The following is a 57,671-nucleotide window of genomic DNA, read 5'->3' on the forward strand; positions in this document are numbered from 1 at the left end:
CGGCGTGTAGGTGAAGCTGCCGTCGGTGTTGAGCGTCAGGCTGCCGTTGCTGACGTCGGTGGCCAGCGCATAGCTCAGCGTCCCACCACTGGTGGTGCTGTCATTGTCCGCGACCGTGCCGCTCAGGGGGGTGTCTTCGTCCACACCGAAGCTGTCGTCCTGGGCCGTCAGGTCGCCCACCGGGTTGACGGTGACGCTGATCACCTGGCTCTCGACATGACCGTCGTCATCGGTCACGGAGACCGTGAAGCTGTCACTGCCGCTCCAGTTGGCGGAGGGCGTGTAGGTCCAGTTGCCGGCGGCATCAATGCTGGCCGTGCCATTCACACCGTCGGTGGTGACCGTGTAATTCGGGCTGGTCATGCCATCGGCGGTATCCGCGACACTCAGGCTGCCACTGATCACCGTGTCTTCATCGCCACTGCCCGAGGTATCGCCGCTGAACACTGCCGTGTCGTTGATCGGGTTGACGGTGATGGCCACGGTATCGCTATCGGACGCGCCGTTGCTGTCCGTGGACAGGACCGTCAGCGTGTCGCTGCCATTGACGTCGAGATTGCCCTGGTACGCCAGTGATGCCAGGGTGGCGTTGATGTCAGCCAAGGAACCAGAGAGCGTCAGGTCACCCGAGTCGTTGGCTCCTGCCGAGATCGTGGCCGCGCCGGACAGGGTGACATTCACGGTGCCATTGTTGACGGTCAACTGAACGGTGGAGAGATTATTATCGGCGTCGGTGACACTGATGCCGCTGATGGCCAGAGACGTATCTTCATTGACCGTTTGAGCACCGGGGACCGTGTTCACCGGTGCATCGTTGACCGGGGTGATGTCCAGTGTGGCACTGCCGGCGACGGTGGCGGACCCATCGGTGATGCTGTAGCTGAAGCTGACCGAGGTATCGTCGTTGGGGGCCGGGGTGTAGGTCCAGGTGCCGTCACCGTTGTCGGTCAGAAGACCATTGCCACTGGTGATGGCCAGCCCGGTTGCGGTGAGCGAATCGCCGTCGGCATCACTGGCATTGCCCAGCAACTCGGCCTGGGTGATGGTGCGCGCACCGCTGTCTTCAGCAATCGGTGCCAGCGTGACCGGCGAGGTGGTCGGTGCATCGTTTTGTGCCATGACGTCCACGGTCATGGTGTAACTTGAGGCCGAATCGGCCGTGCCATCGTTAACAGAAAAACCGAAGCTGTCGTAGCCGGTACCGTTGGCATCAGCCACCGGGGTAAAAGTCAGGTTACCCGCATCGATATCGGCCTTCGTGATCACCTGGTTCAGGGTGACGTCCACACCGTTGAGCTGCAAAGATCCGGCACTTTCTAAAGAAGTAATCTGAACGCTGGCCAGTGCATCGCCGTCGATGTCACTGAATTTAAAATCAGCTGTCGTAAAGGTATAGACGGTGTCTTCGTTGGTCGTGATGGTATTGTTCGCCGCCGTCGGTGCGTCGTTGACGTTGGTCACGTTGAAATTGAACGTATCCGTGGCTGACGCCGCTCCGTCTTCACCACCATCGGCCAGGGAGAAACCAAACGCGTCCGTGGTCACCTGCGATCCATCGTGGACGAAGATCAGGCGGTTGTTGTCGATGTCATCCTGAGTAAACGAGGAGATCGCCACGCCGGGATTGGTCGTCAGTTCCAGTTGGCCATTGGTCGGCCCGCTGGTGACCGTATAAGTCAGTTCGGCCCCCGCATCGTCGGGATCAGCTCCGCTAAGCATCGCCGAGGTGATGGTTACCTGGCCACCCTCGGCCACTGTTGCTGCCGCATTGGTGCCCACCGTCGGCGCATCATTGACCGACGTGATGGCGATATCACGCGCCTGGGTATTGCTGTTGGCATTACCATCATTGACGGTGAAGCTTACCGTACGAGTCGTTGTGTCCGGATTCTCGCTGGTGTTGTTATAGGTGATTGAGCGGAGTGCCGTTTCATATTGCCCCAACGTGGCACTGCCGGTCAGCGTCAAGGTTCCAGTGGCAGCGTCGAAGGAACCGGTAATGCCGTTTTGATCCGTGAAACCAAGGACGTCTTCGCCACTGATGTATCCTGCGGTAATTTGCACGACGGCCGATTGAATGTTCGTGTCATCTGCATCGGTGATAGCCAGCGTGGAAGTGATCGCGACCGCTCCATCATTCTCCGTATATGACAGCGCCGTATCTTCCAGGGCGGAACCGGTAGGCGCGGCATTGGTGTCGTCAACGACTTCAATAGTGAAGATTTCACTGTAGGTCAGCCCACCTGAATCAGTGACCTGGACCGTAATGGCATGTGATGTCGCGGTCTGGTAATCGATCAGGGAGGCATCCAGAACCGTGATCTCTCCGCTGACCGGATCAATGTCGAAACGGCCACCGGCGTTATCGAGAAGCGTGTAAGTAAAGCTGTCACCAATGTCTGGATCAATGGTCGACAGCGTACCGACCACGGTTCCGTTGACATCAGTATCCAGCACGGAAAGGATCAGTTCCGGGTTGCTCGGTGTGAACCCTGCGCCGCTGGCGTGCCCCACGGTCAGGTTGTTACCGCCGACGCTATCGATGACCCCGCCACTGTCGGACAGATTGTCGAATATCCAGTTCGCAACCAGGCCAGGTTCGTTACTGGGCAGCGTCTCGGAGTAGTGCGTCGCCACTTCCGTGGCTGTGCGCACATCATCGAAGAGCCGAACATCATACAGCGTGCCGTTAAAGTGCTGGAGCGGATCCAAACTGCCGCTGCCGCCGGCGCCGTCCTGCTCCTGACCGAACATCAAGGTTCCGCCCGTCGGAATCGTATCGCCTGCCGATAATCCGGTGCCGCTGTCTACCAACACGCCATCGATGTATACGCTCCAGTCTCCGGCGGTGTTGTCCCAGCTCACAGACAGGGTGTGGCTCTGCCCATCCATCAGGGCCGCGTTGTAATCAATAGCATCCGAATACACTGGAGTACCGGTGCCGATATCGAGCTCAAGCGCGTTCGGGTTATTCGTGTCCGTTGATGACACCGTTTGGATGCTGAGCACATCCCCGGATCCCGTGTTGTAGGAAATAAAAGCCGTCTCGTGATCGGGAGAGGTGTTCTTGCCTTCAAACTGCACCTCTACCGTGAACTGGCTAAGCGGGCTTGGCAGTCCACTGTCGGCGACAAGATACGTATCGTTACCACCGTCCTCATTGAGGCTGATCCCGCCCTGAGTGTTGGATGTGGTTGTCAGGTCGATGGGGGCATCGTTGACCGGGTTCACGGTGACACTGCTACTGGCTGACTCGGCGCTGAACGCGGAGCTTCCGGCGGTCCCGGAGGTGGTAAAATCGATCCTGACATCGTCGATGTACATCAGTGCACCGGTTGCCGGTGCGTCTACTTTAAAGCGGATCGTCGTGTTGGCCGCAGCATAGGCGCTGATATCAAAGGATTCGAAAGACCCCACGTTTCCCACGTAGTTGTCTTGATTGATGTAGTATGTCTGCAGTGGGTTCCAGTTGGCGCCGTCGAATATCTCAAGGATAACCGTGCCGGTTTCGACGTTGTAGCTCTCCTCATAGGTAAAACTCAACGTTGCCGAGGTCGCTCCGCTTAGATCGACCTCGCGCTCAATGGAGGTACCATTGTTCAGGCCAATCTGCAGGTACGAACCATCGACCACCGAGCCCGCGCTGCTAATGGAGATATTGGCGCCAGTAGTCTGCCAAGAGTCACTCCAGTTGACACTGCCATTGTTGCCGCTATAGCCGTTCTCAAAGGAATCCAGGACAAAGGTGGTGCTCAAATCCATCGTGCCACCGGCCGTGCCGGAGGTCTGATCCCAGGCTTGAAAGGTGATGCCGTCGGTAACCGTACCGTTCCAGTCCGCATCTGGCACGAAGCGCACCGAGGTGTTGGCGTCGGCTGCCAGCAGACGAGCCGCTGAACTGTCTACCGCGCCAAAGGCGATCCAGTTGGTGCCGCCGTCGGTGGTGTACTCCCAGGTACCGTTGCTGTCGTCGACGGCAATGACTGCGATGCCATCAACCCCACCGCCGGGGCCGGGGGGATGGGTGATCTGGCCCGCGATGAGGTCGGTAACCAGGGTGCCGTTATTACTGACCGGGTCTTCGTCAATGGTTTGTAAATCGTTCGCACCGTTCAATGTCGGCAGAATGTTCTGCCACTGGCTCTGCTGACTTTCGCTGATGGCGACGGTCGCTTCGATGTCACCGGCCTGATATTCCAGATCCCAGTCGCCGCCAAGGCTTTGGTGACCGGTCAAGTCATCGGAGGCCGCAACGTCGGCCTGGGTCAATTCGCTGATTTCATTGATCAGGCCTTTACCGGACTCGGACGCTGCCAGGTCACAGCCATAGAAAAGAATGTCTGCGTCGGAATCCAGGTACTCTGCCCAGGATTGCAGCTGGCCTTGATAGGAAAGCAGATTCTCGTTACTGAGCTGACCGCTGCCCAGATCAACGGCGCCATCAGAACCGTGAGAAATAATGTGGATGGCGTCTACCGCCTGATAATCCTGCAACGTTGCGGTTATCTGTTCGATGCCATCGCGGTTATTGTCGAGCAGGATGACTTCCAACCGGCGATCGTCATCGCTCTCAGAGAGCATGCCATCGACCAGTTGCTGGTAGTCGGGCGTATCGGTATCCACAAAGACCAACTCGGTACGAACAGAGGTCTCCGTCGCAGGCGAAGTTACTTCTTGATCCTGGGGGCTTAGCTCCGAGGGTTCGCTTTGGGTCTGTTCTTTTGCCAGCTGGGCACGCTGTTTTTCAAGCACTGCGGCCGTGTCGTCCAGCAACGTGGCCAGGGAATCGTCGGTAGCCGGATTATCAGCGGCCCCGGCAAACATATCCGCCGAGAACAGCATCCGTGGCTCAAGAGCCTCGATGAGTGGGGCGCCGCGTTTTTTTTGTTTTTTATCCATCAGGTGCCTAACTCCATCTGAGACCCCTTTCCGTCAACACTGAACTCAGCGCTCGGCCAATTCCGGGTAACAAGCCATCGGCTTGAAGGTGGCTGTCGAATCAAGGGCTGCGACCGTATTTTGTAACTGGTCGGATAGATCGGTTTTGCCGGACACAGCCATTTCCAGCCAATATTCCTGGACGTCTTTTCTGTCCGGCAGAAGCTCCGTTTCGAAGCCCAACAGACCAAGCGCATCCTGACGTTTCTCTGCGAACGCTCGCTTACTAAAGTACCCCAGACCTACACGGCCCTTATGCTCGCCCCCGGCCAGAACGAATCGGTCGGTAATGCCTGCTTGATCAAGGCGGGCCAGTAATTCGTCAGCGTCCTGAGAGTTGGAGGGCTCCACCGCGAGCACCTGATAGCCTGCCGTTACGTTGTTACTGACCGAGCGTAACTGCAACTTTTCTGTTGCTTGTTCAAGCCTTTCGGCAAGCCCTTGAGCAGTGGCTTCGTCTTCGACGGGGCCGATGCTGTAACAGCTTTCTGGCGGATACTCGTCAGCGACCTCGACGGGAGCCCCACTCTCCGCAGCCTCGGCAACCTGTTCGGGCTCATCCAGAGACGGCGGTAAAAAGCTCAACTGACACCGTAGGCCGGCAGGGATTTGATAATCGGGATTGGGCAGGCTTAAGCGAACACCGAAGGTGCCGCTGGCAGCATCAGCAACACGATCGACTCGCTCAACCGTTGCACGGTATTCGGCTGAGGTCCCATAGCCCGTGCTCACCTCCGCCTCCATACCCGGCGAGATCTGCTCCCAATAATCCACCGGCACGATGACCTCCACATGCAGGGGATCTAATTGAGCAACACGAACCAGAGGATCGTTTTCCACAAACTCACCCACCGATTTGAAGCGTTCCATGACCACGCCCGCGACGGGGCTGCGGATACTGCGCTGCATCAGGATCATTTTTGCCCGGTGATATTCAAGCTCTGCAAGGGCCTTCTCATCCTGCTGTTGCCTGACCTGCAGTTCCGCAATGCGCGCTTCGGTTTTCGACTGATCCACATCGTGCTGGGAGATGGCGGATTTACGTAACAGTTCCCGCATACGCTTTTCAGTCAGCGAACCAAATTCGGCACGTTCCTGGTGTAACTCTATGGCCGTATCCATACCGGCTCGAATCCGGGCCAGCTCCAGAGAGGCCCGTTCCACACTCGATTCAAGCTCGACAATGACGGTGCCTTTTTCTACCCGGTCACTGCGATAAACGTGGATGGCATCAACAACGCCGGGTATGGCGCTGCCCACATCGACAATTTCACTGGGCTGCATGACACAGTCCTGGATGGGAATGGCGTGACCAGCTTCTTCCCGTGGATGCTCGTTTGCCTGAACGCTGACGACTGCATTCGTTATCAGAGCGAACAGGAGCGAGACCCGTGCTTTTATTTTCATTCTTATTCTCTCCTGCTGAATACTTGTAGGGTCAGAAATCGAGCCTGCTCAACAGCAGCTGGCGACCACTGCGCAACCATTGGCTGGCCAGAGGCTCAGCGCCATGATCAAAGCGCACGTAGGCGCGCTCTCCCACCCCGGCCACATTGAAACCCTCGGGCAATGACAGATCTACATGAAACACCTCTTCTGCGGCAGAGGTTCCCCCGCTATCGGTCTTCTTTACCGCGATGGCCCCGCCGCCGGCAGTACCCAGGGCTCTGCTGGGCAACACCGTGCTGCCGGCCGGCGTCTCTCGACTGACATGAACCTGCACCGTCTCACTCAACCGTTCGGCAACCCGGACCTCAACTTGCGAGACCTTTTCTCGCACCAGGCCTATCTTCGATTGCGGCACGACCGCCCTCACGATCAGGCGCTCCGGGCTGATCACATAACCGATCAGCTCACCTTTTCGCAGGTGACGTCCGACGAACCTACTTTCGTCAGGCAGCACAAACACACCGGCGACCTGGCTACGCACGATCAGGGAGTCCTGCTGTGTTTTCAGCATCGCCAGCTCGGCTTCAACCCAACGAAGCTCTGAATCAAGCAATTTCGATTTCACGCGCTGATTCAAACGCTCGGCGGCAATGCGAATTTCCAACTCCCGGCGGCGCGCATCCAGTTTTGAAATTTGAGCTTCCAGTGAAAAGGCGCTCATGCGAACCAGAGGTGTATTGGCCTCGACAGGCGTTCCGGGTTCCACCAACACCTCTTCCACCAACCCTTCTGCACCGCTATAGACCAGGGCCTGCTCGGTAACCCAGACAACGCCTTGTGCCTGACTGGTGAGTGATACCGGCACGAGTAACAGAATGGCGCTCACACCACCGATCGTTAGTGCGGAAACTCCCGTAGCCCGTTTACGCCGACCCGCCAGCGACGGCCCTTCGATCAGAAAACGGGTACCACGATAGAGCGGCAGAACAATTTGCGTCCCCATCGCCCAGGCGCCCAGGGCAACCCCGATAAACAGGTATTCTTCCACCAGAAACAGCACGATGACGGCAAGAATGAACAACCGATAGATAAAGGCCGCCAGCCCATACACAGCAAACCAGACTGACTCGCCGGCGGCCGTCACTGGGGAACGAGCGGATTCAATACCAAACAGATAACGCTGAATCAGATACAGGTAGTAGCGGCTTGAGCGGGCATAGAGATTGGGAATTTCAGCCAGATCCTGCAGTACGTAATAACCATCGAATCGCAACAGCGGGTTGGCGTTGAACAGAAGGGTCGAGACAGTACCAATCAACATTGCGTTGAACGCGACGTCGCGCACCAGACCAGGCTCAACGGCCAGCCATACGAACAGCGCCAGTGCAGCGATGAATAACTCGACCAGTACACCTACCGCGCCGACCAGTGCCCGTTTGTACTTGTCACGTATCTCCCACGCTGCAGAGGCGTCCACATACGGCACCGGCGCAAAAACCAGAAGTGTTATCCCCATTTCATGCACTTCGCCCCCCCACATTTTCACCGTAAAGGCGTGGGCAAACTCATGCACTATTTTGATAACCACAAAGGTCAGCAGCATCAGAACAAGGTTGGCCGGTAACAGGATATCCCGGTTTACCGATGCGCTGATTTCGGGAATATTTGTCAGACCCAGAAGGCCAGCTAAACCAACCAGGAGTATCCAGACGACCACTCCGGCTCTGGAAAACACCGGGCGAATCCACGGCATGAGGCGATTCAGAATCGTGTCGGGATCCAGCAACGGAATCCGGATCGCCAAGGGGTTCATGAAGGCTCGTTGCCTGCGAAGACGGCGCTCATCCTGAAAACGGTTAAAGAATTCCTTGGCCTCGGCCGGCAATTCACTGCGCAGAAGATCCATCGCGAACAACTGCGTCAGAATCAGCACGATGTCATCCTGGGTCGGCGCATCCTCACCCAGAACGATCCTTATCCTGTGGTGGATTTCTTCCACCGTGAGTTCGCCGTCGAGTCGACCAACAAACTCATAAGCCGGTGCGCTGAAACGGAGATGACGACTGTTGGATTGATCGCGCAACAGGTACCAGCGTTCACCACGGTATTGCTGGGAGTGGGTTCTTACGTGCTGACGCAGCCTGGGCCGCAACCCGGCAAGTAAAGGCCAATGGGGATTTTGGGATGCCACGGTCATTTGTCGTTCTCCCCTCAGGCCGCCCAGAACCAGAGACGGACTCGATCAACGATCGAGTGAGTCCAGATCCACAGCAAACTGCGTTGTCCCATATCCACCTTGGCCACACCCCGCATTCCCGGGCGCAGCATAGGTGCAGGCTGTTCCAGCGAGGCTTCGACCCGGAAAAAGTTTCGTGAATCACTGGAGACCGCTACCGGCACGACTTGATCAATGACAAGGTCAAAGGTGGTTTCAGGTAGCGCCGAGATGATCAGACGCCCCGTCTTGCCTTTTTCCACGCCCGCCATATCCCGCTCATCCACTTCCAACACCACTCGATAACTCTCCAGCGGCGCAACTTCATACAGCACCTCGCCAGTCTCAACCGGCGCCCCGACCGATTGGCTCAAGTCACCAGTGACCACGACACCATCGAAAGGCGCGCGCAGTTGTGTTCGTTTTATCCGCTCTTCGACCAGTTGGATTTCAGCGTTCACCTGGTCAAGCTGGGCACGCAAGACACTGAGCGTAACCCGCTCGCTCTCGGCCAGCGCTTCCTGATACTCGGTTTGGAGTTTGTTGTACTCGCTCTGCCATTTTTGACGTTCAAGCTGCAGATCGCGATCATCCAGCAAGGCTATCGACTGGCCTTCCGTGACCACATCACCCGCCCGGACCCCAGCGCTTTTCACATAGCCGTCTTGTGGCGACACCAGGACCTGACGAACGGCACCTTCGATGCTGGCCGGCGAAGTCATCTCGTAAGTTCCGTCCACCAATGACAAGGCACCGAACAACACCAGTGCCGTCAGCATCACCACCTTTAACCTCATGAATGATGTGCCAAAGACACTTGCGGCTGATTCCTTGAATGCTTCAATGCCTTTCAACCAGAAGGAACGCTCATCCTGAATTTTCGACTCCAACGCGGGGCCGACGACAGCGACCAGGGACTGACACAAAGCGACCGTTTCCTCGTCAAAGGGGTCCTTCAGATCGCGTTCCAGCGTCACAGCCCCGATAACCTTTGATCGCCCTCGTAACGGGATTGTGCAAACAGCGACACTTTGCGGCTGATTCGCCAATTCGGCATGGGCCCTGGAGACCACCGAGTTCTGACCCGGAATGGTGGGCCATATCATGGCAATGCCTTGGTCCACAGCCTCTTCCATGGCCGCTTCTGTTCTTCGCACCATCTGGGTCCGTGGATCAAAGCTGGCCATATGAGACATCGCCTGAAGGCGGACAGGCAGCCCCTGACGAAAACCGATACTGACTCGTTCGCAGCGGAATTGATTCGCGAGCTGATTGACTGTCTCAATCGCCGCTGTATGGGAGGAGGGATGTCGGAGAATAGCGGTCATCGCCCTTAAGGCAAAAGTACCTGCTTCTCGCTGTGCGATTGAATGCTGCTGCACCAGCGTTTTCATCCACAGGCCACCCCACTGGAGCAACTGCAATACTGCTTTCTGTTGGGCCACAGAGCGAGGCGAGATCAGAACTGCGACGACGGCTACCGGCTTATTATCAACAAAGAACGGAGTGGCGATTAATTCACAAACCCGCTGTTTGTCTGGCCCGTAATGCTGCTGGGAGCGAACCACGCTTCGATTGCCCGCCAGTGCCTGGGCAGCGGCATCCACCAGAAGAGATTCCCCCTCACCCTTCTCGGGCCACCAGGAAACAGCCGCACCCAGACGCTTGGAGTTTTCCGGCAAGTAGAGTGCGCCGCGGATAAGGCCTGTCACCATCCGGCACTGCCAAGCTAGCCATTTACGGGCCAATTCAGCCGAAACCTTGTTGGCACTTGGGTTCCCGTCTACACGGGGGCTGGAATTCGCCGGCACCCGATCAAAGGCTGGAGCCTCGACAAACTCAGGAGTCTTCCGCTCTTCGGAGCGTTTATCTGCATGCCTTGCCGGTGTTAGTACGCTGTTGGACATAAACCATTCTTCCACTGAACCAAGTTCAGTATGGCCTGCCGATACTCCTTAAACTTTGTTAATTGTGTAAACATATGTTTACTTTAAATACACACATGATTTTTATATATTTTCCAAGTGTTTACGCACGATTTTTCCTTCACTGTCGTTGCTCTGGAATGAAATCCTCAGCCCAGACGCCTCAAATCTTTCCGACAACTGTGACAATCAGTTTAATAACGTGGGGCTTGTGGCCGGACTACCCGGCCAGGATTTATGTCGCGGTAGAGTTTTAAGAAGAAAAAGCGGGATTCGTGGAACGCGCCAAACGCTCAGCAGCAGAAGTTCCTTTCGGAAACCGGGAATTCGGGATTACGTGTTACAGAAACTGCTCCGGGAATCCGGGCATGACCGGTCCCGGACTTTTGTCTTGCACGGGAGGTACCACCCCCTGTTCAAACAGCTGCATGTAGGCATCATCGAATACCTCACGCAGGATGGCAGCACGGGGGTTGGCCAGTGAGAACAACCAGGCCCCGCTTCTTCGCCGCACGTGCACTTCAGTGAACAGTTGCTTCTCCTCCTCTGACAGTATGTCGCGGACAGGTGAACGGTAATCCAGCAGGTAATCGCCTCTTTTCAACTTGAGCATCTCAACAGCCGCTCTGTGATTCGGCGCTTCGGTAACCCGGATACCTTCAGCCGCCTTAAGCCATCCAAGCAACCCGTTATAGGTATATCCAGAAATCACTATGACCGTTTTACCCTTTAGTTCATCAAAGTGGGTCAACGGTTCGTTATTGCTCAAGCTCCACGCACAGAGAAAAAAACTGAATGGACTTGCCCAGCTTTCAAGGATTTGCCCTTTTAGGCTGGGGATGTTGGTCATCCCAGGCCAGACATCAATCTCGCCATTTTTCAGGTAGAGATAGGCACGGGATGTGGGCAGATAAACAAATTCCGGAACGTAACCCGCTTGCTCTACCAAGCGCCGGGTAATGTTGATAAAAATTCCAGCCGGTTCTCCTTGCGGAGAACGATAGGTGAGAGGCGGAAACTCCACATAGGCAATGCGGAGCAATTTGGAATTACCTCCCGCTTGAGCAGCCAATGCGGTGCCCGAGATAAGGGAGGCGAACAATCCCAAGCACAGAATAAAGTGCCGGAAAGACTTCCGCAGAGGAGAGAAGTTACAGCGGTTATTCATGAACATCTGGTTGTTATTGGATGCGACCAAGAGTACCAGACTTGAATTTTTGTGCACCAATAACCGCTGAAAACTGTGAGCTTCGACGTCAGATCTGGCTCACCACCGCAAACAGGCCAACGCCGCCCATCACCAGGGTGTAGGGAAATGCCATGACCACCATCCGGCCGTAGGACAACCGAACCAGGGGTGCAATTGCCGATGTGAGCAGGAACAGGAAGGCCGCCTGACCATTTGGCGTCGCCACGCTCGGCAGATTGGTTCCGGTGTTGATCGCCACCGCCAGGTTACGGAAATGCTGCTCGCTGATAACTCCCGCTTCCAGTGCCTGCTTCACTTCGCTGATATACACCGTCGCGACGAACACGTTGTCACTGATCATCGACAGCACGCCGTTGGCAATAAAGAACCAGCCCGGCTGAACATCTTCCGGCAGACTCAGCACCAGATCGATGATTGGCTTGAACAGGTGCTGTTCGTGGATCACGGCTACGATGGCGAAGAACACCACCAACAGGGAGGTGAACGGCAATGACTCCTGGAACGCCTTACCAATCTGGTGCTCGTCGGTCACCCCGGTGAACGAGGTAATCAGGATAATGACCAGCAGGCCGATCAGACCCACTTCTGCCAGATGGAAGGCAAGACCAATAACCAGTACCACAGCCGCCAGGGCCTGGACCCAGAGGGCTGCCTGATCCGCCTTGGTGCGCTTGGTGCGCTCGTTTTCAGCAAACTCTTCGAGTACTCGGCGGACCGGCTTCGGTAAACGGGTGCCATAGCCAAACCAGCGAAGCTTTTCCAACGCCCAGCAGGTTGCCAGGCCGGCCAGCAATACCGGGAAACTGACCGGCAGCATGGCCTGGAAGAAATCAGCAAAGTTCCAGCCAACCACTTTGGCAATCAACAGGTTCTGGGGCTCGCCCACCATGGTGGCAACACCACCCAGGGCGGTACCAATAGCACCGTGCATCAGCAGGCTGCGGAGGAAAGCCCGGAAGTTCTCCAGGTCTTCACGGTGCAGCTCAATCACATGCTCATCGCTCTGTGCATTGTGGTCGTTGTGGTGATACCCCTTGCCGGAAGCCACCTTGTGGTAAACGGAATAGAAACCCACCGCCACACTGATGATCACCGCTGTTACCGTCAGGGCGTCCAGGAACGCTGACAGGACTGCCGCCGCGGTACAGAACAACAGCGACAACGCCGACTTGGAACGGACACCCACCAGAATCTGGGTAAACGTGACCAGCAACAGGTCTTTCATAAAGTAGATACCCGCCACCATGAACATCAGCAGCAGGATAACCGGGAAGTTGGCCAGCACCTCGTGATACACCGCATCCGGAGAGGTCATGCCGATCAGCAGGGATTCAACGGCCAGCAGTCCACCGGGCAATAGCGGATAGCACTTCAGTGCCATGGCGAGGGTGAAGATGAACTCGCCAACGAGCACCCAACCGGCAACACCAGGGCCAAGGGTCCAGACAACCAGCGGGTTAATAATAAGAAAAAGGATGATCAGCTGTTTGTACCAGCCGGGGGCATTGCCCAGAAAATTAGCGGTAAACCCGCCCAGAACGGTGGATGGCATGACGAAATCACTAGTGGGTAGTTAAACAGGCGCGCGCATCATAGCAGATAGTTTCCATAGGTAGAGATCCGGTTAGTACAAGTCACTACAAAATAAACACACAAGCTCGCAGTTCACTGTCAAACCGTCACGCACACAGCTGATGCATGAGCACTGTAGGAAGGGGACCTCTAACTGTGGCGGTTTGGCGTATGGTCGAAGATCAGTTCGAGAGTTTTGTGGCAGGGATTCCCAACCCCTGGGGACTGGTCGAGTGGAACCGGGAATCCGAAAATGGTGTGTGACTTTATCGGTGAGTCCAGCGGTCTGGAGAGTGAAAGAGACATCATCAGGTCCGGGGATGACCAGGGTATCTCCGCAGACAATCAGAAACAGCCAGATCGAAGGCGGTTGAGGCTCACTTCACCGGTGAGCCACTGGCCAGTAGTCGAGGGAACTACCAATGGGAGAATCGTTCGACATCCTGACTCGAGAGTGGTGCAGCGGAAGACGAAGTCCCCCACAACAGGCCAAAAGCCAGCAAACTGTTTTTGATGGTATTCAGTTGAAACATCACAACGCTCCTTGTTGATTAAGCCCGGCCATCCCTGCCGGGCAACAGATTCGAAATCTCAGAGGGAAAATAACTCGGCACTAACCGAAGATTGACCTTATTCTACCGTCACACTCTTGGCTAGGTTCCGTGGCTGATCCACATCCGTACCTTTCAATACCGCCACATGGTAGGACAGCAACTGAAGCGGGACGGTGTAGACAATCGGCGCCGTGATCTCGTGCACAGGAGGAATCTGCATCACATGGATGTTTTCCTCTTCCTGAACCTCAGCATCCTTGTCGGCAAAGACAAACAGTTCTCCACCGCGGGCCCTGACTTCTTCGAGGTTGGACTTGAGCTTTTCCAGCAGTTCATTGTTCGGTGCCACAGTGACAACCGGCATTTCGTTGTCAACCAGCGCCAGAGGCCCATGCTTCAGTTCGCCGGCAGGGTACGCCTCCGCATGAATGTAGGAAATCTCCTTTAGCTTCAGAGCCCCTTCAAGGGCAACCGGGAACTGGGAGCCCCGCCCCAGGAAAAGGCTGTGATGCTTGTCCATGAAGGCCTTGGACAACTCGGCGATCTCACCATCCAGAGCCAGTACATTTTCAACCTGTCCGGGCAACTCGTGGATGGCCTTTACGATTTCCGCCTCCCGCTCGGCAGAGAGTCCATTATGACGGGCCAGTGCCACGGTAAAGATCAGCAGGGCTGTTAACTGGGTCGTGAATGCCTTGGTGGACGCTACGCCAATTTCCGGCCCGGCCTGCGTCATGATGACCAGATCGGATTCCCGCACCAGGGAACTGCCTGGCACGTTGCAGATAGCCAGGGCAGCTCGGAATCCCGCCTTTTTGGCCTGACGCAGGGCCGCGAGGGTATCGGCCGTTTCACCGGACTGGGAAATACAGAGGAACAGCGTGTCTTTCTGAATGACATGCTTGCGGTAGCGGAATTCAGAAGCCACTTCGACAGAACAGGCAACCCCAGCCAGTTCTTCGATCCAGTAACGAGCGACCATACCGGCATGATAACTGGTGCCACAGGCAATGATCTGGACGTGGTTGACGTCCTTCAACAAGTTGGCCGCCTCGGTGCCAAGGGCTTGTTCCAGTACCCGACTATCGGTGATTCGGCCTTCCATGGTGGCCTTGATCACTTTCGGCTGTTCGTAAATTTCTTTCAGCATGTAATGCCGGTACTCGCCTTTATCGGCAGAGTCTGCACCATGCTCGAATCGCGTAACCTTGCGCTCGACCGGCGTGCCCTCGCGATCGTGGATGGTCACGCCTTCCCTACGGATATCCGCAATATCGCCTTCCTCGAGGAAAATAAACCGGTCTGTTACCGGCAGCAAAGCCAACTGATCGGAGGCGATAAAATTCTCACCAATGCCAACGCCAATCACCAGCGGGCTGCCCTCACGACAAACCACCAGATGGTCTGGCTCGTCAGAATGAACAACGGCGAGCGCATACGCACCACGCAGGCGGCTGATGGCTGCTTTTACAGAGTCGTAAACCTTGCCGAGCTGCCGATAGTGTTTCTCGATGAGGTGAACCACCACTTCCGTATCGGTCTGCGAGGTGAACTCAAAGCCTTCAGCCTTCAGCTCCTCACGGAGTTCCTGGTAGTTCTCGATGATCCCATTGTGGACTATGGCCAGGCGGTCGCCGGACATGTGGGGATGGGCATTGAGTTTCGAGGGTTCACCGTGGGTCGCCCAACGGGTGTGGGCAATACCGACATGACCGGTTAGTGGGTTTGACTCGACAGCGTCCGCAAGGGAGGCAACCTTGCCCACTTCCCGGGCACGCTGGACGGAATTCTCGCCATCGACGACCGCCATGCCAGCAGAATCATAGCCGCGGTATTCCAAGCGGCGCAGACCCTCCAGCAGAATTCCCTGAACGTCCCTTTCCGAAACTGCCCCTACAATGCCACACATGCTGCTTTCACCTGTCTTTAAGAACCTGTTTAATCTTTGGTCGGACGTTCCCAGCCCGAAATATTTTTCTGGCGCCCCCGTGCGACGGCCAGCTCACCATCAGCCACATTTCGCGTGATGGTGGAGCCCGCCCCGATGGTCGCGTCAGTTGCTACTTCTACGGGCGCTACGAGCGAGGTGTTTGAACCAACAAACACACCGTCGCCGATGATCGTCTGATGCTTGTTAACACCATCATAATTGCACGTGATGGTGCCTGCACCCACATTCACATTACGACCCAGTGAGGCATCCCCCACGTAACTGAGGTGATTGATCTTGCTGCCCTCACCCACAATGGCCTTTTTCGTTTCAACGAAGTTACCGACCTTGGTTCCGGCGGCCAGTTCGGTACCCGGACGGAGCCTGGCAAACGGTCCGATCTCCGCATTGGCGCCAACGCTGGCACCTTCGATCACACTGTTTGCCTTGATGCTGGCGCCCTCGGCGATTCGAGCATCCTTGATGACACAGTTGGGACCGATAGACACATCGTTACCCAGTTCCACCAGGCCTTCGAACACCACGTTGATATCGATCAGGATGTCGTTGCCAATAGTCAGTTCGCCCCGCACATCGACTCGGGTTGGATCAGCCAGGGTGGCACCTTCAGTCATTAACCGCTCCGCTTCTTTGCGCTGATACCAGCGCTCGAGCTCCGAGAGTTGCAGACGGTTATTCACCCCCTGCACTTCAAACTCATTGGCGGGCTGGGAAACCGACACGTCAAGGCCATTCTGAACCGCCATGGCGATGATATCGGTGAGGTAGTATTCGCCCTGGGCATTGGCATTGGAAAGGCTTGGAAGCCAGGATTTGAGATGCCGGGCAGACACTGCAAGGATACCGGTATTGACTTCCTGGATGGCCTGTTGCTCAGCGCTGGCATCCTTTTGCTCAACAATTTCTACAACCTTACCCAATTCATCGCGAACGATACGGCCATAACCCTGGGGATCGTCCAGCGTGACCGTCAGCAGGCCCAGCGTCTGTTCATCCAGCGTAGCGACCATCGGGGCCAGAGTTTCTTCTTTAATCAGAGGCACATCGCCATACAGAACAAGCACACGCGCGTTGTCCGGCAATTCGGGCAACACCTGAGCGACCGCATGACCGGTACCCAGCTGCTCTTCCTGAACGGCCCAGTGAACATTGCGTCCGTCAGAAGCTTCGCGAACCTTTTCCGCTCCGTGCCCGATTACCGTATGAATCTTGTCCGCGCCAAGCTTTTCTGCCGTTTCAATCACATGGTGGAGCATGGGTTTACCAGCGACTGCATGGAGTACCTTCGGTAGGGCCGATTTCATTCTCGAACCCTGGCCGGCTGCCAGAATCACTACGTGTAAGGGCTTGGTGGACAAACGTGCCTCCAGTCTTTCCTGTTGCTCTCAAAATAAAAAAAGCCGCTTCCTGGTCCACTGTAAAGTCCGCTGATAAAACGGTAATACAGTGTTTCAGGGTGCGGCTTTTGTCTTCGGTTACTCCGAAATCAAAACGCTTAGCGCATTTTGTTCCGCAGCTGCTGGATGGTGCGAAGCTGTGCCACAGCTTCGGCCAACTCTGCAGCGGCACGGGAGTATTCGAATTCACCGGTTTTGTTGGCAAGTGCCTTCTCGGCTTCTTTCTGAGCCTCGAGTGCAGCCGCTTCGTCCACATCTTTTGCACGAACCGCTGTGTCCGCCAACAAAGTTACCAGATTGGGCTGAACTTCCAGATACCCGCCAGACACGTAAAGAATCTCTTCTTCACCGCCCTGCTTGATAATCCGAATAGGACCTGGCTTCAGCTCTGTCAGCAGCGGAGTGTGACCCGGGGCAATACCCAGGTCACCTTCAGAGCCCGCTGCGATCAGCATTTCAACCAATCCGGAATAGATCTTTGTTTCGGCACTTACCACGTCACAATGCACGGTCATACCCATGTCAGTTGCCTCTTTGATCGATCCGGAAAATCGGTGCTAAGGCTGATTTTACTCGCCTTTGCTCTTCATTTCCTTCGCTTTCTCGACCGCTTCCTCGATGCCGCCAACCATGTAGAACGCCTGCTCAGGCATGTCGTCATAGTCGCCGTTGAGGATGCCCTTAAAGCTGCTGATGGTCTCCTTCAGGGACACGTACTTACCGGGAGAACCGGTGAATACTTCAGCAACGTGGAACGGCTGGGACAGAAAACGCTCGATCTTACGGGCACGGGCTACAGTCAGCTTGTCTTCTTCTGACAGCTCGTCCATACCCAGGATGGCGATGATGTCTTTCAGTTCCTTGTAACGCTGCAGGTTGGTCTGCACGCCACGGGCAACTTCGTAGTGCTCCTGACCGATGATCAGCGGGTCCAGCTGACGAGAGGTGGAGTCCAGCGGATCGATCGCCGGGTAGATACCCTTGGAGGCGATGTCACGGCTCAGTACTACGGTCGCGTCCAGGTGGGAGAACGTCGTCGCCGGAGACGGGTCAGTCAGGTCGTCCGCCGGTACGTATACCGCCTGGATGGAGGTGATGGAACCGGTCTTGGTGGAGGTAATACGCTCCTGCAGCTCACCCATCTCCTGGGCCAGGGTCGGCTGGTAACCTACCGCGGAAGGCATACGGCCCAACAGTGCAGATACCTCGGTACCCGCCAGGGTGTAACGGTAGATGTTGTCAACGAACAACAGTACGTCACGGCCTTCGTCACGGAACTTCTCAGCCATGGTCAGGCCGGTCAGAGCGACACGCAGACGGTTTCCGGGGGGCTCGTTCATCTGGCCGTAAACCATGGCCACTTTATCCAGAACGTTAGACTCCTTCATTTCGTAGTAGAAGTCGTTACCTTCCCGGGTACGCTCACCAACACCCGCGAATACGGAGAGACCGGAGTGCTCTTTCGCGATGTTGTTGATCAGCTCCATCATGTTTACGGTTTTACCTACACCGGCACCACCGAACAGGCCAACCTTACCACCCTTGGCGAACGGGCAGATCAGGTCAATAACCTTGATACCGGTTTCCAGCAGGTCCGCAGAAGCAGACTGATCCGCATAGCCCGGTGCTTTACGGTGGATAGCCCAGCGCTCTTCCTCACCGATGTCGCCCTGCTCGTCGATGGGACGACCCAGAACGTCCATGATACGGCCCAGAGTCTGGGTACCGACCGGTACGGAGATAGGTGCGTTGGTGTTGGTTGCGGTCAGGCCACGCTTGAGGCCTTCGGTGCTGCCCATGGCGATGGTACGTACAACGCCGTCACCCAGCTGCTGCTGGACTTCCAGAGTTGTGTCGCCACCTTCAAGCAGCAGTGCGTCATATACTTTTGGCACGGAGTCACGTGGAAATTCCACGTCGATAACCGCGCCAATGATCTGAACGATTTGTCCGCTACTCATGCTCGGTTCCTCGTTATCTTAATAGTCAATAAAACCAGTTGGATCGTGGGCGGGATCAGACCGATGCCGCGCCGCTCACAATCTCCGAAATCTCTTGGGTGATCGCTGCCTGACGGGCTTTGTTGTACGCCAACTGAAGCTCGTCAATGATGCTGCCAGCGTTATCGGTAGCGCTCTTCATGGCAATCATCCGTGCAGCCTGCTCACAAGCCAGATTTTCAACCACGCCCTGGTAAACCTGGGACTCGATGAATCTCGGCATCAGGCCTTCAAGAATCTGCCTGGCGTCCGGCTCGTAGATGTAATCCCACTGGTTCTTGATTTCGTCGTCTTCGCTCGGAGGCAGGGGCAGTAGTTGCTCCACCTTCGGGCTCTGGGTCATGGTGTTCACAAACTCGTTGGAAACAAGATACAGACGATCGATCTTGCCTTCTGAGAACGCGTCCAGCATAACCTTGACGTTGCCGATGAGCTTGTCTGAGCTTGGGTTGTCACCCAGGTGGGTCAATGCCGCAACGACATTGCCGCCATAGCTCCGGAAAAAGGACGCGCCTTTCTGACCGATCGCACAAAGATCAGCCTCCACGCCTTTCTCGTTCCACGCTTTCATTTCGCGGACAAGCGCTTTGAACAGGTTGATGTTCAGACCACCACAGAGGCCACGATCAGTTGACACCACGATGTAGCCGACGCGCTTAACGTCACGCTCCACCATAAACGGGTGCTTGTACTGAGCATTCGCCTTGGCAATGTGCCCGATCATCTGACGCATCTTATCGGCATACGGACGAGTTGCCTGCATGCGATCCTGAGCTTTACGCATCTTACTCGCCGCAACCATTTCCATGGCGCTGGTGATCTTCTGCGTGCTCTTGATGCTTGATATCTGGTTACGTATTTCTTTGCCGACGGCCATAACTCACTGCCTTCTCAAGTTAGACACTCGTTGCTACGAAACTGGCCTGCAACCGGGGTTGCAGGCCTGCTTTCTTACCAGCTCTGAGTGGTCTTGAATTTCTCCAGTGCAGCTTTCAGGCCGGCAGCGATTTCGTCGTTGAAATCGCCCTTAACGTTGATCTTGTCCAGCAGTTCTTTCTGCTCGGAACGCATCCAGTCCAGGAGCTGCGCTTCGAACTTAACCACTTTCTCGACATCAACGTCGTCCAAGAAGCCTTCGTTGGCTGCAAACAGAACCGTACCCATCTCAGCCACGGACAGCGGGCTGTACTGGTTCTGCTTCATGAGTTCGGTAACACGCTGACCGTGCTCGAGCTGCTTACGGGTTGCTTCGTCAAGGTCGGAAGCGAACTGGGCAAACGCGGCCAGTTCCCGGTACTGAGCCAGGGCCAGACGGATGTTACCGCCGAGCTTTTTCATGATCTTGGTCTGGGCTGCACCACCAACACGGGATACAGAGATACCTGCGTTCATCGCCGGACGGATACCGGAGTTGAACAGGTTGGTTTCCAGGAAGATCTGACCGTCGGTGATGGAGATTACGTTGGTCGGTACGAACGCAGATACGTCACCGGCCTGGGTCTCAATGATCGGCAGCGCGGTCAAAGAACCGGTCTTACCTTTCACTTCACCGTTAGTGAGCTGCTCAACGTAGTCGGCGTTAACGCGGGAAGCGCGCTCCAGCAGACGTGAGTGCAGGTAGAATACGTCACCCGGGTAGGCTTCACGGCCTGGCGGACGACGCAGCAACAGAGAGATCTGACGGTAGGCTACAGCCTGCTTGGACAGATCATCGTATACGATCAGGGCGTCTTCACCGCGGTCACGGAAGTATTCACCCATCGCAGTACCGGCGTACGGAGCCAGGAACTGCATCGCTGCAGGATCAGCAGCACCCGCAGCAACCACGATGGTGTGGTCCATAGCGCCGTGCTCTTCCAGCTTACGTACTACCGCAGCGATAGAAGACTGCTTCTGACCTACGGCAACGTAGATACACTTTACGCCCGTGTTCTTCTGGTTGATGATCGCGTCGATGGCAACCGCAGTCTTACCGATCTGGCGGTCACCGATGATCAGCTCACGCTGACCACGACCGATGGGAACCATGGTGTCGATCGCTTTCAGACCGGTCTGTACCGGCTCATCAACGGACTGACGAGCGATAACGCCCGGAGCAACCTTCTCAACCGGAGAAGTCAGGTCAGTGCCCAGATCGCCCTTGCCGTCGATCGGGTTACCCAGACCGTCGACAACGCGGCCCAGCAGTTCCGGACCAACCGGTACTTCCAGGATGCGACCGGTGCAACGAACCTTCTGACCTTCGGCCAGATCCTCGTAGTCACCCAGAACAACCGCACCTACGGAATCACGCTCCAGGTTCAGAGCCATACCGTAAGTGCCGTTAGCGAATTCAATCATCTCACCGTACATTACGTCGGCAAGACCGTGGATCAGTACGATGCCGTCAGAAACGGACAGGATCGTACCTTCGTTCTTTGCTTCGGAAGAGATATCGAGCTTTTCGATTCTCTTCTTAATGATGTCACTGATCTCGGATGGATTCAGTTGCTGCATGCCAATATCCTCAAACCTTGTGCTGAAATCAGGAGCCCAGAGTCTCGACCAGCTTTTTCAGCTTTCCGCGTACAGATGCGTCGATGACCAGATCGCCAGTGCGAATGACGGCGCCACCAATCAGAGACTTGTCCAACGACGCTGCGAGTGACACTTTCCGCTCGAGTTTCTCGGACAGTGCCTGGGCGAGCTTCTGTTGCTGTTCGTCCGTCAGCTCAAATGCTGAGGTGACGTCAATGTCAACAGTGCGCTCCAGGTCAGCCCGGTACGTGTTGAAGAGCACTGCAATCTCCGGAAGAAGCGCCAGACGCTGGTTTCCAGCGAGCACCGAGAAGAAATTGCGAACCTGATCGGTCGCCTCTTCGCCGGCAACCTCCAGGATGAGTTCCGCTTTCTTCTGCTCTTCGAGACCCGGATTTGCGAGAAGCCGTCGAATGTCTGCATTCGCAGTGACCTGACCAGCCACGGTCAGCACCTTGTCCCACTCGGCGAGCTGATTCAGCTCCTGAGCGGCGGAAAATGCTGCTTTAGCGTAGGGTCGGGCCAGCGTTCTCAGTTCTGCCATGATGAACCTCGTCGTTTACAGTTCTGCCGCCAGTTTTTCCAACATTTCGTTGTGCTTGGAGGCATCGACAGAGGTTTCCAGGATTTTCTCAGCACCGGCGACAGCAATTGCGGCAACTTCTGCACGCAGAGCGTCACGAGCCTGATTGCGCTCCTGCTCAATTTCGGCCTTGGCCTGCTCAATCAGCTTATCGCCTTCCTTGCGGGCTTCGTCTTTGGAAGCTTCCACAATCTGGGCGGCACGCTTGTTGGCCTCTTCAATCAGGGCTGCTGCTTGCTGCTTGGCTTCACGCAGTTCCTGGGCAGACTTCTCCTGAGCCAGTTCCAGGTCGCGCGCGGCACGATCAGAAGCAGCCAGGCCGTCAGCGATCTTCTTTTGACGCTCCTGCAGTGCGGCCATAATCGGCGGCCACACGTATTTCATGCAGAAGACGACAAAGATAAAGAACGCGATGGCTTGACCAATCATCGTCAAATTAATGTTCACGTCTTCACCTCTCGCCTGTTTCGTTCAGAATCATTGACCGGGGTCGGGGCCCCGGTGACAGACTCAATTAACCGGCGATCTGGCCGACAAACGGGTTGGCGAAAGTGAAGAACAGAGCGATACCAACACCGATCATGGTTACGGCGTCAAGCAGACCAGCAACGATGAACATTTTAACCTGCAGCATCGGGGTCATTTCCGGCTGACGCGCAGCGCCTTCCAGGAATTTTCCACCGAGGATACCAAAGCCGATTGCAGTACCCAGGGCGCCCAGGCCGATCAGCAGTGCAACAGCAATAGCGGTCATTCCAACTACAGTTTCCATGATAACTCCTAGTTTCAGTTAAGTTTCAATTTAAGGGGTTAGGGTTTAAAAACTACGTCTCAATGGTGTCCGATCAGTGACTGTCTTCGTGAGCCATGCTCAGGTACACGATCGTCAACATCATGAAGATGAATGCCTGCAGGGTGATGACCAGAATGTGGAAGATCGCCCAGGGTACAGACAGTGTCCACTGCGCCCACAACGGCAGCAGCGCAATCAGGATGAAGATCAGCTCGCCGGCATACAGGTTACCGAACAGACGCAGAGCCAGGGAGATCGGCTTGGCGATCAGACTCACGCCTTCCAGCAGCAGGTTTACCGGAACCAGCAGGATCTTCAGGAACAGGTTGTCAGAAGAGAACGGGTGCAGGGTCAATTCGCCCAGGAAGCCACCCACGCCCTTCACTTTCAGGCTGTAGTAGATGATCAGAGCGAACACGGACAGGGACATACCCAGAGTCACGTTCACATCCGTGGTCGGTACCACCTTCATGTACTCAAGGCCCATCATATGGAACAGCTGCGGCAGGAAGTCTACCGGCACCAGGTCCATCAGGTTCATCAGGAAAACCCAGCAGAAGATGGTCAGTGCCAAAGGCGCAATAACCTTGTTTTTCCCGTGGAACGTCTCTTTTACGCTGTTATCAACGAATTCGACCATGACTTCCACGAAGTTCTGCAATCCGCCCGGCTGGCCGGATGTCGCGCGCTTGGCGGCCATGCGGAACAGGAAAAGGAACAGAACGCCCAGACCAATGGCCCAGCCAAGTGAGTCGATATGAAGAGCCCAGAAGCCCATGTCAGAGGCTTCTTGCCCGGTGTGGGCGAGTGTCCAGGTTGATTCTTCGAGTACGGTTCCGTCAGCCCGCTCATAGCCGGCTGGCAGTTTGCCGTAGGTCAGGTTCTGGAGGTGATGCTTTATGTATTCGGATGCACTTCCTGCCATAACGGGTTCCCAGGTCCAGTTAGCTTTGCTGCGTTTTGCTGCCCACCAGCATTGGCGTAAACCAATTGGTAACCAGCATGATCGCAAATGTTAAAAAGAGTGCCGCGATGTCGAGCGGCTGAATCCATTTGAACACCATTGTGAAACCAACGGCGCAAAGGATGAGCTTGCCGGCCTCACCCTTGTAAAAAGAATTCATGATCTGTTTGGCAGACCGCGCGCCGGAGTAGCGGAATGCCTTGAGCGCGAAATAACCGTTGGACAGCAAAAAAATGGTGCCACCCAAAAGCGCTGAATACCACGATACCTGACCGCGCAAACCAAGAAACGCCAGGCTAACCACCACCAACACTACACCTTGTAAAAAAAACCACCGTGCAATCGGTGGGCGGTGTAAACCGCGTGGAGCTGGTTTCGTCATTTTCTTCCCGGGAATACGGTGCATTTACCCGTTGCAGTTCAAAAAGTAGACAACCACACCGATACGAGCGCGGAGATTATATGTGTTCAAGTGATGTGAATCAACAAAACGCGGGGCCGGTTAGGTGGCGCAAAACTGCTTGAGCAGAGGGATTTCAGGCGTTGGGACACAAATAGGCGAACAAACGATGAAGGACCACTACATGTTGTGTAGCCGTTCGATTCAGCGCTACAAAATGGCACCGAAAACGATGCCCTGGTCACAAATTACTTGATATGGCCCAATATTCCGTCGAGTTCGTCCAGAGAACTGTATTCGATCACCAGCTTGCCCTTACCACGCTGACCGTGCGCAATGGAGACCCGGGCGCCAAGGCGCTCAGCGAGGTCATCCTGCAAGGCCCGGATATTGGGATCCAAGGCAGCCGGCTCCCGCTTCTGGTCACCGGGTTTTTCCTGCTGGATTCGACGAACAAGGGCCTCTGTCTGGCGAACCGAAAGAGACTTGGCGACCACCTGCTTGGCCACCTGCATCTGTTGCTCCGGGGGCAGGGTCAGCATGGCACGACCGTGGCCCATCTCCAGATCGCCGTGCTCAAGCATCAATCGCACGTCTTCGGTCAAACTGATCAAACGGAGCAGGTTGGTGATGGTGGTGCGGGACTTGCCCACGGCTTCGGCCACCTGCGCCTGGGTCAATCCGAATTCGTCCTGCAGGCGCTGGAGGGCGAAGGCTTCTTCAATAACATTCAGGTTTTCGCGCTGAATATTCTCAATCAGCGCCATGGCGATGGCCGCTTCATCCGGTACATCGCGGATGATGGCCGGAATGCGCTCGAGATCCGCCATCTGGGTAGCGCGCCAGCGACGTTCACCGGCAATCAGTTCATAGCGGCCTTCACCGATCGGACGAATGACCACCGGTTGCATGACCCCTTGCTGTCGAATGGAGTCGGCCAGTTCCTGCAACGCGGTCGGATCCATGTCCCGGCGGGGCTGGTAGCGTCCGCGCTGAATCAGATCGATGGGTACTTCACGCAGTTCACCGTCGTGTTCGGCCACTTCCTGATCCAGATTCACCTTGGAACCCGCCAGCAGGGCGCCAAGTCCACGCTCACCCAATCCTCTTTTCTTCGCCGCCATGGTGTCAGTCATTCTTCCTGTTGTAATTCGATCGATGTCAGTCAATGACAGGACGGTATGTTACACCGCAACCGGCTCAGATGTCTTTTTTGCGCCATGCCGGCGCACCATTTCGCCAGCCAAGGCCAGATAAGCCACGGCCCCTTTCGAGGCGCGATCGTATTTCAGGGCCGGCATGCCATAACTGGGCGCTTCGGCGAGACGTACGTTTCTGGGAATAACGGCACGATAGACCTTGTCACCGAAATACTCATTCAGCTGGGCAGAAACATCCAGGGTCAGGCTGTTTCGGGGGTCGTACATGGTGCGTAATAGACCTTCGATCTCCAGCTCCGGGTTGACGGTTTCCTGGATCTGCTCGACGGTGTTCATCAGTGCGGCCAGCCCCTCCAGTGCGTAGTACTCGCACTGCATCGGGATCAGTACCGAGTCCGCAGCCGACAGGGCGTTGACCGTGAGCAGGCTCAGTGACGGCGGGCAGTCGATCAGGATGTAGTCGTAGTCATCACGAACGCTGTTCAGAGCCAGGCGAAGGCGGTGCTCACGACCGATTTCATTCATCAGTTCAACTTCGGCCGCGGTCAAATCCCCATTGGCCGGTAGCAGCTTGAACCCCGATGCCTCGGCCAGAAAGACCACCTCTGCAGCCGATGCTCGCTTGGTCAGCACATCGTAACCAGAGAGCTTGAGGGCGTTTTTATCCACCCCACTGCCCATGGTGGCGTTGCCCTGCGGATCCATATCCACCAGCAGAACCCGGCGCTTTATGGCAGCCAGAGACGCAGCAAGGTTGACACAGGTGGTGGTTTTTCCCACGCCGCCTTTCTGGTTGGTCACTGCGATCACGCGCGCCATGTCTGGTCTCCTGTTTGGGGATGTCTGGAATTGCTATGCCCGGCCAACCACCAGAAGGTGGCGTTCACCGTCTGCTCCGGGAACCGCCAGGGTATGACGGGATTTTACCTGCCAACCGGCAGGAAGGGCAGCCACTTCATCATCCGGAAACTGGCCTTTCATGGCAAGAAACTCGCCCTCTTTCGCCAACAAGCTACCACACCAGTCCACCAGGTTTTCCAATGCCGTGAACGCCCGACTGCTGATCTGAGTGAAAGGCTGCTCAGGCTGGCAATCCTCAGCGCGACCATGGATGACCGACACATTGTTCAGACCCAGCTCCAGAACACACTGGTTGAGGAAACGGGTCTTCTTACCGTTGCTGTCGAGCAAGGTGAACTGTTTATCCGGCAGAGCGATCGCCAGCGGAATACCCGGCAAACCACCGCCGGCGCCCACATCGAGCAGGTGATCGGTCTGTACCCAGGGCAGGATGCTCAGGCTGTCGAGCAGTTGTCGCGACACCATTTCCGTCTCATTACGGACGGCGGTCAGGTTGTAGGCCCGGTTCCACTTGTTGAGCAAAGCCAGAAAGGCCAGCAACTGTTCCTGCTGGCCTTCGCTGAGGGAGATAGTCATGGTCGCCAGCCCATCGCTGAGCTGGCGCTGCCAGAGTGAATTGGTCATAGGCGCGGCTCAGGCACTCTGCTTCTTCAGTAGATCACGCTTCTTGAGATGCACCAGAATCTGGCTGACCGCAGCCGGGGTCACGCCCTGAATCCGGGACGCCTGGGCGACGGTTTCCGGGCGCACGGCCTGGAGTTTCTGCTTGATTTCATTGGACAGGCCACCAATCTGGTCGTAATCCAGATCGACTGGCAGACGGGTATTTTCGTTCCGGCGCAGACGCTCGATCTCATCCGCCTGGCGGGAAATGTACCCCTCGTACTTGATCTCGATTTCCACCTGATCGGCAACGTTGGCATCACTCACCCGTTCCGCCCCAATGTCGGCAATGTGGCTGTAGTCGATTTCCGGACGGCGCAACAGCTCCGCCAGCGACTGGTCCCGATTCAGCGGCTGCTTCAGGAAGCCATTGGCCCGCTCCCCCGCGTCGGTGTTCGGATGAATCCGGGTCGACTCCAGACGAGTCCGCTCCTGGGCAATAGCCTCACGCTTGTCGTTGAACTTCTGCCAGCGGTCATCGTCCACCAGACCCAGTTTGCGGCCGACATCGGTCAGACGCAGATCGGCGTTGTCTTCCCGCAGAATAAGGCGATACTCAGCCCGGCTGGTGAACATGCGGTACGGCTCGCTGGTGCCCATGGTGATTAGGTCGTCTACCAGAACCCCCAAATACGCCTCATCCCGGCGCGGGTACCACTCGTCTTTTTCCTGCGCTCTTAGAGCCGCATTAATACCGGCCAACAAGCCCTGGGCACCGGCTTCTTCGTAGCCGGTGGTGCCATTGATCTGGCCCGCAAAGTACAGGCCACCGATGAACTTGGTTTCCAGGGTATGGCGGAGATCCTGCGGGTTCAGGTAGTCATACTCGATCGCATACCCCGGGCGCGTAATGTGAGCATTCTCAAAACCCGGGATGGAGCGCACCGCTGCCAGCTGGATATCGAACGGCAGGCTGGTGGAAATTCCATTCGGGTACAGCTCATTCGTGGTCAGGCCTTCCGGCTCGACGAAAATCTGGTGCGAGTCCTTGTCGGCAAAGCGATTGACCTTGTCCTCGATGGACGGGCAATAGCGTGGCCCGACGCCCTCGATGTTGCCGGCGAACATGGGCGAACGATCAAAGCCGCTGCGGATGATGTCGTGGGTCCGTTCCGTCGTGCGGGTCACATAACAGCAGATCTGTTCCGGATGGTCATCCCGGCTGCCCACAAACGACATGACAGGTGTCGGGTTATCGCCCCACTGCTCGTCCATCACGGAGAAATCCACCGAGCGGGCATCGATACGCGGGGGTGTACCAGTTTTCAGACGACCCACATTGAAGGGAAGCTCCCGCAGGCGCGCCGCCAGAGCGTTGGCAGGCGCATCACCCGCACGCCCGCCGGCGTGATGCTGCATGCCAATGTGGATAACGCCACCCAGGAACGTGCCGGTGGTCAGCACAACGCTGGGTGCGCGGAATCGAATGCCGGTCTGGGTGACCACACCGGTCACCACGTCGTTTTCCACAATCAGGTCATCTGCTGCCTGCTGGAACAGTGTCAGGTTGGGTTGATTCTCCAGCGCATGACGCACTGCGGCCTTGTAGAGGACTCGATCCGCCTGGGCTCGGGTAGCCCTGACGGCGGGCCCTTTGCGACTGTTCAGGACGCGGAACTGGATTCCCGCCTGGTCGGTCGCTTTCGCCATGATGCCGCCGAGGGCATCGATTTCCTTCACCAGGTGACTTTTGCCAATACCCCCGATGGCCGGGTTACAGGACATCTGCCCCAAGGTCTCAATGTTGTGCGTCAGCAGCAGGGTCTGTGAGCCCATGCGCGCTGCCGCCAGAGCGGCCTCGGTACCGGCATGACCGCCACCAATGACAATGACATCGAAACGGGTCGGAAAATCCACAGTTCACCTCAGAAATCAGGGGGATAAAAACAGGGCGGCGAGTATAACGTCTCGCCTGTCAAAATGCAGTGTGAATGTGCAAATTTTAACCACCGTGAACGACCGGTGGAAGTGGTACAGACCGAAACGCGCCCAGAAACTGCCAGTTATCATGCGGACAACCGTAGGGATTTGCCGAAACCCACAGCTTTTCAGCGCCTTGTAGAAACCTGTTCAGAAGAGTTTTCAAAAAAATATCCACAAGTAAAAAGACGCTTACGGAACATGTAAAACAACGTCAAACAATTGTTATATAGACATTTTTTTATTTTAATCCACGAATTATACGAAGGTTGTTCAACTATTTATCCACAGAAACCGAAAACTCTCGGGTACGCAGATAGGTAACCAGCGCCAGAACGACGCCATTAAGTAGAGATAGAGACAACAGAAAACCCGGGATATCCACATTTGAAATCCCCAGTACCACCATACCCGCCAATGCGCTGATCACCATAAACAGCGCATTGATCACGTTCAACGCGGCGATGATTCGTGCCCGCTGGTGAGCGGGCGTTTCATGCTGGATAAACGCATACAGGGGCACAATAAACAGCCCCCCGGAGATACCCACTCCGATCAGGTCGATCAGCACCCGGAGATAGGTTGGGTTGGTCAGGAACGTCAGCCAGATCGAAGACTCCGGGAAATCCGGCACAGCAAAGAACAGGTCGATACCAAACAGGCTCAATCCCAGCGCCCCCCAGGGCACGGGCTTGAGGGACACCCTGTGCCGGGTCAATCGCTCGCACAGGGACGCCCCCACGGAAATGCCGATCGTGAACAGTGCAAGAAGGAGGGTGACCACGGTCTCGTCCCCACCCAGATGAACCCGGGAAAAATTCGGAAACTGGGTGAGGTAGGCCGCGCCGAGGAACCAGAACCAGGAAATGGCGAGGATGGCCAGCAGAACCTGACGACGCTGTGCCGCCAATATTATCAACCTCCAGGTCTCCACCACCGGACGAAGACGCACCGTCACCGCGAAATGCCGGTCGTGAGTCGGTGGTACCTTTCGGGCCGCCAGATACCCGAGAACCGCCATGACCACAACGCCCACCGCTGTATAGCGCGCCGGAGCTTCCAGCGTCATCAACAAGCCTGCCGCAATGGTACCGAGGAGGATGGCGACAAAGGTACCCATGCTCACCAGACCATTGCCGCCCACCAGCTCATCGTCGGACAGAACCTGTGGAAGAATCGCGTATTTTACCGGTCCAAAGAACGTGGACTGGGTGCCCATCAGAAACAGCAACACCAACAACAACTCATACCAGCCAAACCAGAGACCGGCGGCGGCCAGCCCCATGATCAGGATCTCTGCCAGCTTGACCCAGCGGATAATACGGGACTTTTCATAATGGTCTGCAAGCTGGCCGGCAATGCCGGAAAACAGGAAAAACGGCAGGATGAACAGAAAGGCCGCCAGGTTAACCACCAGATTGACGGACATCCCCATCACACCGCCCGCGCTGAACGTTATCAACAGCAGCAAGGCATTCTTGTACAGGTTGTCGTTAAACGCCCCGGAAAACTGAGTGAGGTAAAAGGGCAGGAAACGTCGCTCGGCCAACAACCGGAACTGACTGTGCTTTGCCATAGGCGTCCTTTTGATGCACTTATCCACAAGCCGTTTGCTTTCTTGCACTGCGTCGGGGCGGAAACCCGAAGCAGGACAACGCTCTGTACCGGGCGGTTGCTGAGGCACGGAAAGCAGTAACGCCCAGCAGGTTCAGAGACCATTACCATGAGTAACCTAGCCCGAGTAGGCGACCTTTGCCATAGCGTTTCCCGCCACCCTGTAAAGGGGATCCTGACTGGCCGAAGAATCAGAAATTTTCTGCCCTGCCCTGCGGAGCAGACGCCGTGCCAGCGCCTCCCGAAGAACCGGAGGCCAGGCGATCCAGCTCCTGCTCAATGGCACGGGTTGGGCGGGTGAAGCGGGCCAGCAGGTTGTAGAGCACCGGGATCAAAAACAGCGTCAAGGTGGTGGCGAACACCAGGCCACCCAGAATGACCATGCCAATGGACGCCCTGCTCTCGGCGCCGGCGCCGGACGCCAGCACCAGGGGCACCGCACCGAATACCGTCGATATGGTGGTCATCAGCACTGGCCGGAAGCGAAGGCTGGCGCCCTTGAGAATCGCCTCCCGGATATCGTAGCCACGGTCACGAAGCTGGTTGGCGAACTCGACAATCAGAATGCCATTCTTGGCCATCAGACCGAGCAGCATGATGATGCCAATCTGGCTGTAGATATTCAGGCTGATGCCAGACCACCAGAGCGCCAACAGAGCGCCGGTGACCGCCAGCGGGACCGACAGCATGATGATCAGTGGATGAATCCAGCTTTCAAACTGGGCAGCCAGCACCAGAAACACCACCAGAAAGGCCAGACCAAAAGTCACATACACCGCCGCTGAGGATTCCTCAAATTCCCGGGCCAGACCCTGGTAGCTGGTCCGGGCCTCCGGCGGCAGGTTATCCACAGCCAGATTATTGAGATAATTCAGCGCCGAGCCCAGGTCGTAGCCGTCGGCCAGGGACGCACTGAGCACCACCGCGGGTAACCGGTCGATGCGTTTCAGGTCCGGATTGGTACCCGCTTCCTCGACGTTCACCAGCGCCTGCAGCGGAATCAGTTCGCCGTCGTCCCGGGTGCGCATGAAGATCTGCCCAAGGTGCTCCGGGGTGGCACGGTCACGGTCCGCCGCCTGCAGAATCACGTCGTATTCCTGCCCCCGGTCGACGTAGGTGGTGACACTGCGGGACGCCAGCAAGGTCTGCAGGGTGGTCCCCACATCCTGCACGGTAATGCCCAGATCCGCCGCCCGCTCACGGTCAATGGACACCCTAAGTTCTGGCCGGGTGAGTTCGAAATCAATATCCGGATTGAGCAGATTCGGGTTTTCCCTGGCCCGTTCCAGTATTTCCTCACCCCAGGCCTGAACCGAGTCGTAATCCGGCCCGGCAATCACAAACTCCAGGGGCTGGCCAAAACCACGCCGTCCCAGCCCGGCAGGATTCACCGCCACCGTCCGGATACCGGACACCTGGCCTAGTTTCACACGCAATTCGTTGGTGATGGTTTGCTGTTTCTGGCTTCGCTGCTCCCAGGGCGTCAGCCCCATAATCAGAAACGCATTATCTTCCTCGTTGCGAAAACCAACGATGGCCAGCAGCCGGTCCGCGGCCTCGCTTTCCAGATAGGGCATCAGGACCTGCTCAACCTGGCGCACGTAGTGGTCGGTATATTCCACCGTCGAGCCACGGGGCGCACTGGTCGGCAGGATGATGATGCCCCGATCTTCGGTCGGCGCCAATTCCTGGGCCAGCTTCGGGTAGACCAGTGCCGAAATCAGGGTGCCCACCAGCCCCAGGCCAATCAATAAGCCCGGCAGACGCAGGGAGGCGCCCAGCAACCGTTCGTAGCCCCGGGTCAGGCCATTGAACACCCGTTCCGAGGCAGCCCACAGGCGATGCCCTTCGTCGGTTTCCGGGCTGTGGCGCAGCCACTTTGAGCACAGCATGGGAGTCAAAGTCAGTGCCACCAGGCTGGAGACCACCACCGCGGCCGCCAGGGTGAAGCCGAACTCGGCAAACAGGCGCCCCACGTTACCGCCCATGAACGAGATCGGCACGAACACCGCTACCAGCGTGAGCGTGGTGGCAACCACCGCGAACGCTACTTGCCGGGCGCCCCGGTACGAGGCCAGCAACGCCGGCTCACCCTGATCAATCCGGCGCTGAATGTTCTCCAGCATGACAATGGCATCGTCCACCACCAGACCGATGGCGAGGATCACCGCCAACAGGGTGAGCACGTTGATCGAGAAGCCCAGAAAACCGAGCCCGATAAAGGCACCGATCACCGCCACGGGAATGGTCACCGCCGGGATCAGGGTCGCCCGCCAGGACCGAAGGAAGACGAAGATCACCAGCACCACCAGCGACACGGCAATGGCCAGGGTGGTCAGGACCTCCCGGGTGGAGGCCCGGATGAAAATGGACTCGTCGTAACTGCTGGTCAGGGTGACTTCCGGCGGCAGAGTGCTGCGTATGGTATCGAGTTCAGCCTGCACGGCATCCGACACCGCCACGATGTTGGATTTTGACTGCCGGATAATGCCCAGACCGACGGCGGTCTGCCCGTTGGCACGCAACCGGGTAATGTCGGATTCCACCCCCATCCGGACTTCCGCCACGTCCCCCAGCCTGAGCAGTCCGGCGTCATCCCGCCGCAGCACCAGGGAACGGAATTCCCCCACCGTGGATAACCGGCCGTCGGCACGCACCGTAAACGTTCGGTTGGCGGAATCCACCGAGCCCGCCGGAAATTCCACGTTGTTGCTGCGCAGGGCCTGTTCGACCTCGGCCACCGTGATGTCGCGGGCGGCCATGCGTTCGAGATCCAGCCAGAGCCGGATGGCGTAGCGTCGTTCCCCACCGATGATCACATCCGCCACGCCTTCCAGCACCGATAACCGGTCCACCAGCACCCGGTCGGCGAAATCGGTGAGTTCGGCACTGTCCCACACGTCACTGCGCAGGGTGACCCACAGCACCGGACGGGCGTCGGAGTCCGCCTTGCTGACGGTCGGTGTCTCGGCTTCGTCGGGCAACTGGTCAGCCACCCGGGCAACCGCGTCGCGGACGTCATTGGCAGCAATATCCACATCCCGGCTTGTGGAAAACTCCACACTGGTCCGGGACTCCCCCTGCTCGGTGGAGGATTCAATGGAACGGATACCCTCGATGCCACTGATGGCACCTTCAATGACCTGGGTTACCTGGGTGTCGACCACCTCCGCGGCGGCACCGGGGTAATTGGTGGCAATGGACACCACGGGCGGATCGATGTCCGGATACTCACGCACCGGCAGGCCCAGGAGCGCCGCCACGCCGAACACCACAATCAGCAGGCTGACGACGGTGGCAAACACCGGGCGTTTGATGGAAATATCCGACAACACCATGGTCAGGAAGACTCCAGCGCACCGGCGAACCGGTTGTCCGGTATCGCATTCTGGTCGTCGACCACCCGAATCCGTTCACCGCTGCTGAGCCGGTCCTGACCGGTGACGACCACGGCATCCTGCGGACCCAGCCCACGGGTGATCTCTACCCTGCCCGGCATCCGGGCACCGATGCCTACCGATACTCGTCGGGCCACACCATCCTCGGCAACAAACACGTATTGCTCGTCCCCCCGCACCATCACCGCCTGCTCCGGAATCACCAGAGCCTCGCGCTCCTGCAGGGTGACGGTTGCCGACATGAACTGGCCCGGCCGCAACCGCCCCTCCGGATTATCGATCAGCGCACGGACCGGCAGGGTCCGGCTGACCGGGTCGACCCGGGTCCCCAGCTTCGCCAGCTCACCGCGGAAGGGCTGGTCCGGATACGCCGGGGCGACACCTTCGACCGGCAGCCCGACCCGAAGATCAGCCAGGAATCGTTCCGGGATGGAAAACTTCAGTTCCATACGGTCAATCTCATCCAGCGTGGTCAGGATCGCGCCGACCGCGATGTAGGCGCCCTCGGACAGGTCACTCAGACCAACCACACCCGCGAATGGTGCCCGTATGCGATGGTTCTCCAGCCGCACCAGCGCCGCTTCACGCTCGGCATCGGCGATCCGGACAGTGGTGGCCAGTTCATCCACCTGGGACTGGGAAATACTGTTGTTGGCGCGCAGACTGCGGGCCCGCTCCAGCTGCCGGCGGGCTTCGGCCAGACGCGCTTCGATCACCCGTAGGTCGGCCCTGGCCTGGCGATCATCGAGCTGCACCAGCACGTCACCTTGCGCGACACGGGCTCCGGGAGTCAGGTTGAGCGAGACCACGCGCCCGCTCACCTCGGCCGTCAATTCAACGGCCCTCAGGGCGCTGAGACTCCCGACCGACTTCACCAAGTCCCGAACCGTGTCTGTCTCCGGTAAGCGAGTATTCACTACTCTTGCAGGCCGTTCCCGCTGGCTGTCGACCGCAGTGTGCGTACCAAGCCGTTCGAAGGTGAACAGAGCACCAGCCCCGACACCCACCAATACCAGCGCAACCAGCCATTGTTTGCCCATAAGATTCCGTTGTTTTCCGTCGTGTCAGGGGCGCTTCTGGATAACCAGTACCACCTCGCCCACATCAATGCCCCACTTGCTCATGGTGGTCTGGTTTATCAGGGTGTCCGGAGTCACCAGGTACATCCAGTCGTCCATTCGTACATCCAGAGTACCATCGCCATAGGCCACCTGAAGCACATAATTCATATGGATCGCATTACCCTGCCAGCGCATCAGGCCCGGCTCCACCACGTCACCGGCGGTGGCGCGGTACCCGTCCTCGACCGGTGTCAGGGTCCAGACCCGGGTTTGCACCTCACCGTCGTCGAAGCGGAACACTTCATCCAGGGTACCGGTGCCATCCTCGGTCCAGCTGGCTTTGATGTCGGCGTCGAAGGTGCGGATGACCTCACCGGAGAAATCCTTGACCACACCACGGGCGGAAAGATTACCGGTGAAAAATTCACTGGGAACCAGTGTCGGTTCCCGGGTGTCGTAATCCTCCAGGGAAGGTCCGGCGCAGCCCGTCAGGATCCAGACACAACACAGTAACCACAGATGGCGAATCAGGCCAGATGAGTGGCCCCTATCAATCGGAATTTGCATGACTTTTACACTCGTATTGGTCTGTGGATAAACGGCCTTGGCCCTCCAACTCATACGCCTCTTCGCCGGTCACCGATCAGCAACGAGATGGCCTGGATCCTGATCCGTCATTTCGGCCAATTCGCTCTTTTGACAGTGGTCCGAGCGGTTTTCGTCAATGGCAGTACTTCTGGAATGCCGTAAAACCTGCGCTATTGGAGGCAGCAAGCCCCGCGCCTCTCCGAGATGCTGACCAGCGAGGATCCGGTATGCCCAGTTACAAAGCACCACTGCGCGATATGAAATTCCTGCTCAACGAAGTGTTCGATTACCCCGGCCACTATCGCACCCTGAGCACCGGCTCCAACGCCACCCCAGACATTGTCGACGCGGTACTGAATGAGTGTGGCCGGTTCTGCGAGGAAGTGCTCAGTCCGCTCTATCAGACCGGCGATGAGGAAGGCTGCCGGCTGGAGGATGGTGAGGTCAGAACCCCCAACGGCTTCCGGGACGCCTACCAGCAATACGCCAGCGGGGGCTGGCAGGGCCTGTCCGCTCCGGAGGAGTTTGGCGGCCAGGGACTACCCGCCTCCATGGGCCTGTTCAAGCAGGAAATGATGGGCACCGCCAACTGGTCGTTTTCTATGTACCCGGGCCTGTCGCTCGGGGCCATGAATACGCTGTTTCTGCACGGCAGTGACGAGCAGCAGCAGACCTATCTGGAACCCCTGGTTGAGGGCCGCTGGAGCGGCACCATGTGCCTGACCGAGCCTCAGTGCGGCACCGACCTGGGCCAGGTTAAGACCAGAGCCGAGCCCCAGACCGACGGCAGCTACCAGCTGACCGGCACCAAGATTTTCATCTCCTCCGGGGATCATGACCTCACCGAGAACATTATTCACATCGTACTGGCGCGCCTGCCGGATGCGCCCAAGGGCACCCGGGGTATCAGCCTGTTTATCGTGCCCAAGTTCCTGCCCACCCCGGACGGTGGTGTCGGAGAGCGGAACGGTGTGACCTGCGGCGGGCTCGAGAAAAAAATGGGCATCAAGGCGTCAGCCACCTGTGTGCTGAACTTCGACCATGCGACGGGCTATCTGATCGGCCCGGAGAACCAGGGCCTGGAATGCATGTTCACGTTTATGAACACCGCGCGCATCGGCACCGCCATCCAGGGTGTCGGGCCCGCCGAGCTGTCTTATCAATGGGCACTGGACTATGCCCGGGAACGCCGCTCCATGCGGGCGCTGTCCGGCAAGAAGGAACCGGAGCAGGTGGCCGATGCCCTGATTTACCATGCCGATGTGCGCCGTATGTTGATGACTCAGAAGGCCATTGCCGAGGGCGGCCGGGCCATGCTGTATTACGCGGCCCGGCTGGCCGACCACATGGTCGATGGCCATGTGCGCGGGGATCAGGAGGCTGTGGATAAGTACGATGACAAGCTGGGCTTCCTCACCCCGATCCTGAAAGGCTTCCTCACGGAACTGGGAAATGAGGCGGCCAATCTGGGTATGCAGGTGTTCGGCGGCCACGGCTACATCCGCGAACACGGCATGGAACAGATTGTCCGGGATACCCGCATTGCCACCCTGTACGAGGGCACCACCGGCATCCAGGCGCTGGATCTCCTTGGCCGGAAGGTCCTGCTGATGACCAGAGGCGGCGCCGTCCGGGAATTCACCCTGAAGGTCGCCAACTTCGCCCGCAAACACCTGACCAACAGTCAGCTCCGCCCGATGGCACTGGAGCTGCTAAAACTGACAGGCCAGTGGAACTGGCTCACGGTCAGAGTCATGCTGGCCGCGCGCAAGGACCGGGATGTGGTCAGCTCGGCGGCCACCGACTTCCTGATGTACAGCGGCTACGTGACCATGGCCTACATCTGGGCCCGACAGGCAGCAGTGGCGGTGGCAAAGCTGGACACCGGTGGCGAGGAGAGCGAGGCCTTCTACCGGGCCAAGCTGGCGACGGCGGAATTCTACTATCAGCGCCTGTTGCCGAGGGCGCAGGGCCATGCCACCACCATGCTCGCGCCAGCGAATACGATGATGCAACTCGAGGCGGGCGATATGGCCTGCACCCGCTGAGACCGACAAAAGCAGGCGGCTGGTTTAGGCACCTTGTTCATGACCAGGGGGAAGCGATCGGCTTCCCCCTGGTGCAGACAACGGAGTGCTCTGTCAGAGCCCGTATTTGGTCTGAAGCGCCTCGTACAAACCATTACGCTTGATGGTTTCAAGCCCTTCATTCAGCTTATCCATGACCTCATCGGGGGTTTCCAGATTCATGGCAAGGTACAGTTCCGTGTTATTGAACGAGTAAACGGGCACCAGTCCTTCCACATTCTGCTGTGACGCAAAGTAAGGACCCGCCAGACGATCCGCAATCCAGAGGTCTACCTGTCCCAACTCCAGGCGCTTGGGGTTCACGTCGTCACTTTCCATTTCAGAGACCTGATAGCCACGCTCCAGCAGGTACTCGGTCATGACATCCCCCCGATACCCGGCATAAAGCATGTCTTTGGTGTCCTCCAGGCTATCAATCTCCAGATCCGAGCCGGCCGGTGCAAAAACGGTCCACAGGTTACTGGTCAGCGGTCCAACCCACTGGAACTCAGGCGCACGGTTTTCGGTATACGTGGTGCAGTAAATACCATGGTTCTTCTTGCTCAATGCCCGGTTGTAACCGTAGTCCCAGTTGCGCAGCTTGATGACATAATCCAGTTCAGACGCGTCAAGAACTGCCTTCACCAACTCGGTACACAGGCCATCAATTCCTTCACCGGTATGCTCGAAGGCCCGCCCGGTGGAACTCATGTTGTAGGGAGGAAAATTCTCGGTGTAGATATACAGTTTTTCAGTCGCCAGGGCAGGAACTGAAACGCTGGTAAAACCCAGCACGGCAACGAAGAAAGCGATGATCTTTTGCACAGGTTATCTCCTTAACCAGTAAAACATGAGCGTCGGAAACCACGGTAGGCTCCGGAAAATCCGAGGGAGTTTACCTAGGCTGCTGCGCTGTGGCAGAGATAAATTGTTAGTTTTCGTAATGGGAAGAAGCCTCTACGAATGAGGACCCGCTACTTCCCGATACAGAAACTGCTGAAGATCTTGCCCAGAAGTTCATCCGGCGACAGGTGACCGGTGATTTCTCCCAGCGCATCCTGAGCCGCCCGTAGATCCTCGGCAAGCAACTCCCCTGCTCCGTACCCTTCCAACTGATTTTGTCCCTGTACCAGGAGCTCTCTGGCGCGCTCAAGGGCATCCAGATGCCGGCGCCGGGCCAGGAAGCCACCCTCGGTGGTACTGGCAAAGCCCATGCACTGCTTCAGGTGGTCCCGCAGTACTTCCAGCCCTTCGGCGGATTTCGCCGACAGCCGGATTACCGGTGCGGAATGATGGGGCGCGGCGCTGATGCCCACCGGCTCGTCAGACAGGTCGACCTTGTTACGAATCACCGATACCGGCGCATTTGCCGGCAACTGGTCAATGAAGTCCGGCCAGATCTCGTGAGGTTCGGTTTCCGGGGTGGTGGTCGCATCCACCATCAGCAGGATGCGGTCGGCCTGGCGGATTTCTTCCCAGGCCCGCTCGATGCCGATACGTTCCACCTCATCAGGGCTGTCCCGCAGACCCGCGGTATCGATGATGTGCAGGGGCATGCCATCGATGTGGATATGTTCCCGCAGCACATCCCGGGTGGTGCCTTCGATGGCGGTGACAATCGCCGCCTCGCGTCCGGCCAGCGCATTAAGCAAGCTGGATTTCCCGGCATTGGGCCGGCCGGCGATCACTACCTTCATGCCATCCCGCAGGATAGTGCCCTGCTGGGCCTCGGCCAGAATCGTCTCCAGCTGCTCGAGCAGACCTTGCAAATCGGCCGCAACCTTACCATCGGCAAGAAAATCGATCTCCTCTTCGGGAAAGTCGATTGCCGCCTCGACGTAGATACGCAAGTGCGTGACCGCATCCACCAGATCGTTGACCCGCTGGGAAAACACCCCCTGCATGGAACGTACGGCGCAGCGGGCAGCCTGCTCGGAACTGCTTTCAATCAGGTCGGCAATGGCCTCCGCCTGGGCCAGATCCAGCTTGTCGTTCAGGAATGCCCGCTCCGAGAACTCGCCAGGACGGGCCAGCCGAGCTCCCAGGTCGCACACCTCCCTGAGCAGAAGATCCAGAATGACGGTTCCACCGTGACCCTGAAGTTCGAACACATCCTCCCCGGTGAACGAATTCGGGTTGGGGAAAAACAGGCCGATGCCCTCATCGATCAGCTCGCCTTCGCAATCCAGGAAGGGTCCGTAATGGGCGTAACGGGGCCTGGGCTCATAGCCCAGTATGCGCTGAGCGATCTTCCCGGCGGCCGGGCCCGAGACCCGGACGATACCCACACCAGCCTGTCCGGGGGCTGTGGCAATGGCGGCAATGGTATCGAACGATGAGGTCATGGGTGTTCCTTTCTGGCAAAACCAAAGAGGCTCCCGAAGGAGCCTCTGTCTGGATCAGGATAAACCGTTTACCGGTTTTTGCCTGCCACTTGCGCTTCAATCTGGCGGGTAATGTACCACTGCTGGGCAATGGACAGGATGTTGTTGACCAGCCAGTAGAGAACCAGACCGGCCGGGAACCAGAGGAAGAACACGGTAAAGATGAACGGCATCATCTTCATGATCTTGGCCTGCATGGGATCCGGTGGTGTTGGGTTCAGGTGCATTTGCAGGAACATGCTGGCGCCCATCAGGATCGGCAGGATGAAGTACGGATCCATCTGGGACAGATCCTGAATCCACAGCATGAACGGCGCGTGGCGCAACTGAACGCTTTCGAACAGTACCCAGTACAGGGCAATGAACACCGGCATCTGGACCAGGATCGGCAGACAGCCACCGAGCGGATTGATCTTTTCCCGCTTGTACAGTGCCATCATCTCCTGGGACATGCGCTGGCGATCGTCACCGTACAGTTCCTTCAGGCGGGTCAGCTGGGGCGCAACCGCACGCATCTTGGCCATGGACCGGTAGCTGGTGGCGGACAGGTGGAAGAACACAGCTTTGACCAGAATGGTCAACAGGATAATCGCCACACCCCAGTTACCAACGAGGCTGTGGAACCAGTCCAGGATGATGAACAGGGGCTGGGAGATAAAGAACAGCCAGCCGAAGTCCACCGTACGGTCCAGGTTTGGAGCCATGGCTTCCAGACGATCGATGATCTTGGGACCGACATAGGCCTGAGCACCCACTTCAGCGCTCTCACCCGGGGCAACCTTGGTTGCCGGATAAACGAAGCCCATCACGTGCAAAGAGCCCCGACGGGTAGTCTGGAACTGAGCAAGCTGGTCGCGGTCCGGCACCCAGGCAGTCAGGAAGTAATGCTGCAAAAAGGCCATCCAGCCGTTGGTGACCTGTTGGTTCACAGGTGTTTCAGACAGATCACTCAAATCGATCTTTTCATAGGGATCTTCCGGAGTGCTGACGACCAGCCCCAGGAAGGCCTGAATGCCCATGGTGTTCTGACTGGTGGGGTCCGGGGCCTGATCACGAACAATCTTGCCGGTGAAATTGGCCTGCCAGGATTCGCTGGACTGGTTGTCGATCAGGTAGCGGATGTCCACCTGATAGCTGTCCCGTTCGAAGATGTAACGCTTGGTCAGGTTGACGCCCTGCTCGGTGGTCAGTTTCAGATCCACGGTCAGCTGATCTTCACCCTCAGAAAGGGTAAAGGCATCGGTACTGGCCTGATAGACCGGAGCTGAACCACTGGAACGGCTGTCCGGCCCCTGACGGCCGATCAGACCGCTTTCCAGCACATAGGTGCGGAACTCGGTGCTGGTTAAGAGTTCCAGCGGCTTGGGCTTATTCAGTGATTCGTCGTAGTTGAGCAGGGAACTGCGAACCAGATTGCCGCCCACACGATCGATGGTCAGTTTCAACACATCGGTTTCAACGGTGATGAACCGGTTGGCTACGTCCGAATCGCTGGCAGCTGGTGCCTGCTCATCACTGGAGGTTCCTGGTACCGAGAACTCTTCGCCGGTGTTGGAGCCGGAGCCTTCCTGGGGAAGCACCATGCCATCGGTGCCACCTTCGATGGAGGCGGTTTCACTGACCTGGGCCGTTTCTACCGGCTGACCATAATCCTCGTTCCAGGAAAGCACCATCAGGTAACTGACGATGGCGAGTCCGGCGTACAAGACAAAGCGTTGAATATCCATAAAATTAATGTCTGGTTCGGATAGTAGTTGGTGAATGAGCCTTGGGCCCAAGCTCGTGTCGGTCACACGATGCTTCAGGTTGTGGTTCTGTGCCAGGTACCGGATCGTAACCGCCTTCAGACCAGGGATGGCATCGCGACAATCGTTTGGTCGCAAGCAAAAGGCCTTTCAGGGCACCGTGATGCGTAATGGCTTCGACGGCGTATTGTGAACAGGTTGGGTAGTGTCGGCAATGGCTAGCCATCATGGGGCTGATGGCGTACTGATAGAAGCGAATGGGTAAGAGCAGGAGTTTGCGCATTGACCCTATCTCCTATCTGAGAGATCGGCAGGGGGAGCCTCGGTCGTCTGAGAGAGCTGATGCTTTTTGTTCAGTCGTCGCCAGAGGTCGCTCAGTGCCTTCTGAATCGCCCGATTATCCAGGTCTTTGAGTCCCTGACGGCCCAGAAGAACTATATCCATTTCCGGCAGATGGTGCTGCTGGCGAAAACTTTCCCTGACCTGACGCTTGATCCGGTTTCTCTGGACGGCGAGCTTCAGGTTCTTCTTGGAGAAGATCAAGCCGATCCTGGCGTGGCCGAGTTGGTTCGGCGTGGCCAGGATCAGAAAATTCCGATGAGGAACCTTGATCTGCACGTCATTGAAGACTTTGCCGTAATCAGCTGGTCGTAGCAGACGGTGTGATTTCGGGAAACTCAAAGCCTTCATGAGGCGAACGGGATTACGCAGACAGGCGTGCGCGACCCTTGGCGCGACGACGGGCAATTACCTTGCGGCCATTGGCAGTTGCCATACGGGCACGGAAGCCGTGAACGCGCTTACGCTTCAGGACGCTCGGTTGAAACGTTCTTTTCATGGTGATGATCTCACAGTTCGTAAATTGGGAGTTCCAAACTGGCTGGAAAATGTACAGCCAAAACAGGAGCGGCATTCTATGCAAATACGGTCTGGAATTCAATGCTTCTGAGCGTTCGGGTATTACGTGAAAACGCGGACGGCTGAGAATTCTGGAACAGGCGAATGACTAATAAGAGTTAATAAGTCTTTTTAGAATTTCTTTAAAAGATATTTATTACTGTTATTAGGGTATCCGTTTTCTGTTGATAACCAAGAAAAACACTTTAAGGTCAGCGTGATGGCGCGATGATAAGGGGCTTGAAAAACGGCCTTAAGGTCTGTGGACATCGTTGATAGGAAATGTGGACAAAGTGGCTTTCCGGGATTCGGTGGAGTTATCCCACTGGTTGTCCCTGTACTCATCACGAGCTTGAACCCAGGGTATACACACAAGGGTGTGGGTAACTGCAAAGAAAGAAATTTTCTGTACACAAGCCTGTAGGTAAGTGCGTAACAAAATGAAAAACCTTATAAAAAGTTTCCACAGGGTGTTCATGAAGTGCGAGTGAGCCTTTTACTGAAGAGGGTGTCAGGGTAAAATCCGCAGTCCGCCTGTTGAAATGAAGAAAGGTCGTTTCGACGAGTGCCGTTGTAGAACTTTGGAGCTGGCCAACGTGCCAAACCGTATGTGGCATCAATGTCTTGAAATACTCCGGGACGAGTTTCCGGCACAACAGTTCAATACCTGGCTGAGACCGCTGCAATCCGATCAGCGGGACGGGCAGTTGATGCTGTTTGCCCCAAACCGCTTTGTGATGGATTGGGTGAACGAAAAATACCTGCGCCGTATAGAAGAAGTATTAAAGGATATCGGTGGGGGCCAGGCGCCGAGAGTGACCTTGAAGGTGGGGTCTGCGCCCAAGGCGGGGGAACCGGTCGCGAGGTCGCAGGCGCCACAGCCAGAAAAAAGGAAAGTGCAGGAAGAAAGTGGCGGCCGACTGACGGAAGAAGAAAAAGGCGTGGCCGCAACAGCCACCACAGCGCCTGCGGCCAGGCCAGCCGACACGGAGCGCCGGTCGGTGCAGGTGGAAGGTGACATCAAGCACCAGAGTTATCTTAATGAAGGCTTTACCTTTGAAACGTTTGTCGAGGGTAAGTCCAACCAGCTGGCAAGAGCGGCCTCCATGCAGGTGGCGGAAAACCCCGGGGGCGCTTACAACCCGTTGTTTCTCTACGGTGGCGTGGGCCTGGGTAAAACCCATTTGATGCATGCCATTGGTAACGAGATCGTCCGCAAGAATCCCCGTGCGAAAGTGGCCTACCTGCGTTCAGAGCGATTTGTGGCGGATATGGTCAAGGCCCTGCAGCTGAACGCAATCAACGAATTCAAGCGCTACTACCGGTCGGTGGATGCACTGTTGATCGACGATATACAGTTCTTCGCCCGCAAGGAACGGTCCCAGGAGGAGTTTTTCCACACCTTTAATGCGCTGCTCGAGGGCGGGCAACAGGTGATCGTCACCTGCGACCGGTTCCCGAAAGAAATCGTGGACATGGAAGAACGACTGAAATCCCGGTTCGGCTGGGGACTGACGGTGATGGTGGAACCGCCGGAGCTGGAAACGCGGGTGGCGATTCTGATGAAGAAGGCCGATCAGTCGAACGTGAAACTGTCCAGCGAAGCGGCTTTCTTTATTGCCCAGAAAATCCGGTCGAATGTTCGAGAGCTAGAGGGGGCGCTTCGTCTGGTGATAGCGAATGCTCACTTCACTGGCTCGGAGATCACCCCTCCGTTCATCCGGGAGAGCCTCAAGGATCTGCTGGCCCTGCATGAAAAGCAGGTGAGTATCGATAACATCCAGCGCACGGTGGCTGAGTATTACAAGATCAAGGTAGCGGATCTGTTGTCAAAGCGACGGACCCGGACGGTCACGCGCCCCCGGCAGGTGGCGATGGCATTGGCCAAGGAACTGACGAATCACAGCCTGCCGGAAATCGGCGATGCTTTTGGCGGCCGGGACCATACCACGGTGCTGCACGCCTGCAAGAAGATTGTCGAACTGCAGGAAACCGACCCGGGGATCCGGGAGGACTACCAGAATTTTATGCGATTGCTGACCACCTGATGCCGGTGGTCGTGTTTGGAATAAACCTTCTTTCTTTAAACCGACAACAAAGCTGAGTGCCATGAAACTGACGATCAGCCGTGAATCCCTCCTGACTCCTCTGCAAAGCATTGCCGGGGTTGTGGAAAAGAAGCAGACCATGCCGGTGCTGTCCAATGTGTTGCTGGTGGCCGAAGACAATACCCTGACGCTGACCGGTACCAATATGGAAGTGGAGCTTATTGGACGTGTCACGCCGGTGCACGTGGACCAGCCGGGCAGGATCACCGTGCCGGCTCGCAAGCTGGCCGATATCTGCCGCGCACTGAGCGAGGAAACGCCCATCGAGCTGGGACTGGAAGGGGATCGGTTGCACGTACGCAGCGGCCCGAGCCACTTCACACTGTCCACATTGCCGGCAGAGCATTTCCCGAACGTGGAAGATGAGGACGAAAGCTTTCGTCTGGAATTGCCGCAGAAGGAACTGGGCCGGATGCTGGATGCCACCGCATTTGCCATGGCCCAGCAGGACGTTCGCTATTACCTGAATGGTTTGTTGCTGGAAGTGGATCAGGGCCATGTGCGCACGGTAGCCACCGATGGGCATCGCCTGGCGATGGCGCATCAGGAAATGGCCACCGGTTGTCCCGAATTGCGACAGGTGATCGTGCCCCGCAAAGGTGTGCTGGAACTGGCCCGTTTGCTGGATGATGTGGAAAACCCGGTGACCCTGGTGATTGGTGAGAATCATTTGCGGGCGACCGTGGGTGCCTACACCTTTACGTCCAAGCTGATCGAAGGCAAGTTTCCCGACTACAACCGGGTCATTCCACGGGGTGGCGACAAAATTGTCATGGCGGACCGGTCGGTGCTGAAGAACACCCTTCAGCGGGCAGGTATCCTGTCCCACGAGAATATTCGGGGTGTTCGGCTCAACCTGTCATCGAATCAGTTGCAGGTATTCGCCAACAACCCGGACCAGGAACAGGCCGAAGACGCGCTGCCGGTGGAGTACCAGGGCGAATCCCTGCAGATCGGTTTTAACGTAGGCTATCTGGTAGACGTAATGAACGCGCTGGATGAGGAGCAGGTGAAGATCACCCTGTCGAACCCCAACAGCAGCGCACTGATTGAATCGCAGACAGACAATCGTTGTCTGTATGTTGTCATGCCGATGAGGCTCTAGGAGGACGTTAGCTGATGGGCACCGTAACGAATGGAATCAAAGGCGCACTGAGGATAGGGCAAACCCTGTCCGTGCTCGGACGCACGGGTGTCGACTGGGTTCGGGGCGAACGCCCCCCTACCCCGCGGCTGGTTCGGCAGACGTTCGAATCCCTGGGGGCGACCTATATCAAGCTGGGACAGTTTATTGCCAGCTCGCCCACGTTTTTCCCGAAGGAATACGTTGAGGAGTTTCAGTACTGTCTGGATAAAACTCCGAACCTGCCGTTCAGCGTGATCAAGAAGATCATTCGGGAGGAGTTGGACAGGCCTTTGGATCAGGTGTATTCCCACATTGATCCAGTCGCGCTGGCATCAGCGTCGATTGCCCAGGTCCACGCAGCCCGATTGGTAACAGGCGAAGATGTGGTGATCAAGGTGCAGAAGCCCGGTGTGGAAAACATTCTGCTCACCGACCTCAATTTCCTGTATGCCTCGGCAAAGATTCTGGAGACTCTGGCGCCAAAACTGTCGTGGACGTCGCTGTCCGGGATTGTGGAAGAAATTCAGCGAACCATGATGGAAGAGTGCGATTTCATCAAGGAAGCGAACAACCTGAAGGTGTTCCGGAACTTCCTGCACGATACCCACAATGAGGACGCGACGGTACCGCTGGTGTACGAGCATTGCAGTACCCGCCGGGTCCTGACCATGGAGCGCTTCCATGGCGTACCGCTGACGGATCTGGAGAGTATCCGGGGCTATGCCCGTGATCCGGAGCGCACCCTGATTACGGCGATGAATACCTGGTTTTCCAGTCTGACCCAGTGCGAGTTTTTCCATGCGGACGTGCACGCCGGAAATCTGATGGTTCTGAAAGACGGTCGGGTTGGCTTTATCGACTTCGGTATCGTCGGGCGAATCAAACCGGATACCTGGCAGGCCGTGAGTGATTTCATTTCGTCGGTGATGGTGGGGAATTTTGAAGGCATGGCGGATGCGATGATTCGGATCGGCGTCACCCGGGAAACGGTTCAGGTCAGTGAGCTCGCGGCGGACCTTCGTCGGTTGTACCAGCAAATGGACAAGATGGTACCGGACCAGGTGCCTTATGAAATGGAGCAGGCGGAGGACGACGTGAACCATATTCTGATGGATATGGTGAAGATCGGGGAAAGCCACGGTCTGCATTTCCCCCGGGAGTTTGCCCTGCTGCTGAAACAGTTCTTGTATTTCGACCGCTACGTGCACATTCTTGCGCCGGAGATGGACGTGTTTATGGACGAGCGACTGAATATGTTGCACTGAGGCAGTCGCCTTCGGTAAGTGGCTTTTGTACACTAGGGCAGCGAATCGACGAACGGTTCGCTGCCCTTTTTTTTATTGCGTGTTCCATCCTGCAGGCTTGCCTGGTCTGAGTCTTCCAATTTATGGCGCTAGTCAAACTTCAAACTCAGAATTTCCGGAATTTGTCTCCGGAGGCGGTGCGCTTTTCTCCCTCGTTTAATCTTTTATTCGGTGCCAACGGAAGCGGTAAAACCAGCGTGCTCGAGGCAATCGGGTATCTTGGCCTGGGCCGCTCTTTCCGGGTAAATCGGCATCAGGCGGTGGCCCGCCATGGCGAGCAGAAATTCACTGTCTTTGGTGGGCTGGATCAGGGCAGGTTGAACGCTGACTCAGACCAGGCTTCGGAGGAGCTTGCCCATCGCGTTGGTTTGTCCAGAGACATCAGTCAGAAAGAGACGGCGCTTCGGGTAGACGGTGAAAGTGTTCGTAGCCTGTCGGCAATGGCCAGGCACCTGCCGGTCTCGGTGATTGATCCTGGTGTGTTTGACGTGGTGGCCGGAGCGCCGGGCAAACGGCGACAGTTTATCGACTGGGCAGTGTTCCACGTGGAACCTTCTTTTGCTTCGGCCTGGCAACAGTGCCAAAGAGTCACGTCACAGCGGAATAAAATGCTCAGAAATGGTAGACTCGACGACGGCTTGTTAAAGGTCTGGGATGCCCAGTATGCGGCGGTCAGTGAGCGTCTGACGTCCGCCAGGCATGAGACTTTTACGCAGTTTCGGACGGCCTTCGATCACCTGATCCGGGAGTTGGAGGTCAGCTGGACCGAAGGACTGAAAGTGGACCTGTACGCGGGCTGGGATGTTTCCCAGTCTCTGGCCGATGTTCTGGCCGGCCACCGGGAACAGGAACTTAAGATGGGGCATACCCTGTACGGTCCTAATCGAGCGGATGTCCGCATCAAGTTTCAGGGCCGTCCGGTATCGGAGACCTTCTCCCGAGGACAGCAGAAAACCCTGGTCATTCTTATGAAGATTGCCCAGGGGATGGTTTTGGCGGAAAAGGGCAAGCAAGTTACGTTCTTGCTGGACGACATTAACGCCGAACTGGATGACGAGCATCAAGCCATGCTGGCGCAACGACTGCAGGCGTTGGGTTGTCAGGTGTTTATCACCTCTATCCAGCGACCGTCCGTCGATCATTTATGGGGGCGTGGCATGGCACCGGAATATCGAATGTTCCACGTGGAACATGGCAACTTGATAGAAGAATAATGCCGGGCAAACTCTGGTCCGAGGGCTGATTCCCTCCGGCTGATTAAACCGGTACACCCTTCAGGAGTCTCTAATGAGCGAATCGAATTACAATTCCTCCAGCATCAAGGTCTTGAAAGGACTGGATGCGGTGCGCAAGCGCCCCGGCATGTACATTGGTGATACCGACGATGGCACGGGCCTCCACCACATGGTTTTCGAATTGGTGGACAACTCCATCGATGAGGCTCTGGCCGGCTACTGTTCCGAAATTGGCGTCATTATTCACCCGGACGAGTCCATCACGGTTAAAGATAACGGTCGTGGTATCCCAGTGGATATGCACGAGGAGGAAGGTGTATCGGCAGCCGAAGTGATCATGACCGTGCTGCACGCCGGCGGTAAGTTCGACGATAACTCCTACAAGGTTTCCGGCGGTCTGCACGGCGTTGGGGTCTCTGTGGTTAATGCCCTCTCCTCTACCCTGACCCTGACCATTCGCCGTGACAAAACCGTGTACGAGCAAAGTTACACCCACGGTGTTCCCAATGCCCCGCTGACAGCCGTCGGAGAAACTGACGCCTCCGGTACCAGTGTGCACTTTGTCCCGTCTCCCGAAACCTTTACCCAGATCGAGTTCCACTACGATATTCTGGCGAAACGCCTGCGTGAGCTGGCGTTCCTGAACAGTGGTGTTCGTATCCGCCTGACCGACGAGCGTTCTGGCAAGGAAGAAGTTTTCGAGTATGAAGGTGGTTTGAAGGCCTTCGTAGAGCACCTGAACACCAATAAAACGCCGCTGAACCGGGTTTTCCACTTCAACATGGATCGTGAGGATGGTATTTCTGTGGAAGTGGCCATGCAGTGGAACGACGCCTTCCAGGAAAATATCTTCTGCTTTACCAACAACATTCCCCAGCGGGACGGTGGTACTCACCTCGCCGGCTTCCGGGCGGCCCTGACGCGCTCCATGAACAATTACATCGAGCACGAGGGTCTGGGCAAGAAGGCTAAAGTGGCCACCTCCGGTGACGATGCCCGTGAAGGCCTGACCGCCATTATCAGCGTGAAGGTACCGGATCCGAAGTTCTCCTCCCAGACCAAGGACAAACTGGTGTCCTCTGAAGTTAAAACGGCGGTGGAACAGGAACTGTACCAGAGCTTCTCCGAGTACCTGCAGGAACAACCCAATGAAGCCAAGACCATCGTCAACAAGATGATCGAAGCTGCTCGGGCCCGTGAAGCCGCGCGCAAGGCCAGGGATATGACCCGCCGCAAGGGCGCGCTGGACATTGCCGGGCTGCCCGGCAAGCTCGCCGATTGTCAGGAAAAAGATCCTGCCCTGTCTGAGCTGTACATTGTGGAGGGTGACTCGGCCGGCGGCAGCGCCAAACAGGGCCGGGACCGCAAGACTCAGGCAATCCTCCCGCTCAAGGGTAAGATCCTGAACGTGGAGAAAGCCCGCTTCGACAAAATGCTGTCCTCCGCCGAGGTCGGCACGTTGATTACAGCCCTGGGCTGCGGCATTGGCCGCGAAGAGTTCAACCCGGACAAGCTCCGTTACCACTCCATCATCATCATGACCGATGCCGACGTGGACGGATCCCACATCCGCACACTCCTGCTGACGTTCCTGTTCCGCCAGATGCGGGAAATCATCGAACGTGGCCACGTGTTCATTGCCATGCCTCCCCTGTACAAGGTTAAGCGTGGCAAGCAGGAAGAGTATCTGAAGGACGAGAAGGCCAAAGAAGCCTACCTCACCCAGACCGCTCTGGAAGGCGCCCAGCTGTTCGTAAACCCGGACGCACCGGCGATCAAGGATTCCGCGCTGGAAACCATGGTGAAGGACTATCAGGCTGTTATGGCGATGATCGAGCGCCTGTCCCGTGCCTACCCGGCCAAGGTTCTGGAGCAGATGGTGAGCAACGTGACACTGAAGCCCGAACACCTGAAGGAAGAAGCTGCGGTGGCTCGTTGGGTGGCTCGCCTGGGCGAAGGTCTGGATCTGGACACCCGTACCGGTACCAAGTACGTATTCTCGGTCAGTCGGGACGAAGAGCGCGGTTTGTACCTGCCGAAAGTGACCATTCACGTGCACGGTATTCCAACCGACTACGTGTTTAACCACGACTTCTTCGAATCCTCGTCCTACGCCGCCATCGCCCGCATGGGTGAGACTCTGGACGGTCTGATCGAGGACGGTGCCTATGTGCAGCGTGGCGAACGCAAACAGGCGGTGCTGTCCTTTGAGGGCGCACTGGCGTGGCTGATGAAAGAGGCCCAGCGCGGTCTGAACATTCAGCGCTACAAGGGATTGGGTGAGATGAACCCGGAGCAGCTGTGGGAGACCACCATGGATCCGGAAACCCGCCGAATGATGAAGGTCACCATTGAGGATGCCATTGCTGCGGACCAGATCTTTACCACCCTGATGGGTGATGAGGTCGAACCGCGTCGGGACTTTATCCAGACCAACGCACTGGAAGTGACCAACCTGGACGTTTGATTTCACTCAACGAACAGGTGTGAAAAAGGGGCGCAGGTTTTATCCTGCGCCCCTTTTTTATTGTGACTGGCTCGGTCTTTTCGCCCGGAATCTAATCGTTCGAGGCTGAACAGTTTTTCGACTTGTCCTCGTCCAGCAAGTGAGGCGCCATGACTTCCTCCAGCTTGAAACCGGTGAGTCTTCGAATGGTCCGCCACAGGTAATAGAAAATCAGCAGCATCATGATCATCGACGGAATCGCAATCATCGGGTAACTGACCAGCGTCATCTGGCCCAATTCCTCATTAAAGGCCTGGGTACCGGAGGGACTGACCACGATCCACTTGGCGATGATGTAGTTCATGATCGAGGAAAACAGAAACGTACCGGCAAAGAAATAGGTGGCCTTCAGCAGACGACTCTCAAATTCTGCCACATTGCCCTTCTCCTCCAGCGCACGATGGATCTTATCCACATCCAGAACGTTGGGGTTATACAACAGCGTGCGTACCAGCGGGTATTTGGTCCAGGACGACACCAGGACCGCCAGACCGATCAGCGCAGGAATGGCCGCTTCCTTAATGGCCAGCCAACCCGCATCCAGCTCCAGCAGACCGATACCGCCGGTTAGACCCACACTGATCAGACCCAGCACGGCGATAAAGTTTTTCTTCCCGTAGCGCACCAGTTCAAACAGACCCCAACCCAGCGGAAAGGCCAGGCCGATGATCAGCGCGTTGACGCTGCCCAGGTGTTCATCCCCACTGAATTTCATCAGGATCACGGAAGGGATGACGATACTGACCAGTAAATCGATAAAGGGGCGAGGTTTGTGGTCTGGACGACCGGAGGTATTCGGAGTGTTCATATCGAGCGGCCCGTCGGATTGCTTGAGCAGGAACATCCCTGCTACGCAGGGGCTGTTGGGCCAGTATACGATAATTGGCAGGGGGACCGAAGGCGAAACCGGCGGCGGACCCCGTAAATGGTTCACACCGCCGGCGATTAAGGCTCGTTTACATCAGGCGCCGGCTTCCTTCAGGCACTCTTCAACGATATTCAAACCCTCTTCCAGCACCCGGTCCTCAATGGTCACTGGCATCAGGAAGCGAAGGGTATTGCCGTACATGCCACAGCTGAGCAGGATCAGCCCCTTCTCCTTGGCCTTCTGGGTAATGCTTGCGGCCAGCTGTGGCATGGGTGTCCGGCTGGATTTGCTTTCCACCAGTTCGAAGGCGGCCATCGGGCCCAGATTGCGAATGTTGTCCACATGCTCGAATTGTTCCTGCCACTGGCTGAACCGCTGGCTCAGTTTGTTGCCGAGCTCATTGGCCTTATCCAGAATATTCTCTTCCTTGAACACATCGAATACCGCCAGGGCTGCCGCACAGGCCGTGGGGCTGCCGGTATAGGTCCCACCCAGGGAGTTCGGGCCGGAGGCATCCATATACTCGGCGGTGCCGACGATGGCGGAGATGGGCATACCATCGGCCATGCTCTTGGCCATGGTCATGATGTCCGGTTCCACACCACTGTGCTCGATCGCGAACATCTTGCCGGTGCGGCCGAAACCGCTCTGAACTTCGTCGACAATCATCAGGATGTCGTTATCGTCGCAGATCTTCCGGATTTCTTTCAGGAAGCTCGGCGGCGCCGGGTAGAAACCACCCTCACCCAGTACCGGCTCCAGAATGATGGCAGCGGTATTGGCAGCGGGGGAGTCGGCTTTCATGGTCATCCTGAGCCCACGGAGGGCCTCTTCCTCGGACACCCCGTGATAGGGCACCGGGAAAGGCGCGCGGTACACCGAGCCCGGCATAGGGCCGAAGTCGGTCTGGTAGGGCGCAGCCTTGCCATTCATGGCCATGGTGTAGAAGGTCCGGCCGTGATAACCCCCGTCGAAACAGATGACGTTGGTTTTTCCCGTGGCCGCCCGCGCAATTTTTACCGCGTTCTCCAGAGCCTCAGCACCGGAGTTCGCCAGCATCACCTTGCCATGGCCCCGGACCGGAACCACGCCGCTGAGGCGCTCTGCCAGCTTTACATAGCCCTCATAGGGCATGACGGTCTGGCAGGTATGCATCAGTTTGTCGAGCTGGGCCTTGACCGCGGCCACCACTTTCGGGTGACGGTGTCCAATGTTGAGCACCCCGATGCCGCCCGCGAAATCAATCAGCCGGTTACCATCGGCATCCCAGATTTCCGCGTTACTGGCGTGATCGGCAAACTGGTCACTGGCACTGGCGGCCCCGGCGGCCACATAGTGCTTTTTGAGGGCTTGCAGTTCTTTGTTGCTCACAGTCCCGTCTCCTCCATGGCTTCGTCTTTTGAAGATTCATTCATCAGTGTAGGGATTCCCGCAAGGAACAACAAACCAGCACATTGCATAGCTGATCGTCTTCCGCCTTGAATCGCGGTGGCTGAGCGCTGTGCAGCTGGGGCGGAAAATTTCGGGTAGACTCTTCCCTTCGGCTTTCCCAGCGGCCACTGGCAACGCTCTCTGGCTGCCCCACTCTCAAGGAAGACGCCCTTGCGCTCATTTGCCGACCATGACTACCCCGCCAACCACAAGCCCGACTGGAGCCTGATTGCCCGTTTGTGGCCCTACCTGATGGAATACCGGGGCCGTGTGATTCTGGCGCTTGGCCTGCTGGTGCTCGCCAAAGTGGCGACGGTCGCCACCCCGGTTGCGCTCAAATACATCGTTGATTACCTCGATCAGACCCGGCCTGAGGAACTCCTGCTGTGGGTTCCCGTTGCACTGGTCGTGGCTTACGGCATGCTCCGGTTCGGCTCCACCCTGTTCGGTGAACTCCGGGATGCGGTTTTCGCCCGGGTCGCGGAGCGGGCCATGCGGCGGGTCTCCCTGCGGGTGTTCGAGCATTTGCATGAACGGGAGCTGGCCTACCATCTGGACCGGAAAACCGGCGCCCTGGCCCGGGATATTGAGCGGGGCACCAACGGCATCAGCTTCCTGCTGAGGTTTACCCTGTTCAACATTGTTCCCACCCTGCTGGAAATCCTCATGGTGGCGGCCATCCTCCTCGTGGTGTTCAGTGCCAGCTACGTGGTGGCCATACTGGTGGCCGTGGTGGTGTATGTGCTGTTTTCCGTCAAAGTGACCGAGTGGCGCACCCGGTTTGTCCGGGAAGCGAATGACCGGGATAACCAGTCCAACACCCGGGCGGTGGACAGTCTGTTGAACTATGAGACGGTCAAATACTTCAATAACGAAGGCTACGAGGCCGAGCGCTACGACCGGGATCTGGAGCAATGGGAAAGTGCCCGGCTGAAGAACCGGCTGTCACTGGCGGCGTTGAATACCGGTCAGGCGCTGATCATCGGCCTGGCCCTGATCGGCCTGATGGCCATGGCGGTGCGTGAGGTGGCTGCCGGCGAGATCACCCTGGGGGATCTCACCATGATCAATGCCTACCTGATTCAGTTGTTTATTCCCCTGAATGCCCTGGGGTTCGTCTACCGGGAAATCCGTCAGGCGCTGGTAAACGTGGAGCGCCTCTTCGGCCTGTTAGCCGATAAACCCGCCATTGTGGATGCACCCGGTGCCAAGCCCCTGACGGTGGCCCAGGGGGAACTGGCGTTTGATCGGGTTTTCTTTGCCTACCGTCCGGACCGGGCCATTCTGACTGACGTGAACTTCCGGATTCCCGCCGGCCATAAGGTGGCCGTGGTTGGCCCGAGCGGCGCCGGCAAGTCTACCCTCGCCCGCCTGGTGTTCCGATTTTTCGATGTAGACCAGGGTAGTATCCGGATCGATAACCAGGACATCCGGGAGGTGACCCAGGACAGCCTGAGAGCCGCGATCGGGGTGGTACCCCAAGACACGGTGCTGTTCAACGACACTCTGTATCAGAACCTGGCGTATGGCCGTCCAGACGCCACCGAGGCGGAAGTGTACGAAGCGGCCCGGATGGCCAATCTGGAAGGGTTTATCCACAGCCTGCCCGACGGCTACGAAACCCGTGTCGGCGAGCGTGGTCTGAAGCTGTCCGGTGGCGAGAAGCAACGGGTTGCCATTGCCCGGGTGATCCTGAAAAACCCGCCCCTGCTGATTCTGGATGAGGCGACGTCTTCCCTCGATTCCCTGTCCGAACACGCCATTCTGGGGGCTTTGCGGGAAGTCAGTCGCCAGCGAACCACGCTGGTGATCGCCCACCGTCTGTCAACCATCCGCGACGCCGACACCATCCTTGTTCTGTCCGGCGGACGGATCGTTGAAAGTGGGGATCACCTGTCCCTGCTGGCACTGAATGGCGAATACGCCCGGATGTGGCATCAACAGCACCAGTCGGACTGAGCCAGCGTCAGTCCTGCCCCAGTAACCCGGCCAGGCCAGAGGCCCTGACCACCCGTTGCTGAACACTGTCGCGGAGTACCCGGGGATCGCCGGTAATCAGGCTGAACCAGTGTTTAGCGCGGGTAATGCCGGTGTACACCAGTTCCCGGGTCATCACCGGGCTGAGCCGGTCCGGCAACACCAGGCAGGTGTGGGTGAACTCCGAGCCCTGGGATTTGTGCACGGTCATGGCAAACACCGTTTCGAATTGCTGGAGCCGGCTGGAGGATATCCAGCGGATCTCGCCGGAGCCGTCAGAGGCCGGGAAGGCGACCATCGGCATGGGTTTGGCGTCCTCGCCCCAAGGCACCCGGAAGGTGATGCCCACATCGCCGTTCATAAGGCCCAGATTGTAATCGTTGCCGGTTACCATGACCGGACGGCCGTTGTACCACGGGCCCTCACCGGTTCTGATCAGGCCCTTGCCCGAGAAATGCTCAACCACCAGCTCATTCAGGCCATCCACGCCCCAGGGCCCCTGTCGTACTGCGCACAGAATCTGAAAATCCGCGAAGGCTTCCAGAACCTGCCGGGCCAGCTGGTCCCAGTCCGAGCGTGGGTTCCGGGCGTTGAGATTATGATCGTTCATCAACTGAAGATAATGGCCATAGCCTACCGGGGGCCTGACCTCGGTGCCCCGGACCTGGCGGTCTTTACCGGCATTCTGAAAACACTCGGGACTGCCCGTCACCGCGTGATTGGCGATCAGCTGTTGCAGATCTGCAGGCAGTTTTACCGGCGTATCCGGGCCCGGCCAGGCGAGATCGTTGAACGACTTGTCACGACACTTGTGCAGCAAGTCGTCACTCAACGCGCTGTTGTTCACCGCGTCGGCCAGCGCCTTGATGCCACTGTTTTCCTCGAACCGGTAACTCCTGCGCAGCATGGCAACCGCCTGGTCCAGGCCCCGTCCATCCCCCTGCTGCAGATCCTCCGGTAACTCGTAGCCCGTTACCTCCCTGAGCCACTGGGCTGTCTCCGCGCTGTAGTGGCCCTCGAAAGCGCGCTGGCACAGTTCCCCCAACACCGCACCGGCATCCACCGACGCCAGCTGATCTTTATCCCCCAGCAGGATCAGTTGGGCGTGTTCGGGCAGAGCGTCAAACACCGACGCCATCATATCCACATCCACCATGGAGGCTTCGTCGATCACCAGAATATCCGCTATCAGCGGATTCTCCCGATCATGACGAAAGCGGCGGGAGTCAGGCCGGCTGCCGAGCAGTCGATGCAGGGTAGTGACCCTGGTGGGAATATCATCCTTTTGCAGGGAGCCGGATAGTTCATCCCACGGCAGCTCCTCGACCGCTTTACTGATCGACTCATTCAGCCGCGCCGCCGCCTTACCGGTGGGGGCTGCCAGGCGAATCCGGAAGACCCGGCGAGCCTGCCCATTGTTGACCCTGGCACCTGCGATCGCCTGAAGGGCTGCCAGCAGCTTCACGACCGTGGTGGTTTTGCCGGTACCCGGGCCACCGGTAATCACCGCAAACCGGTTTCTGGCCGCCAGGGCACAGGCCAGCTTCTGATAGTCCACCCCGCCGTCGGGATTCTGCCTGAACAGCCGCGACAGGGTTGTCGCGAGCATTCTGGCAGGTTCCGAATTGACCTCCGTGAGCTCGGTGGGGGCGGATAACCGGGCGTTGATCCCTTCGGCAATCTGCTGCTCGCAACGCCATAAACGGCGAAGGTAGAGCTTGGTTCCCGACAAGATCAATGGTGTAGTCAGTGAGCCATTACTAACGGTAGAAGATCCATTCAGAGCGGCCATGCAGGTTTCCACCGACAGCTCGCTGAGGATGTCCTCCGGCATCAGACAGGCTTCAGCGCCGTCGGTTCGGTGGCCGTCTTCCGGCGGTAGTGCCAGGGTGCTTCGGGGGGCGCTCAGCAGGGCATGCAGGTCGATACACACATGCCCGCGACCGACCTGGTGGGATACCAGTGCGGCCAGCAGAATGACGATGGGATCCAGCGGTTCCCCCTGCTCCGTGGATGACTGCCGGAGAAACCGGGCGAACTCCACATCCAGTGGTTGCAGCCAGTCATTTCCTCGCCATTGCGCCAGCAGGCCCATCATGGCCTCTGAGTCCCCCAGGAGGGTCTGTGGTTCGGACTGCTCTGGTGCAGAGGTGTCGGGACTGTCGGTGTCCAGATCGAGCGCAAACTGCAGATCAGACGGTCGCTTCGGGCTCATGCGGCCACCTCCCCTTTTCTTGTCCCGCCATCGAACAGGGTATCCAACGCTTCGATCAGTTGTCTTGGTGGCTTATCCACAAAGGCGCCCGAGGTCGGTCCCCGGTATCCCCGCAGGAACAGGTAAACCGCGCCTC

General features: G+C 57.3%; 42 protein-coding genes (1 of these 42 cut by a window edge). 7 read left to right on the top strand and 35 right to left on the bottom strand.

Annotation, left to right across the window (positions count from 1 at the left end; all coding sequences use genetic code 11):
* The 25 genes from QVZ43_RS06405 to QVZ43_RS06525 all read right to left on the bottom strand — a co-directional run.
* The coding region (locus QVZ43_RS06405) for a DUF4347 domain-containing protein (protein ID WP_302909288.1) at nt 1-4,899 on the bottom strand (4,899 nt) is incomplete at its 3' end.
* A gap of 45 nt (nt 4,900-4,944) precedes the next feature.
* Entirely contained in the window at nt 4,945-6,345 is a 1,401-nt protein-coding gene (locus tag QVZ43_RS06410) for an efflux RND transporter periplasmic adaptor subunit (RefSeq protein WP_223795042.1), read from the bottom strand.
* A 31-nt stretch (nt 6,346-6,376) separates the two neighbouring features.
* Complete coding sequence (locus tag QVZ43_RS06415) at nt 6,377-8,524, bottom strand: hypothetical protein (RefSeq protein ID WP_302909289.1); 2,148 nt, start codon at nt 8,522-8,524, stop codon at nt 6,377-6,379.
* A 14-nt stretch (nt 8,525-8,538) separates the two neighbouring features.
* A complete protein-coding gene (locus QVZ43_RS06420; RefSeq protein ID WP_302909290.1) occupies nt 8,539-10,449 on the bottom strand; it encodes a GAF domain-containing protein in 1,911 nt (636 codons plus the stop codon).
* Nucleotides 10,450-10,807: 358 nt separating this feature from the next.
* On the bottom strand, nt 10,808-11,509 hold the full coding sequence (locus tag QVZ43_RS06425; protein ID WP_302909291.1) for a substrate-binding periplasmic protein: 702 nt from the start codon (nt 11,507-11,509) through the stop codon (nt 10,808-10,810).
* Nucleotides 11,510-11,723: 214 nt separating this feature from the next.
* Complete coding sequence (gene nhaB / locus QVZ43_RS06430) at nt 11,724-13,229, bottom strand: sodium/proton antiporter NhaB (protein WP_302909292.1); 1,506 nt, start codon at nt 13,227-13,229, stop codon at nt 11,724-11,726.
* Nucleotides 13,230-13,879: 650 nt separating this feature from the next.
* A complete protein-coding gene (gene glmS / locus QVZ43_RS06435) occupies nt 13,880-15,712 on the bottom strand; it encodes a glutamine--fructose-6-phosphate transaminase (isomerizing) (protein WP_223795049.1) in 1,833 nt (610 codons plus the stop codon).
* 29 nt (nt 15,713-15,741) lie between these two features.
* Nucleotides 15,742-17,112, bottom strand: a complete 1,371-nt coding sequence (gene glmU, locus QVZ43_RS06440; protein WP_302909293.1) for a bifunctional UDP-N-acetylglucosamine diphosphorylase/glucosamine-1-phosphate N-acetyltransferase GlmU — start codon at nt 17,110-17,112, stop codon at nt 15,742-15,744.
* Nucleotides 17,113-17,249: 137 nt separating this feature from the next.
* A complete protein-coding gene (locus QVZ43_RS06445; protein WP_117618963.1) occupies nt 17,250-17,672 on the bottom strand; it encodes a F0F1 ATP synthase subunit epsilon in 423 nt (140 codons plus the stop codon).
* A 48-nt stretch (nt 17,673-17,720) separates the two neighbouring features.
* Nucleotides 17,721-19,112: a F0F1 ATP synthase subunit beta gene (gene atpD / locus QVZ43_RS06450; protein ID WP_223795051.1), complete on the bottom strand. Its 1,392-nt coding sequence runs from the start codon at nt 19,110-19,112 to the stop codon at nt 17,721-17,723.
* 55 nt (nt 19,113-19,167) lie between these two features.
* The gene (gene atpG, locus QVZ43_RS06455) at nt 19,168-20,028 is read right to left on the bottom strand and encodes a F0F1 ATP synthase subunit gamma (protein WP_223795052.1); all 861 of its coding nucleotides are present in this window, start codon (nt 20,026-20,028) and stop codon (nt 19,168-19,170) included.
* A gap of 74 nt (nt 20,029-20,102) precedes the next feature.
* Nucleotides 20,103-21,647, bottom strand: a complete 1,545-nt coding sequence (gene atpA / locus QVZ43_RS06460; RefSeq protein ID WP_223795053.1) for a F0F1 ATP synthase subunit alpha — start codon at nt 21,645-21,647, stop codon at nt 20,103-20,105.
* 28 nt (nt 21,648-21,675) lie between these two features.
* A complete protein-coding gene (locus tag QVZ43_RS06465) occupies nt 21,676-22,212 on the bottom strand; it encodes a F0F1 ATP synthase subunit delta (protein WP_223795054.1) in 537 nt (178 codons plus the stop codon).
* Between the two features lie 15 nt (nt 22,213-22,227).
* A complete protein-coding gene (locus QVZ43_RS06470) occupies nt 22,228-22,698 on the bottom strand; it encodes a F0F1 ATP synthase subunit B (protein WP_223795055.1) in 471 nt (156 codons plus the stop codon).
* A 67-nt stretch (nt 22,699-22,765) separates the two neighbouring features.
* Complete coding sequence (gene atpE / locus QVZ43_RS06475; RefSeq protein WP_012138088.1) at nt 22,766-23,023, bottom strand: F0F1 ATP synthase subunit C; 258 nt, start codon at nt 23,021-23,023, stop codon at nt 22,766-22,768.
* Between the two features lie 73 nt (nt 23,024-23,096).
* Nucleotides 23,097-23,969: a F0F1 ATP synthase subunit A gene (gene atpB, locus QVZ43_RS06480; RefSeq protein ID WP_223795056.1), complete on the bottom strand. Its 873-nt coding sequence runs from the start codon at nt 23,967-23,969 to the stop codon at nt 23,097-23,099.
* Between the two features lie 19 nt (nt 23,970-23,988).
* Nucleotides 23,989-24,390, bottom strand: coding sequence for a F0F1 ATP synthase subunit I (locus tag QVZ43_RS06485; protein ID WP_223795057.1), 402 nt, complete (start codon nt 24,388-24,390; stop codon nt 23,989-23,991).
* 266 nt (nt 24,391-24,656) lie between these two features.
* Nucleotides 24,657-25,532 carry a ParB/RepB/Spo0J family partition protein gene (locus QVZ43_RS06490; RefSeq protein WP_302909654.1) on the bottom strand — a complete coding sequence of 292 codons (876 nt, stop codon included), beginning with the start codon at nt 25,530-25,532 and terminating at the stop codon, nt 24,657-24,659.
* 60 nt (nt 25,533-25,592) lie between these two features.
* Nucleotides 25,593-26,387, bottom strand: a complete 795-nt coding sequence (locus QVZ43_RS06495) for a ParA family protein (protein ID WP_302909294.1) — start codon at nt 26,385-26,387, stop codon at nt 25,593-25,595.
* A gap of 33 nt (nt 26,388-26,420) precedes the next feature.
* Nucleotides 26,421-27,053 (bottom strand): 16S rRNA (guanine(527)-N(7))-methyltransferase RsmG, encoded by a 633-nt coding sequence (gene rsmG / locus QVZ43_RS06500; protein ID WP_302909295.1) that lies wholly within the window; start codon nt 27,051-27,053, stop codon nt 26,421-26,423.
* 9 nt (nt 27,054-27,062) lie between these two features.
* A complete protein-coding gene (gene mnmG / locus QVZ43_RS06505) occupies nt 27,063-28,949 on the bottom strand; it encodes a tRNA uridine-5-carboxymethylaminomethyl(34) synthesis enzyme MnmG (RefSeq protein WP_302909296.1) in 1,887 nt (628 codons plus the stop codon).
* 340 nt (nt 28,950-29,289) lie between these two features.
* Nucleotides 29,290-30,588: an MFS transporter gene (locus QVZ43_RS06510; protein ID WP_302909297.1), complete on the bottom strand. Its 1,299-nt coding sequence runs from the start codon at nt 30,586-30,588 to the stop codon at nt 29,290-29,292.
* A 229-nt stretch (nt 30,589-30,817) separates the two neighbouring features.
* Nucleotides 30,818-33,964, bottom strand: coding sequence for an efflux RND transporter permease subunit (locus QVZ43_RS06515; RefSeq protein ID WP_302909298.1), 3,147 nt, complete (start codon nt 33,962-33,964; stop codon nt 30,818-30,820).
* 2 nt (nt 33,965-33,966) lie between these two features.
* Nucleotides 33,967-35,064 carry an efflux RND transporter periplasmic adaptor subunit gene (locus QVZ43_RS06520; protein WP_302909299.1) on the bottom strand — a complete coding sequence of 366 codons (1,098 nt, stop codon included), beginning with the start codon at nt 35,062-35,064 and terminating at the stop codon, nt 33,967-33,969.
* Nucleotides 35,065-35,088: 24 nt separating this feature from the next.
* Nucleotides 35,089-35,580: a DUF3833 domain-containing protein gene (locus QVZ43_RS06525; RefSeq protein WP_420890906.1), complete on the bottom strand. Its 492-nt coding sequence runs from the start codon at nt 35,578-35,580 to the stop codon at nt 35,089-35,091.
* A gap of 320 nt (nt 35,581-35,900) precedes the next feature.
* Between QVZ43_RS06525 and QVZ43_RS06530 the strand changes: the two genes are divergently transcribed.
* Nucleotides 35,901-37,721, top strand: a complete 1,821-nt coding sequence (locus QVZ43_RS06530; RefSeq protein WP_302909301.1) for an acyl-CoA dehydrogenase C-terminal domain-containing protein — start codon at nt 35,901-35,903, stop codon at nt 37,719-37,721.
* Nucleotides 37,722-37,814: 93 nt separating this feature from the next.
* Here the strand turns inward: QVZ43_RS06530 and QVZ43_RS06535 are convergent, their stop codons facing one another.
* The 6 genes from QVZ43_RS06535 to rpmH form a co-directional block, all read right to left on the bottom strand.
* Nucleotides 37,815-38,564, bottom strand: a complete 750-nt coding sequence (locus QVZ43_RS06535; RefSeq protein ID WP_223795066.1) for a substrate-binding periplasmic protein — start codon at nt 38,562-38,564, stop codon at nt 37,815-37,817.
* A gap of 149 nt (nt 38,565-38,713) precedes the next feature.
* Nucleotides 38,714-40,084 (bottom strand): tRNA uridine-5-carboxymethylaminomethyl(34) synthesis GTPase MnmE, encoded by a 1,371-nt coding sequence (gene mnmE / locus QVZ43_RS06540; protein WP_223795067.1) that lies wholly within the window; start codon nt 40,082-40,084, stop codon nt 38,714-38,716.
* 68 nt (nt 40,085-40,152) lie between these two features.
* Complete coding sequence (gene yidC, locus QVZ43_RS06545; protein ID WP_223795068.1) at nt 40,153-41,850, bottom strand: membrane protein insertase YidC; 1,698 nt, start codon at nt 41,848-41,850, stop codon at nt 40,153-40,155.
* A gap of 4 nt (nt 41,851-41,854) precedes the next feature.
* Complete coding sequence (gene yidD / locus QVZ43_RS06550; protein ID WP_302909302.1) at nt 41,855-42,151, bottom strand: membrane protein insertion efficiency factor YidD; 297 nt, start codon at nt 42,149-42,151, stop codon at nt 41,855-41,857.
* A gap of 5 nt (nt 42,152-42,156) precedes the next feature.
* Nucleotides 42,157-42,558 (bottom strand): ribonuclease P protein component, encoded by a 402-nt coding sequence (gene rnpA / locus QVZ43_RS06555; protein ID WP_223795070.1) that lies wholly within the window; start codon nt 42,556-42,558, stop codon nt 42,157-42,159.
* 13 nt (nt 42,559-42,571) lie between these two features.
* A complete protein-coding gene (rpmH, locus tag QVZ43_RS06560) occupies nt 42,572-42,706 on the bottom strand; it encodes a 50S ribosomal protein L34 (protein ID WP_004579611.1) in 135 nt (44 codons plus the stop codon).
* Nucleotides 42,707-43,361: 655 nt separating this feature from the next.
* Here rpmH and dnaA point away from each other — a divergent pair.
* The 5 genes from dnaA (at nt 43,362) to gyrB (ending at nt 51,005) form a co-directional block, all read left to right on the top strand.
* A complete protein-coding gene (gene dnaA, locus QVZ43_RS06565) occupies nt 43,362-44,813 on the top strand; it encodes a chromosomal replication initiator protein DnaA (RefSeq protein WP_302909303.1) in 1,452 nt (483 codons plus the stop codon).
* Between the two features lie 61 nt (nt 44,814-44,874).
* Nucleotides 44,875-45,978, top strand: coding sequence for a DNA polymerase III subunit beta (dnaN, locus tag QVZ43_RS06570; RefSeq protein ID WP_223795072.1), 1,104 nt, complete (start codon nt 44,875-44,877; stop codon nt 45,976-45,978).
* Between the two features lie 14 nt (nt 45,979-45,992).
* Nucleotides 45,993-47,264 carry an ABC1 kinase family protein gene (locus QVZ43_RS06575; RefSeq protein WP_302909304.1) on the top strand — a complete coding sequence of 424 codons (1,272 nt, stop codon included), beginning with the start codon at nt 45,993-45,995 and terminating at the stop codon, nt 47,262-47,264.
* A gap of 122 nt (nt 47,265-47,386) precedes the next feature.
* Nucleotides 47,387-48,517, top strand: coding sequence for a DNA replication/repair protein RecF (gene recF, locus QVZ43_RS06580; RefSeq protein ID WP_302909305.1), 1,131 nt, complete (start codon nt 47,387-47,389; stop codon nt 48,515-48,517).
* 73 nt (nt 48,518-48,590) lie between these two features.
* Nucleotides 48,591-51,005, top strand: coding sequence for a DNA topoisomerase (ATP-hydrolyzing) subunit B (gene gyrB / locus QVZ43_RS06585; protein ID WP_223795075.1), 2,415 nt, complete (start codon nt 48,591-48,593; stop codon nt 51,003-51,005).
* Between the two features lie 91 nt (nt 51,006-51,096).
* Here the strand turns inward: gyrB and QVZ43_RS06590 are convergent, their stop codons facing one another.
* Both QVZ43_RS06590 and gabT read right to left on the bottom strand, forming a co-directional pair.
* On the bottom strand, nt 51,097-51,852 hold the full coding sequence (locus tag QVZ43_RS06590) for a VC0807 family protein (RefSeq protein WP_302909306.1): 756 nt from the start codon (nt 51,850-51,852) through the stop codon (nt 51,097-51,099).
* Between the two features lie 153 nt (nt 51,853-52,005).
* The gene (gene gabT, locus QVZ43_RS06595) at nt 52,006-53,283 is read right to left on the bottom strand and encodes a 4-aminobutyrate--2-oxoglutarate transaminase (RefSeq protein ID WP_223795077.1); all 1,278 of its coding nucleotides are present in this window, start codon (nt 53,281-53,283) and stop codon (nt 52,006-52,008) included.
* A 231-nt stretch (nt 53,284-53,514) separates the two neighbouring features.
* On the opposite strand from gabT, the gene QVZ43_RS06600 reads away from it, so the two are divergent.
* Nucleotides 53,515-55,302 (top strand): ABCB family ABC transporter ATP-binding protein/permease, encoded by a 1,788-nt coding sequence (locus QVZ43_RS06600; RefSeq protein WP_302909307.1) that lies wholly within the window; start codon nt 53,515-53,517, stop codon nt 55,300-55,302.
* Nucleotides 55,303-55,309: 7 nt separating this feature from the next.
* Here QVZ43_RS06600 and recD read toward each other — a convergent pair whose 3' ends face one another.
* Together recD and recB are read right to left on the bottom strand one after the other, a co-directional pair.
* A complete protein-coding gene (gene recD / locus QVZ43_RS06605; protein WP_302909308.1) occupies nt 55,310-57,535 on the bottom strand; it encodes an exodeoxyribonuclease V subunit alpha in 2,226 nt (741 codons plus the stop codon).
* Nucleotides 57,532-57,671 carry the 3' portion of an exodeoxyribonuclease V subunit beta gene (gene recB / locus QVZ43_RS06610; RefSeq protein WP_302909309.1) on the bottom strand. It continues 3,589 nt past the right edge of the window, so the window shows 140 of its 3,729 coding nt (coding positions 3,590-3,729); the start codon falls outside the window, past its right edge — the gene reads right to left on this strand; its stop codon occupies nt 57,532-57,534. Before recB ends, recD begins: the two co-directional genes overlap by 4 nt.

The sequence above is a fragment of the Marinobacter suaedae genome, from assembly GCF_030519635.1.
In the GTDB taxonomy this organism is placed as follows: Bacteria; Pseudomonadota; Gammaproteobacteria; order Pseudomonadales; family Oleiphilaceae; genus Marinobacter; species Marinobacter suaedae.

What these genes read in the sequence shown, in the direction of transcription:
- rnpA (WP_223795070.1), bottom strand. Translation starts at nt 42,558, where the DNA reads ATGAAGGCTTTGAGTTTCCCGAAATCACACCGTCTGCTACGACCAGCT.
- recF (WP_302909305.1), top strand. Translation starts at nt 47,387, where the DNA reads ATGGCGCTAGTCAAACTTCAAACTCAGAATTTCCGGAATTTGTCTCCG.
- QVZ43_RS06465 (WP_223795054.1), bottom strand. Translation starts at nt 22,212, where the DNA reads ATGGCAGAACTGAGAACGCTGGCCCGACCCTACGCTAAAGCAGCATTT.
- QVZ43_RS06415 (WP_302909289.1), bottom strand. Translation starts at nt 8,524, where the DNA reads ATGACCGTGGCATCCCAAAATCCCCATTGGCCTTTACTTGCCGGGTTG.
- QVZ43_RS06590 (WP_302909306.1), bottom strand. Translation starts at nt 51,852, where the DNA reads ATGAACACTCCGAATACCTCCGGTCGTCCAGACCACAAACCTCGCCCC.
- QVZ43_RS06445 (WP_117618963.1), bottom strand. Translation starts at nt 17,672, where the DNA reads ATGGGTATGACCGTGCATTGTGACGTGGTAAGTGCCGAAACAAAGATC.
- QVZ43_RS06410 (WP_223795042.1), bottom strand. Translation starts at nt 6,345, where the DNA reads ATGAAAATAAAAGCACGGGTCTCGCTCCTGTTCGCTCTGATAACGAAT.
- yidD (WP_302909302.1), bottom strand. Translation starts at nt 42,151, where the DNA reads ATGCGCAAACTCCTGCTCTTACCCATTCGCTTCTATCAGTACGCCATC.
- QVZ43_RS06520 (WP_302909299.1), bottom strand. Translation starts at nt 35,064, where the DNA reads ATGGGCAAACAATGGCTGGTTGCGCTGGTATTGGTGGGTGTCGGGGCT.
- QVZ43_RS06575 (WP_302909304.1), top strand. Translation starts at nt 45,993, where the DNA reads ATGGGCACCGTAACGAATGGAATCAAAGGCGCACTGAGGATAGGGCAA.
- atpE (WP_012138088.1), bottom strand. Translation starts at nt 23,023, where the DNA reads ATGGAAACTGTAGTTGGAATGACCGCTATTGCTGTTGCACTGCTGATC.
- QVZ43_RS06495 (WP_302909294.1), bottom strand. Translation starts at nt 26,387, where the DNA reads ATGGCGCGCGTGATCGCAGTGACCAACCAGAAAGGCGGCGTGGGAAAA.
- gyrB (WP_223795075.1), top strand. Translation starts at nt 48,591, where the DNA reads ATGAGCGAATCGAATTACAATTCCTCCAGCATCAAGGTCTTGAAAGGA.
- QVZ43_RS06485 (WP_223795057.1), bottom strand. Translation starts at nt 24,390, where the DNA reads ATGACGAAACCAGCTCCACGCGGTTTACACCGCCCACCGATTGCACGG.
- QVZ43_RS06510 (WP_302909297.1), bottom strand. Translation starts at nt 30,588, where the DNA reads ATGGCAAAGCACAGTCAGTTCCGGTTGTTGGCCGAGCGACGTTTCCTG.
- atpA (WP_223795053.1), bottom strand. Translation starts at nt 21,647, where the DNA reads ATGCAGCAACTGAATCCATCCGAGATCAGTGACATCATTAAGAAGAGA.
- recD (WP_302909308.1), bottom strand. Translation starts at nt 57,535, where the DNA reads ATGAGCCCGAAGCGACCGTCTGATCTGCAGTTTGCGCTCGATCTGGAC.
- rpmH (WP_004579611.1), bottom strand. Translation starts at nt 42,706, where the DNA reads ATGAAAAGAACGTTTCAACCGAGCGTCCTGAAGCGTAAGCGCGTTCAC.
- QVZ43_RS06515 (WP_302909298.1), bottom strand. Translation starts at nt 33,964, where the DNA reads ATGGTGTTGTCGGATATTTCCATCAAACGCCCGGTGTTTGCCACCGTC.
- rsmG (WP_302909295.1), bottom strand. Translation starts at nt 27,053, where the DNA reads ATGACCAATTCACTCTGGCAGCGCCAGCTCAGCGATGGGCTGGCGACC.
- atpD (WP_223795051.1), bottom strand. Translation starts at nt 19,112, where the DNA reads ATGAGTAGCGGACAAATCGTTCAGATCATTGGCGCGGTTATCGACGTG.
- QVZ43_RS06490 (WP_302909654.1), bottom strand. Translation starts at nt 25,532, where the DNA reads ATGGCGGCGAAGAAAAGAGGATTGGGTGAGCGTGGACTTGGCGCCCTG.
- atpG (WP_223795052.1), bottom strand. Translation starts at nt 20,028, where the DNA reads ATGGCCGTCGGCAAAGAAATACGTAACCAGATATCAAGCATCAAGAGC.
- yidC (WP_223795068.1), bottom strand. Translation starts at nt 41,850, where the DNA reads ATGGATATTCAACGCTTTGTCTTGTACGCCGGACTCGCCATCGTCAGT.
- atpB (WP_223795056.1), bottom strand. Translation starts at nt 23,969, where the DNA reads ATGGCAGGAAGTGCATCCGAATACATAAAGCATCACCTCCAGAACCTG.
- glmS (WP_223795049.1), bottom strand. Translation starts at nt 15,712, where the DNA reads ATGTGTGGCATTGTAGGGGCAGTTTCGGAAAGGGACGTTCAGGGAATT.
- QVZ43_RS06530 (WP_302909301.1), top strand. Translation starts at nt 35,901, where the DNA reads ATGCCCAGTTACAAAGCACCACTGCGCGATATGAAATTCCTGCTCAAC.
- dnaN (WP_223795072.1), top strand. Translation starts at nt 44,875, where the DNA reads ATGAAACTGACGATCAGCCGTGAATCCCTCCTGACTCCTCTGCAAAGC.
- QVZ43_RS06420 (WP_302909290.1), bottom strand. Translation starts at nt 10,449, where the DNA reads ATGTCCAACAGCGTACTAACACCGGCAAGGCATGCAGATAAACGCTCC.
- mnmE (WP_223795067.1), bottom strand. Translation starts at nt 40,084, where the DNA reads ATGACCTCATCGTTCGATACCATTGCCGCCATTGCCACAGCCCCCGGA.
- nhaB (WP_302909292.1), bottom strand. Translation starts at nt 13,229, where the DNA reads ATGCCATCCACCGTTCTGGGCGGGTTTACCGCTAATTTTCTGGGCAAT.